Annotated in this window: 50 protein-coding genes, 3 tRNA genes and 1 pseudogene; 18 read left to right on the forward strand and 36 right to left on the reverse strand. The window is 68.1% G+C overall.

The window, feature by feature from the left end; translation table 11 throughout:
• Together ACX9NE_RS09110 and ACX9NE_RS09115 are read right to left on the reverse strand one after the other, a co-directional pair.
• Positions 1-3,256: arabinosyltransferase domain-containing protein (locus ACX9NE_RS09110; RefSeq protein ID WP_459361369.1), on the reverse strand; the 3,256-nt coding region annotated here is incomplete at its 3' end.
• The gene (locus ACX9NE_RS09115; RefSeq protein ID WP_459361370.1) at positions 3,253-6,531 is read right to left on the reverse strand and encodes an arabinosyltransferase domain-containing protein; all 3,279 of its coding nucleotides are present in this window, start codon (positions 6,529-6,531) and stop codon (positions 3,253-3,255) included. The genes ACX9NE_RS09110 and ACX9NE_RS09115, both read right to left, overlap by 4 nt.
• Positions 6,532-6,766: 235 nt before the next feature.
• Between ACX9NE_RS09115 and ACX9NE_RS09120 the strand changes: the two are divergent.
• Positions 6,767-7,899, forward strand: a pseudogene (locus ACX9NE_RS09120) (BTAD domain-containing putative transcriptional regulator).
• Between the two features lie 190 nt (positions 7,900-8,089).
• Here ACX9NE_RS09120 and ACX9NE_RS09125 read toward each other — a convergent pair.
• From ACX9NE_RS09125 to ACX9NE_RS09210, 18 genes are all read right to left on the reverse strand, one after another.
• Positions 8,090-9,991 carry a hypothetical protein gene (locus ACX9NE_RS09125; RefSeq protein ID WP_459361371.1) on the reverse strand — a complete coding sequence of 634 codons (1,902 nt, stop codon included), beginning with the start codon at positions 9,989-9,991 and terminating at the stop codon, positions 8,090-8,092.
• The gene (locus ACX9NE_RS09130; RefSeq protein ID WP_459361372.1) at positions 9,988-11,697 is read right to left on the reverse strand and encodes a DEAD/DEAH box helicase; all 1,710 of its coding nucleotides are present in this window, start codon (positions 11,695-11,697) and stop codon (positions 9,988-9,990) included. The genes ACX9NE_RS09125 and ACX9NE_RS09130 overlap by 4 nt, the downstream gene beginning before the upstream one ends.
• A 135-nt stretch (positions 11,698-11,832) precedes the next feature.
• Positions 11,833-11,955 carry a hypothetical protein gene (locus ACX9NE_RS09135; protein ID WP_459361373.1) on the reverse strand — a complete coding sequence of 41 codons (123 nt, stop codon included), beginning with the start codon at positions 11,953-11,955 and terminating at the stop codon, positions 11,833-11,835.
• On the reverse strand, positions 11,952-12,263 hold the full coding sequence (locus tag ACX9NE_RS09140; RefSeq protein ID WP_459361374.1) for a PIN domain-containing protein: 312 nt from the start codon (positions 12,261-12,263) through the stop codon (positions 11,952-11,954). Before ACX9NE_RS09140 ends, ACX9NE_RS09135 begins: the two co-directional genes overlap by 4 nt.
• Positions 12,260-12,502: a CopG family transcriptional regulator gene (locus ACX9NE_RS09145; protein ID WP_459361375.1), complete on the reverse strand. Its 243-nt coding sequence runs from the start codon at positions 12,500-12,502 to the stop codon at positions 12,260-12,262. Before ACX9NE_RS09145 ends, ACX9NE_RS09140 begins: the two co-directional genes overlap by 4 nt.
• A gap of 81 nt (positions 12,503-12,583) precedes the next feature.
• Entirely contained in the window at positions 12,584-15,859 is a 3,276-nt protein-coding gene (locus tag ACX9NE_RS09150; RefSeq protein WP_459361376.1) for an arabinosyltransferase domain-containing protein, read from the reverse strand.
• Positions 15,856-17,811, reverse strand: a complete 1,956-nt coding sequence (locus tag ACX9NE_RS09155) for a galactan 5-O-arabinofuranosyltransferase (protein ID WP_459361602.1) — start codon at positions 17,809-17,811, stop codon at positions 15,856-15,858. Before ACX9NE_RS09155 ends, ACX9NE_RS09150 begins: the two co-directional genes overlap by 4 nt.
• Before the next feature lie 2 nt (positions 17,812-17,813).
• Positions 17,814-18,578, reverse strand: coding sequence for a decaprenylphospho-beta-D-erythro-pentofuranosid-2-ulose 2-reductase (locus ACX9NE_RS09160; RefSeq protein ID WP_459361377.1), 765 nt, complete (start codon positions 18,576-18,578; stop codon positions 17,814-17,816).
• Entirely contained in the window at positions 18,579-19,970 is a 1,392-nt protein-coding gene (locus tag ACX9NE_RS09165; RefSeq protein WP_459361378.1) for an FAD-binding oxidoreductase, read from the reverse strand. It abuts the gene before it with no gap.
• Positions 19,971-20,002: 32 nt separating this feature from the next.
• Positions 20,003-20,368 carry a GtrA family protein gene (locus ACX9NE_RS09170; RefSeq protein ID WP_459361603.1) on the reverse strand — a complete coding sequence of 122 codons (366 nt, stop codon included), beginning with the start codon at positions 20,366-20,368 and terminating at the stop codon, positions 20,003-20,005.
• A gap of 79 nt (positions 20,369-20,447) precedes the next feature.
• On the reverse strand, positions 20,448-20,933 hold the full coding sequence (locus tag ACX9NE_RS09175) for a GreA/GreB family elongation factor (RefSeq protein ID WP_459361379.1): 486 nt from the start codon (positions 20,931-20,933) through the stop codon (positions 20,448-20,450).
• Between the two features lie 98 nt (positions 20,934-21,031).
• Positions 21,032-22,135 (reverse strand): SPFH domain-containing protein, encoded by a 1,104-nt coding sequence (locus ACX9NE_RS09180; protein WP_459361380.1) that lies wholly within the window; start codon positions 22,133-22,135, stop codon positions 21,032-21,034.
• 24 nt (positions 22,136-22,159) lie between these two features.
• Positions 22,160-22,381 (reverse strand): NfeD family protein, encoded by a 222-nt coding sequence (locus ACX9NE_RS09185; protein ID WP_459361381.1) that lies wholly within the window; start codon positions 22,379-22,381, stop codon positions 22,160-22,162.
• Positions 22,382-22,412: 31 nt separating this feature from the next.
• Positions 22,413-22,913 (reverse strand): hypothetical protein, encoded by a 501-nt coding sequence (locus ACX9NE_RS09190; protein WP_459361382.1) that lies wholly within the window; start codon positions 22,911-22,913, stop codon positions 22,413-22,415.
• Positions 22,910-23,440 carry a 6-carboxytetrahydropterin synthase gene (locus tag ACX9NE_RS09195; protein ID WP_459361383.1) on the reverse strand — a complete coding sequence of 177 codons (531 nt, stop codon included), beginning with the start codon at positions 23,438-23,440 and terminating at the stop codon, positions 22,910-22,912. The genes ACX9NE_RS09190 and ACX9NE_RS09195 overlap by 4 nt, the downstream gene beginning before the upstream one ends.
• The gene (locus ACX9NE_RS09200; RefSeq protein ID WP_459361384.1) at positions 23,433-23,879 is read right to left on the reverse strand and encodes a GTP cyclohydrolase I; all 447 of its coding nucleotides are present in this window, start codon (positions 23,877-23,879) and stop codon (positions 23,433-23,435) included. The genes ACX9NE_RS09195 and ACX9NE_RS09200 overlap by 8 nt, the downstream gene beginning before the upstream one ends.
• Positions 23,880-23,966: 87 nt before the next feature.
• Positions 23,967-25,886 carry a PE family protein gene (locus tag ACX9NE_RS09205; RefSeq protein ID WP_459361385.1) on the reverse strand — a complete coding sequence of 640 codons (1,920 nt, stop codon included), beginning with the start codon at positions 25,884-25,886 and terminating at the stop codon, positions 23,967-23,969.
• 207 nt (positions 25,887-26,093) lie between these two features.
• On the reverse strand, positions 26,094-27,893 hold the full coding sequence (locus ACX9NE_RS09210) for a PE family protein (RefSeq protein WP_459361386.1): 1,800 nt from the start codon (positions 27,891-27,893) through the stop codon (positions 26,094-26,096).
• A 171-nt stretch (positions 27,894-28,064) separates the two neighbouring features.
• On the opposite strand from ACX9NE_RS09210, the gene ACX9NE_RS09215 reads away from it, so the two are divergent.
• Positions 28,065-28,775: a C39 family peptidase gene (locus ACX9NE_RS09215; RefSeq protein ID WP_459361387.1), complete on the forward strand. Its 711-nt coding sequence runs from the start codon at positions 28,065-28,067 to the stop codon at positions 28,773-28,775.
• 3 nt (positions 28,776-28,778) lie between these two features.
• Here the strand turns inward: ACX9NE_RS09215 and ACX9NE_RS09220 are convergent, their stop codons facing one another.
• The 7 genes from ACX9NE_RS09220 to ACX9NE_RS09250 form a co-directional block, all read right to left on the reverse strand.
• On the reverse strand, positions 28,779-29,615 hold the full coding sequence (locus ACX9NE_RS09220) for a class I SAM-dependent methyltransferase (protein ID WP_459361388.1): 837 nt from the start codon (positions 29,613-29,615) through the stop codon (positions 28,779-28,781).
• Between the two features lie 10 nt (positions 29,616-29,625).
• Positions 29,626-31,410: a PE family protein gene (locus tag ACX9NE_RS09225; RefSeq protein WP_459361389.1), complete on the reverse strand. Its 1,785-nt coding sequence runs from the start codon at positions 31,408-31,410 to the stop codon at positions 29,626-29,628.
• A 163-nt stretch (positions 31,411-31,573) separates the two neighbouring features.
• Positions 31,574-32,404, reverse strand: coding sequence for a galactan export ABC transporter permease subunit Wzm/RfbD (wzm, locus tag ACX9NE_RS09230; protein WP_459361390.1), 831 nt, complete (start codon positions 32,402-32,404; stop codon positions 31,574-31,576).
• A complete protein-coding gene (glfT1, locus tag ACX9NE_RS09235) occupies positions 32,401-33,315 on the reverse strand; it encodes a galactofuranosyltransferase GlfT1 (RefSeq protein ID WP_459361391.1) in 915 nt (304 codons plus the stop codon). The genes wzm and glfT1 overlap by 4 nt, the downstream gene beginning before the upstream one ends.
• 2 nt (positions 33,316-33,317) lie before the next feature.
• On the reverse strand, positions 33,318-34,115 hold the full coding sequence (gene wzt, locus ACX9NE_RS09240; protein ID WP_459361392.1) for a galactan export ABC transporter ATP-binding subunit Wzt/RfbE: 798 nt from the start codon (positions 34,113-34,115) through the stop codon (positions 33,318-33,320).
• A 3-nt stretch (positions 34,116-34,118) separates the two neighbouring features.
• Entirely contained in the window at positions 34,119-34,580 is a 462-nt protein-coding gene (locus ACX9NE_RS09245) for a bacterial proteasome activator family protein (protein WP_459361604.1), read from the reverse strand.
• 102 nt (positions 34,581-34,682) lie between these two features.
• A complete protein-coding gene (locus ACX9NE_RS09250) occupies positions 34,683-36,650 on the reverse strand; it encodes a DUF6541 family protein (RefSeq protein WP_459361393.1) in 1,968 nt (655 codons plus the stop codon).
• 140 nt (positions 36,651-36,790) lie between these two features.
• Here ACX9NE_RS09250 and ACX9NE_RS09255 point away from each other — a divergent pair, with 140 nt between their 5' ends.
• Together ACX9NE_RS09255 and ACX9NE_RS09260 are read left to right on the forward strand one after the other, a co-directional pair.
• Entirely contained in the window at positions 36,791-37,987 is a 1,197-nt protein-coding gene (locus ACX9NE_RS09255) for a cysteine desulfurase-like protein (RefSeq protein WP_459361394.1), read from the forward strand.
• 156 nt (positions 37,988-38,143) lie between these two features.
• A complete protein-coding gene (locus ACX9NE_RS09260; RefSeq protein ID WP_459361395.1) occupies positions 38,144-41,584 on the forward strand; it encodes a PE family protein in 3,441 nt (1,146 codons plus the stop codon).
• Here the strand turns inward: ACX9NE_RS09260 and ACX9NE_RS09265 are convergent.
• The gene (locus ACX9NE_RS09265; protein ID WP_459361396.1) at positions 41,490-42,467 is read right to left on the reverse strand and encodes an NAD(P)H-quinone oxidoreductase; all 978 of its coding nucleotides are present in this window, start codon (positions 42,465-42,467) and stop codon (positions 41,490-41,492) included. The genes ACX9NE_RS09260 and ACX9NE_RS09265 overlap by 95 nt on opposite strands.
• Positions 42,468-42,503: 36 nt before the next feature.
• On the opposite strand from ACX9NE_RS09265, the gene ACX9NE_RS09270 reads away from it, so the two are divergent.
• A tRNA-Ser gene (locus tag ACX9NE_RS09270) sits at positions 42,504-42,590 on the forward strand.
• 17 nt (positions 42,591-42,607) lie between these two features.
• On the opposite strand, the gene ACX9NE_RS09275 is transcribed toward ACX9NE_RS09270, so the two are convergent.
• The gene (locus ACX9NE_RS09275; protein ID WP_459361627.1) at positions 42,608-42,781 is read right to left on the reverse strand and encodes a hypothetical protein; all 174 of its coding nucleotides are present in this window, start codon (positions 42,779-42,781) and stop codon (positions 42,608-42,610) included.
• Positions 42,782-42,981: 200 nt separating this feature from the next.
• Positions 42,982-44,223, reverse strand: coding sequence for a lipase LipE (gene lipE / locus ACX9NE_RS09280; protein ID WP_459361397.1), 1,242 nt, complete (start codon positions 44,221-44,223; stop codon positions 42,982-42,984).
• Positions 44,224-44,247: 24 nt separating this feature from the next.
• On the opposite strand from lipE, the gene ACX9NE_RS09285 reads away from it, so the two are divergent.
• Positions 44,248-44,634: a hypothetical protein gene (locus ACX9NE_RS09285; RefSeq protein WP_459361398.1), complete on the forward strand. Its 387-nt coding sequence runs from the start codon at positions 44,248-44,250 to the stop codon at positions 44,632-44,634.
• Here the strand turns inward: ACX9NE_RS09285 and ACX9NE_RS09290 are convergent.
• Positions 44,621-45,445, reverse strand: coding sequence for a crotonase/enoyl-CoA hydratase family protein (locus ACX9NE_RS09290; RefSeq protein ID WP_459361399.1), 825 nt, complete (start codon positions 45,443-45,445; stop codon positions 44,621-44,623). The two genes, ACX9NE_RS09285 and ACX9NE_RS09290, sit on opposite strands and share 14 nt — an antisense overlap.
• Before the next feature lie 23 nt (positions 45,446-45,468).
• Between ACX9NE_RS09290 and ACX9NE_RS09295 the strand changes: the two genes are divergently transcribed.
• The gene (locus tag ACX9NE_RS09295; protein WP_459361400.1) at positions 45,469-46,050 is read left to right on the forward strand and encodes a TIGR03086 family metal-binding protein; all 582 of its coding nucleotides are present in this window, start codon (positions 45,469-45,471) and stop codon (positions 46,048-46,050) included.
• 96 nt (positions 46,051-46,146) lie between these two features.
• Here the strand turns inward: ACX9NE_RS09295 and ACX9NE_RS09300 are convergent, their stop codons facing one another.
• Complete coding sequence (locus ACX9NE_RS09300) at positions 46,147-47,199, reverse strand: histidinol-phosphate transaminase (RefSeq protein WP_459361401.1); 1,053 nt, start codon at positions 47,197-47,199, stop codon at positions 46,147-46,149.
• Positions 47,200-47,281: 82 nt separating this feature from the next.
• On the opposite strand from ACX9NE_RS09300, the gene ACX9NE_RS09305 reads away from it, so the two are divergent.
• The 3 genes from ACX9NE_RS09305 (at position 47,282) to ACX9NE_RS09315 (ending at position 48,078) form a co-directional block, all read left to right on the forward strand.
• Positions 47,282-47,373: transfer RNA gene (locus ACX9NE_RS09305), tRNA-Ser, on the forward strand.
• A 32-nt stretch (positions 47,374-47,405) separates the two neighbouring features.
• Positions 47,406-47,478, forward strand: a tRNA-Arg gene (locus ACX9NE_RS09310).
• Positions 47,479-47,745: 267 nt separating this feature from the next.
• A complete protein-coding gene (locus ACX9NE_RS09315) occupies positions 47,746-48,078 on the forward strand; it encodes a PE family protein (RefSeq protein WP_459361402.1) in 333 nt (110 codons plus the stop codon).
• A 46-nt stretch (positions 48,079-48,124) separates the two neighbouring features.
• Here ACX9NE_RS09315 and ACX9NE_RS09320 read toward each other — a convergent pair whose 3' ends face one another.
• Positions 48,125-49,114 (reverse strand): phosphotransferase family protein, encoded by a 990-nt coding sequence (locus tag ACX9NE_RS09320; protein ID WP_459361605.1) that lies wholly within the window; start codon positions 49,112-49,114, stop codon positions 48,125-48,127.
• 32 nt (positions 49,115-49,146) lie between these two features.
• A complete protein-coding gene (locus ACX9NE_RS09325) occupies positions 49,147-49,494 on the reverse strand; it encodes a nuclear transport factor 2 family protein (protein ID WP_459361403.1) in 348 nt (115 codons plus the stop codon).
• Between the two features lie 115 nt (positions 49,495-49,609).
• On the opposite strand from ACX9NE_RS09325, the gene ACX9NE_RS09330 reads away from it, so the two are divergent.
• The 3 genes from ACX9NE_RS09330 to ACX9NE_RS09340 all read left to right on the forward strand — a co-directional run bounded on the left by ACX9NE_RS09330 (position 49,610) and on the right by ACX9NE_RS09340 (position 52,958).
• Entirely contained in the window at positions 49,610-50,551 is a 942-nt protein-coding gene (locus ACX9NE_RS09330) for a class I SAM-dependent methyltransferase (RefSeq protein WP_459361404.1), read from the forward strand.
• Positions 50,552-50,613: 62 nt separating this feature from the next.
• Positions 50,614-50,931: a PE domain-containing protein gene (locus ACX9NE_RS09335; protein WP_459361405.1), complete on the forward strand. Its 318-nt coding sequence runs from the start codon at positions 50,614-50,616 to the stop codon at positions 50,929-50,931.
• An 80-nt stretch (positions 50,932-51,011) separates the two neighbouring features.
• Positions 51,012-52,958 (forward strand): PE family protein, encoded by a 1,947-nt coding sequence (locus ACX9NE_RS09340; RefSeq protein WP_459361406.1) that lies wholly within the window; start codon positions 51,012-51,014, stop codon positions 52,956-52,958.
• Here ACX9NE_RS09340 and ACX9NE_RS09345 read toward each other — a convergent pair.
• Positions 52,955-53,782 carry a hypothetical protein gene (locus tag ACX9NE_RS09345; RefSeq protein WP_459361407.1) on the reverse strand — a complete coding sequence of 276 codons (828 nt, stop codon included), beginning with the start codon at positions 53,780-53,782 and terminating at the stop codon, positions 52,955-52,957. The two genes, ACX9NE_RS09340 and ACX9NE_RS09345, sit on opposite strands and share 4 nt — an antisense overlap.
• A gap of 89 nt (positions 53,783-53,871) precedes the next feature.
• On the opposite strand from ACX9NE_RS09345, the gene ACX9NE_RS09350 reads away from it, so the two are divergent.
• From ACX9NE_RS09350 to ACX9NE_RS09370, 5 genes are all read left to right on the forward strand, one after another.
• Entirely contained in the window at positions 53,872-54,285 is a 414-nt protein-coding gene (locus ACX9NE_RS09350; RefSeq protein ID WP_459361408.1) for an MmcQ/YjbR family DNA-binding protein, read from the forward strand.
• A gap of 82 nt (positions 54,286-54,367) precedes the next feature.
• Positions 54,368-54,631 carry a hypothetical protein gene (locus ACX9NE_RS09355; protein ID WP_459361409.1) on the forward strand — a complete coding sequence of 88 codons (264 nt, stop codon included), beginning with the start codon at positions 54,368-54,370 and terminating at the stop codon, positions 54,629-54,631.
• 11 nt (positions 54,632-54,642) lie between these two features.
• Positions 54,643-54,798: a DUF6131 family protein gene (locus ACX9NE_RS09360; RefSeq protein ID WP_459361410.1), complete on the forward strand. Its 156-nt coding sequence runs from the start codon at positions 54,643-54,645 to the stop codon at positions 54,796-54,798.
• Between the two features lie 142 nt (positions 54,799-54,940).
• On the forward strand, positions 54,941-55,645 hold the full coding sequence (tcrX, locus tag ACX9NE_RS09365) for a two-component system response regulator TcrX (RefSeq protein ID WP_459361606.1): 705 nt from the start codon (positions 54,941-54,943) through the stop codon (positions 55,643-55,645).
• A complete protein-coding gene (locus ACX9NE_RS09370; protein WP_459361411.1) occupies positions 55,623-57,131 on the forward strand; it encodes a sensor histidine kinase in 1,509 nt (502 codons plus the stop codon). The genes tcrX and ACX9NE_RS09370 overlap by 23 nt, the downstream gene beginning before the upstream one ends.
• Here ACX9NE_RS09370 and ACX9NE_RS09375 read toward each other — a convergent pair.
• Entirely contained in the window at positions 57,128-57,598 is a 471-nt protein-coding gene (locus tag ACX9NE_RS09375; protein WP_459361412.1) for a lipoprotein LpqH, read from the reverse strand. The two genes, ACX9NE_RS09370 and ACX9NE_RS09375, sit on opposite strands and share 4 nt — an antisense overlap.
• Between the last annotated feature and the right edge of the window lie 73 nt (positions 57,599-57,671).

Genomic DNA, 57,671 nt, shown 5'->3' on the forward strand with positions numbered 1-57,671 from the left:
AGGGCTTGATCCGGATCTGACCCGGCGACCACAGCCCGCTGCGCGTCGCCTCGCCGAGGTCCAGCCGCGCCGGCGGAGCGTCGACCAACGTCTCGAACTTGCGCAGCGACCCCCAATCACGGGCCCAGTCGCGAGACAGGTAGGTCGCCATGACGTGGGCACGCAGCAGCAGGTCGGTGATGCCGAGCAGGCCACCGTTGACGCCGTCCTCCCAGGTGTCGGTGTCGAGCTTTTTCGCGTTGTAGTCCGGGGTGATGCGGAACCGGGGGATCTCGGTGACGCCATTGGTGTGCAGCATGGGCTGCTGGCAAGGGAAGGCCAGCCCCACCGCCCAGTCCAGCAGCACCGGCTGCGTCGAGCCGACGTACTCCTGCAGCGAGCGCAGCTCGGGCACCCGCGGCGGGGTCACCGCGATCCAGTCCTCCGGAGTCAGCGAAAGGTCCTCCGCGACCACCCGCACGGCGACCGCGTCGGCGGGCATCTTGTCGCGGGCAAAGCGCAGGTTGCGCCACGCTTTCGGCTGCTCGCCGTAGAGGTCGTCAGGCACCATCCGTCCGGCCGGGACCAGCGCGCCCGGCGCGGGCCGGGCGTATTCCAGCACCACGGTCTGGCCGCTGGTGTAGTGGTGCAGCACGCTGTTGCCGGCAATCTTGCCGGCGGCGGTGATGACGACCAGTGGATGACTCGCAATGGAAGCTTGGTCCGGTTTGGGCAGCTGGTACCAGGCCGAGGTCAGCCGGCTCTGCTGCTGAGCGCCGGTCGTATAGGTGCCGGCCAGCGGAACCCGCGCGGGGTCGAGCTGGTACGGCAACGGCACCGTCGAACCGTTGACGCCCGGGGTCTTGAGCTTGGCCGGCGCGTCCCAGTCGTAGTCGGTGCCGGGCTGGTTGGGCTTCATCACCACGGCCTCGGCCACGGTGTGCTCAGGCACTCCGTTCGGGGAGAAGCCGACGGGATCGGTACCGCCCAACGGCCCCAGCGGACCGTAGTTTCCGGGTAGTGGCGTCATGAAGCCGGCGTTGGTGTCCGGTTCGACGAGCACGTCGTCGGCCAGTCCGCAGCCGCCGGCGAACGCCCGCACATTCGACCAGCCGTTGGAGTAGGTGGGGTACTGACGCACGATCCCGATGCCCATCGACGCGACGAACACCATCGCCATAAAACCGGCTGCCAGTGACACCGGAGCGGTAGTCAGCAAGCGGGCCACCCGTCCCTCGCCACTGCCTCGAGGAGCGAAGTGCAACCAGGCCGCATAGATAGCGGTGATCACGAACAGCGCGAAAAACACGGTGCTGACCGTGATTCCCCCGAGCTTCGGCATGGTGCTGTTGAACGGCACACCGTAGCTGGACACGTACCACCAGCCGTTGGTGGTGGCGAAACACAGTGCGAGTAGGAAGAACACCGCGGCCAGGAACGCCATTCGGTTGCGCGACCATCGCAACACCGACGGCGACACCAACACCGTCGTCAACGCCGCCATCGCCGCACCCACCGCGGCGAACAGACCGAAGTGGTGCACCCACTTCGTGGGGGTGAACATCAGGAAGAACATGGTGCCGAAGATGACGCCCATCAGCCGCCACGCCGGACCGCGCGCCACCCCGGGCACCCGCTTGCGCCGCAGCATGATGAACACCGCGGAGAACAGGCACAGCGCGGTGATCAGGAAGCCGAACCGGCGCGACAGCGAGCCGTCGACGGTCGGCAGGATCAGGTAGTAGTAGCGCAGGTTCTCGGTGTACCAGGCCTGGCTGGGCCCGATCTTGCTGCGCACCCGGGTTGCTTCCAACACCGTCGACAGCGTCTGGTCGGCGAAGACCACCGTCAGGATGACGGTGCCGGCGGCCAGCATCGGCGACAGCAGCGGCAACGTGCCGACCATGCGCCGGCGTTTGACCAGGATCCGCAGGATCGGACGGCCACCGGCGACCAGCGCCGCCACCGCGATCAGCCCGGTGGGCTGCACGCCCAGGGTGAACGCCGCGGTGATGATCGCCAGGGCGGCCGGCGTCAGGCGGCTGTATCGCATCGACCGTTCGATCAGCACATAGGTGACCAGCGATCCGAGCGCGATGATGCCTTCGGGCCGCAGACCGTTGTTGAACGGCATCCATGCGGTCAGCAGCACCATGGCGGCGGCCCAGTTTGCCGGTTTGCTGGCCGCCACCGCCGGCCCCAGCCGGGGGAGCACCTCGCGGGAGAGCAGCAACCAGCAGATCAGCCCTGCGACCAGGTCCGGCAGCCGCATCCAGATGCTGGAGTCGCTGACGTGGGTCATCAGTGCCAGCAGGTTGTAGTACCAACCGAAGGGATCCTCCGGGCTGCCGAACCAGCGGAAGTAGTTGGACATGTAGCCCGCGTGGTCGGCGACGCGCGCCATGCCCAGGATGTAGCCGTCGTCAGACGAGTTGGCGCCCATCACGTGCCAGAGCAGGAACGCGAAGATCACCACGCCGTCGAGCAGCGTGAAGGTGCGCCAATTGGCCGGGATCCACCTGCGCATCCGGTGGCCGTCCAGCTGGTCGAGGCGCCACAGCGCGATCAACGCGACGATGGTGGACACGATCGCGCCGATGATGGCGAGTAGCTTCAGCGTGGTCGGGGTGGTGGAGAAACGGGTGTCGATCGTCGCCGACAAGCTCAGCTGGGGCGGCGCCGGCCCGGTGAGGTCGGTGAACACGCCAACGATCTGCGGACGCAGGTTCGGGTCGGGAAACCCGCTGCGCAGGGGTGCGCCAGCTGGGTCCTTGAGTCCGATGAACTGGGCGAACGTTCCGGCGTGCGTCGAGCTGATGTCGATACGTTCGCACTGCGGGGATCGCATCAGATCACGCGGCACGGACAGGATCACCACGTTGCGGTCGGTGACGTCCACCCGCTGCGTGCTGACGACGACGAACAGTGCGTTGAGGTTGGCGTCCTTACCCTGCCTGGGCGCGGTGCCGAGGATGACACCGCCATTGGGCGGCATGTCACGCTCGATGCTGCACGGCACCGACGCCCTGAAGTCGACCGGCGTCAGCGAGATGAGCGGCGACGTGACGCTGTTGAGCTGACCGTTCTGTGGCCAGTTCAGCATCGCGGTGGTCTGCACCACCGGTAGCAGCGGGGTGGCGATCGACAGCACGAACCCGATCAGCCCGGCGACAATCGCCACCCATCGGGCCACCTTCGTTGCGCGAGCAGACACAAACTCGTCCGAATCCGCCTGGTTTGGTGCGACTTTGCGACTGCTCGCGGTGGGGGTGCTCATGGGAGGGCCCTAATCGGTCCTTGCCGGCTCCAGCCGGGCACTGTCGTCACGCCTTGCTGGACGGCGGCCTCGGGCGCCTGATCGGCCGGGACGAGGCGGTGGTACTGCTCCACCGAACCCCAGTCGCGATACCAGTCGCCACTGAGATACGTCGAGATGGTCGACGTCCACAACAACCCCTGGGTGAACATGAAAGGCCCGCCAGTCGAAGCGGCCTGCCACAGGTTCGAGGAGACGGCGGTCTGCTTGTGGTCGGGCAGGATGCGGTATTCCGGCAGCTCCGCGATGCCGAGGTGCTCGGAGAACGGCCGCTGGCACGGGAAATTCGCCGCCGTCGCGATGTCCATCAGCACCGGCGTCTGCGACCCGATCAGCCGCTGCAGCGATTCCAGCTCCGGCACCCGCGGCGGCGTGAACGCAAACCATTGCTCGGAGCTCAAGTTCGGGTCGTAAGCCACGATGCGGGCCACGTTCGCCTCCGGCGGCGCCCAGGCGAACGGGAACCGCAGGTTGCGCCAGGCCGGCTGCGGGCCCAGGTCGATCGGGAAAACCTCACCGAGCGGTTGGGTGCGGCCGTCGGGTTGGGTGACGCCCCACTGCAGCTTCAGCGACTGGCCGTACATGAAGTCGCCGTCCTCTTTGTAGGACCAGATAGCGCCCGCGGCCGAAACGACGACCAGCGGCCGGTCCGGCCGGCGTGCGGGCAGCTGGTACCAGGCCGACGTGGCGCGCGCGGCGAGGTTGTTCTCGCCGTAGCTGCCCATGACCGGAGTGCGCGCGGGGTCGAGCCCGAACGGCAGGGCCGCGTGCGAACCGTTGATCCCGACCGGCCCCTTCCCGCCGGCGGTGCCCGCGGAGTCGGTGATGGCGGCGTTCGGCTTGTTGGGCGACGCATCGGAGTTGACGACGCCCGGCTTACTCACCACGGGGTCGGACTGAAGGTTGTCGCCGACACCCTCAGGCTTGAAGCCGACCGGGTTGATGCCGCCGAGCGGGCCGTCGGGCCCGAATTCCTGACCCGCAAGCGGCTGTAGCATCCCGGCGTTGGAGTCCGGTTCGGCCAGTACGTCGTCGGCCATTGCGCAGCTGTGCGGTGAGGTGATGGCGGCCAGGTTGGCTTTGGCGGTGGTGTACAGCGGGTAGCGGAACACCGCGCCCTTGGCCAGCGAACCGACTTCCCCCGCCACCATGATCACCGCAACGACCAGCAGCGGAGTCGACGCCAGCACGCGATTACGCCGGTTGTTCTTCACCTCGGTATGCCCGGCGTAATCCATCCGGAAGTGATACCAGGCGGCCAGTAGTCCGGTGAGGATCGACAACGTCAGGAACATCGACGTGACCGGGTGGCTGGCGATCACCGGCTGAATGTCGTACCACGGCACGCCGTAGTTGCCGACGTAGAACCAGCCGTTGATCCCCGATGTTGCCCACGCCAACACGAACAGCAGCGCGGTGACGTACAGGGCCAGGTTGCGCCGGCTGTGCAGGCCGATCCGCGCGACGGTGAAGGCGGTGAGTCCGCCCAGCGCACCGGCCAATCCGGCGAAGGCGCCGAACTGGATGGCCCACTTGGTGGGCGTGAACGTCAGCAACAGCAGGCCGATCGCCGTGGTGCCGATCAGTCGCCAGGCGGGTCCGGTGGCCACCCCGGCGACCCGGCCACGGCGCAGCAGTACGAACAGCATCCCGAACATGCACAGCAGCAGCACCAGCACGGCGAACCGGCGCGACATCGAGCCGTCCGCATTGCTCTCGACGGTGAGGAAGTAGTAGCGCAGGAAGTCCTGGTACCAGGCGATCGTCGGCCCGACCTTGTACTTGATCCGTGCCGACTCGGCCACGGTCGCCAGCGTCTGGCTCTGGAAAGCCACCAGAGTGACCGCGGACAACGAGGCGACCAGCACCGCCAGTGGCGCCAGGATGCCATCGGTGGCGCGTCGCCGCCGGATTGTGGTGGCGACTGCACGCGCACCGGTGAGCAGCGCCGCAACCGCGATCAATCCCTGCGGCGCCAAGGTGACGGTCAGCATCGCGACGAGGATCGCGACGGCGGCCGGGGCGAGCCTGCCCAGCGCGATGGAACGTTCGACCAGGATCCAGGTGACCATGACGCCCAGCGCGATCAGCGGCTCGGGCCGCAAGCCGTTGTTGAACGGTATCCAAGCGGCGACGAACACCGCCCCCGCGGTGAAAACCGCGACCCGGTTGGATGCCAGCGCGCCCTTGCCCGGTCCGAGCCTCCTGAGCACGCCATGGCTGATCACCAGCCAGCAAGCGATTCCGGACAGGGTGGCGAGTAGCCGCATCCACACCCCGGCCGTGCTGACCGAAGCAAGCTCCGACAACTCCGCGAGATACCAGTCGAACGGTGCGTCGGTGGTGCCGAAGTAGCGGTAGTAGTCGACGACATAGCCGGCTCGGGGAGCCACCCGCGCCAGGGTGAGGTTGTAGCCGTCATCCGAGGACGTGGCCCCGATGATGTGCCAGAGCAGCAGCGTCCCGATCACGACGACGTCGGCCAGCCAGGTGGCCAGACCGGCCCTCGGTTTCGGTACCCGGGGACGCCACATGCGCAGCGTGTTGCCCCGACTCAGACGATCCAGCGCTGACAGGGCCACGATGGAGCAAAGCACCGCGAGCGCGCCCAGCACCATAGCCAGGGTCTTCAGCGCGGTCGGCCGCAGGATGAAGCGGGTGTCGACGTCGACTCTGGCCGACAGCCCGGGCTGCGAGGGCACCTTCAGGTCGGTGAAAATCCCCCCGACCTGGGGCTTTTTCTCCGCAGCGAGCTTCCCGGCGGCACCAGGGATGCCGACGAAGTCCGCTCCCGCGCCTCCGCCGTCGGCCCAGACGTGCAGGACGTTGCATCCGCCCGCCGCGATCTGGGCGCGGGGAGCCACCGCGGCGACTGTGTCACGGAACGCCACCACGGCGGTGTCCTTGTTGGCGCGGACGAACAGACCGTGCTTGCCGGTCTCAAATCCATCGACGGGCAGCGTCGAGACCACCAACCCACCGCCGGCCGGCAGGGTGGCGATGGCTGAGCACGGAATGGAGATGTCGAGGGCGCGAGGCGCGCCGGACACCAACGGCGCGGTGATCTGGCTGATATTGCCGTCTGCGGTGCTGCCCTGAGGCCACAAGATCGTCGCGGTGGTCTGCCGCACCGGAAGCAGCGGAACCAGCAGGCACAACAGCAGACCGGCGATTCCGGCGGCGACGGCGACCAACCGGGCGATCCGGTGGGATCGCTCATTACCGTCGGGGGACACGAGGCTCGATCGTAGGCGACGCGATTAAGTGCGTTGAGGATGCGGGGCCGTGCGGGCCTGAGGACGAGACGCACGGTTGTATCGAGTGCGTTGAGGATGCGGGGCCGTGCGGGCCTGAGGACGAGACGCACAACCAAACACAGTGGCCTTTGGAGGCGGGCCGGGTGCAGAGGTCACAATATGTATCGATAGATGACAAGCCGAAGCCCTCGATGACCGGAAGGCTGGCAGCGCGATGACGAACTCGGCTCTCGGGTTTGGTGTGCTGGGGCCGCTGCAACTGTTGGCGAACGGCGTCCCGGTACCGGTCGGCGCCGCCAAACAACGGGCGGTGCTGGCGGTGCTGTTGATCAACCGCAACCGCCCGGTATCGGTGGACTCGTTGATCGACGCGGTGTGGGACGGCTCCCCGGTCCCAGCTGCCCGCACCAGCATCCAGTCCCACATCTCCAACCTCCGTCGTCTGCTGCGCGATGGTGGAGTGGACCCGGTCCGGGTGCTGGCGAGTGCGCCGCCCGGATACCAGCTCAATGTGGCCGACACGGACTACGACCTGGGTCGGTTTGCCGCCGCCAAGGCGGCGGGCGTGTCAGCCGCGGCCGCGGGACGGTTCGAGGAGGCCAGCAGTCACCTGTCGGCAGCCCTGGCCGAATGGCGCGGACCGGTTCTCGACGACCTGCGCGACTTCGAATTCGTCGCCGCCTTCGCCGCCAAAGCCGTCGAAGACAAGGTGGCCGCCCACAGCGCGCGCGCCGAGGCTGAAATCGCTTGCGGCCCGTGCCGATTCCGTGATCGGCGAGTTAGAGGCGCTGGCCGCGGAACATCCCTATCGCGAACCGCTGTGGGCACAGCTGATCACCGCCTATTACGTCACCGAGCGGCAGTCTGACGCGCTCGGCGCCTACCGGCAGTTGAAGACTGCGCTGGCCGAGGGGCTCGGCATCGACCCCGGTCCGACGGTCAGCGCCCTGCACCAGCGGATTTTGCGCCAAGAGTCGATCGTCATCAAGCAGGCGGCCAAGAGCACTCGCAAACGCAGCCGCATCGACAACCGGCGCGACCCTCCCGGCCTCCGTCGCTGCCGCATTGTGTGACCGATTCGGCCGCCGGTACCAGCTCGACGGCGCGACCACCCGCATCGGGCGGTTGAACGACAACGACATCGTGCTCGACGACAACGACGTCAGCCGCTACCACGCTGTCATCGCCGACACCGGAACAGGATTCGTGATCACCGATCTGCGTTCGACAAACGGTGTCGAGGTGCGTGGCGAGCTGATCCACGGCAGCGCCGCGTTGTCGCACGGCGATACCGTCAGCATCGGAGGGTGTGAGTTCACGTTCGAGATCGTTCCGTTGCCGGCGTGATCACCCGCCAACGGCGAGTCACGGGGACAGAGCCACGCCGTTGCTGCCGTCAGGGGCGCCCGCGCCTCCTTTTCCGTCGGTGCCATGCAGAGCCGCCGCCTCGCAACGCCGCCATTGCCACCATCGCCGGGCGCTCACGCGTTGTCGGTCAAAGAAGGTCGGCATGGCGGCGGGAAATTGTCGGCCCGGGCTACCACCACCTCTGCGGGCCGAGTCGCAGGCACCTTTGCAGGTCGGCGTCGGCGGCGCGCACGGTGGCTTCTGCGACACGGTAGGCGGCAGCGATGTCAGCGAACCGGCCGGTTGTGAGGTTCGCTCGTTGGCAGACCATTCGTTCGATTCCGGCCGCGGCCGCCGCGGGGCCGTGCGAATCGAGGAAGGCTTCCTCGTCGGGCAGCCGCCACAGCGCGGCAATGCAGCGCAGCACCCCAGGCAGGCCAAACGTAGGAATCACGCGCCGCCAGAGCAGTTCGCCGACAGGGCCGAGCGGGACATGCGGTTCCGGCGGCGCATACACACCCGTGCGGCCGGGTCCCGGAACCCATCGGCTCAGGCGCGCCGGGTCGAACGGCCGGTCGTAGGGCAAGATCTCGTCGATCCGCCCGGTACCCCCGGGCGCCTGCCACCGAAGCAGGAACGGAAAGCGATGTCCCGCCGCGGTATCGACGTAGCCGTTGGACGCATGACGTACGCCCGACGATGCCATCGTGGTGCTGGCCGCGACGGCGACCAGGAGCTCGGTCGGCGGGACTCCGACCGCCCAGGCCGCACCCGATGGCCCGTACAGGCGAATCGCCGCCGCCGCAGGCGAATCCGGCGCGCACATGCGCGCCAGCCGCCGGTCGTTGTGGGCCACCGCCTCCCACACCTTTGCGGCCAGCTTGTCGCCGAGTTTCGGCAATCTCGACGGCGCCGGGCGGGGATCGGGTAGCGCCGGCTTCGGGTGCTGCGGCGGTGTCCGCGGTTTGACAACCGCTTTCGGCTTCGTTTCCGGCCGGAGCTTCGGGTCAGCCGGCGGTCTCGTAGGCTCGGGCGCGAGCCGGACGGTCTGGCGGGGGACGCAGCTCGGGCACCGCAGCCCGGTTTTCGTGGCGACGAGTCGCTCATCGGAGCCGCAGTGTGGGCAGGCGATATCAGCGAAACGGCTCAGCGGGATGAGCCAATCAAGCATCAGTGGGTAACGGCGCTCGCCCCGGCGGACGTCGACCGGTAATCGCCATACCGGCACCTCGTAAATGTGCAGCCGATAGGGCCGGATCTCATGGCTCGCTTGGTACTTCTCCCGCGTCTCGCCGATCCGCCGTGCCCGCTCGCTCCGCACGCTGTCGGCACGTGCGTTAAGCAGCTCGCCGCGATCGGCAGGTGCCTGGGCGCGCCGGCGCTCGATCCGCGCGAGCGCGTCGCGGTAGTAGGCTTCGACGCGCTCCAGCTCCGCGTCGCGCGCCTTGTCGGTGTCATCACCGAGTTCGGATCGCCGCCGCAGGGCGTACCGCCCGATGACCCGGTCCGCGAATCCGATCGCCGCGGTCAGGCCGGTGAGCGACGGCGAACTGTCGTGCGGCATCGACGTCAAGGCGGCGAGCTTCTGACTCACGTGGGTTGGCAGCTGGTGTTGCGAGTGCACATCCACCCAACATTCGGCGCATTCCTGGTAGTGGTCGTCGCTGGATAGCGTGTAGTCGACCAGTGCCCCGACGCGGAGCATCGTGCGGACCGACCGGGTCGGCGCGCCCGTGGCGTCGATCCGTCCGTGATCGATGGTGAACTGGTCGCGTGCCATCGCCTGCAGGTGCTCTGCCGGGGGTGGCGGCGTGGCGACCACTGGCACGGCCATCGTGGCGACGTCACCCATCGCCAGGACCTCCTCGGCGGAGCGGCCCAGGGCGGGATGCCCGACCGAGAGCAAGGTCGCACCGTCCTCGCGCGCCACATCGGGATCGGCGGTGACCCGTAGCACCTCGGGCAGCTCCAGTATCGTCTGTAGGTCCTGTGGCAGCATCACCAGCGTGGTATCGCCGCCGGATTCGGTGAGCCCGCCGCTCACTTCGACATACCGCAGCCAGAAGCCGAGCCCCGCATCGGTTTTCGTCACGCCAACTCACCCACCAGGAGGTCAACGTCTTCGCGGCTCTTCACATAGCTGCGTCTCGCCTCGGCGAGCGCGTTGCCGAGCGATTCGAGCCGTCGCTCGAACTCGTCGTCGTCGATCGCATCGACAAAGGCGTCGAAAACCTCGGTCTCGAAATCGAAGTCGTCGTCGACCCGGCCCAGGATCATGTCCAGTTCACCGACGACGAGTTCGAACAGATTGATCTTCGCCTCGAGCACATGCATGATCCGTTGCTCGATGCTGCCTCGGCAGACCAGGTTGGTCAGCATCACGTCGTGTTCTTGCCCGACCCGGTGCAGCCGGCCGAGCCGCTGCTCGATCTGCATGGGGTTCCACGGCAGATCAAAGTTCACCATCACATGGCAGAACTGGAGGTTGCGGCCCTCGCCCGCCGACTCGGTCGACAGCAGGATCGGCGTGTCGGCTCGGAACTGCGCGATTGCCGACTCCTTCGCCGTCCGGGTGAGGCTGCCGTGATACGACGCCGATGACAGTCCGGCGCGCTCGACCGCGGTGACCAGAACATCCAGGGTCTGCCGAAACCCGGTGAACACCAACACCTTCTCGCCCCCGTCGACGTGTCGTCGAAGGATTTCGACGAGTTCACGCACCTTGTCCGGTTCCCGGATGGCCTGGGCGCGTTCCGCGAGGTCGTTCCAGCCGAGCTTGCCCAGCGTCGGCGCGGCGGCCGCGGGGCTGGAGCCGGCCAGCCGGGTCAGGCCGCGCAGGGCCAACCGGGTATGCCCCGGTCCCAGTGCTGCTGCCCTGACTCGCCGGACGATGTCGGCGTAGAGGCGTGCCTCGTCGAGGCCGGGCGTCACCAACGTCGTCTCGGCCAGGCGGGGCGGCAGCATCACGGCAACCTCGCTGCGGCGATGTCTGACCATGACCTGGCTAGTCCGGGCACGCAGCTCCTCAAGGTTGTGCGGTCTCATTTCGACCGACGCTGCACCATGTTTGGTGCGGAACTGGGCGGGGGTGCCGAGCAGCCCGGGCGCGACCAGGCTGACCAGGTGGTACAGGTCCGACAGCTTGTTCTCCACCGGCGTCGCGGTCAGCATCAGCAGATAACGGGCACGCAGGCTGCGCGCCAGCTTGCCCGATGCGCTTCGCGAATTGCGGAGCCGGTGCGCCTCGTCAAAAACCACCAGGTCCCAGTTGGTGTCGATGAGCCTGGCCAGCAGCGGATCACGGCGCGCGGTTGCGAGCGAGGCGATGGTGACCGGCCGGTCCATCGCTGCGTCGCGAGATGGTGTAGGCCCGGACTGGGCGATCACGGTCGGCAAACCAAATTTCCGCTCCAACTCGTCGCGCCATTGATCGACAAGTCCCGCCGGAACGATCACCAGCGCCTGGTCGGCGAGCCCGCGCATCCGCAGCTCAGACAGCACCAACCCGGCCTCGATCGTCTTGCCGAGCCCGACCTCGTCGGCCAGGATGCCCCGGCCGCGCATCCGCCGCAGCACGGTTCGCGCGGCCTGCAGCTGATAGTCGAACGGCTCGAACCGCAACGTCGGTATCGCAAGGAAGGTGTCGAACCCGGGCCGCGCCCAGACCTGTGCCGCTTCATCGACGATGGCGGACCAATCCGGCTGCGGCCGTGCGCCGTTGCGGAGCCGCGCCAGTAACGACAGATAGGCGGACAGGTTCGCCGTTGGGGTCCCCTCGGCGGCGATCGTGACAGACATGCGGCCCTCCCGGCGACCGGTGCGTGCAAGCTCTGCGCCGGACGGTACCGGCGGCTACCGACACCACCGCCTACCCACGCCGACCTGTGACGAATGAGGCGGATGCGATTCTGGCCGATGTCCGGTCTGGCGAAATCAGATCAGCGTCAGGTTGCTCGCGCCGGCGTTGCGGACGGCGTCAATGGGAATCGACTGAGCGAGCGTCGCGAACCGGCCACCATTGGCGGTTGCGAGCGCGAGCAGATATGCGTCGGTCACCTGGCGATGCCCGCGCAGCCGTGAGTAGTCGATGAGCTCGTCGTCGAGCAGGCTGACCGTGCATGGCCATACTCGTGATATCCAGTCGCCGCGGCGCGGGCCAACCTGCCGATCGCCTGGGCAGGTGGCACCGGGCTGGGGTATCGGGGCTGGATGATGATCCGAACGAAGCCGTTACGAGTTATTGCACACGATGCCCAGCCGTGCACGATCTCGGCGCCGACCCACCCGCGAACGCGCCGGTGGTCCGTGTGGTCGCTGTCGAGCAGGGCGATGAGGACATTGACGTCCAGCAGGGCACGCGTCACACAGCTTCCTCGTCACGCAGCCGGTCGATGAGTGTGTTGCACACGGCGGGCCCCCGATGTTCGAAGGGTTCGAAACCATAGAAGCTTTCCGGCCCGGTTTCCCGATCGGTGCGTTGCTGCTGCGTCAACGCCTGCCGGGCAAGATCGGACAGGACCTTGCCTGCGGTGCGGTTCTCGCGCCGTTCGCGTTCCTTTACAGCGAGCAGCACATCATCATCCAACGACAGCGTGGTGCGCATGCATCTGACGTTAGTGCGTCAACTCGGCGGACGACCCTCGTCCCGGGGTCCGAACCGGAAACCCTTAGCTGCCAGAAACCACTAGCTCTTGCGCAACGGCGCGGGATCCCAGAACCCGCTGCGCGTCACCGTGCCCAGTTCCAGCCGGGCGGGTGTGGCGTCGGGATAGTAGGGCGTGAGTCGTTGCAGCGCGCCCCAGTCCCGGAACCAGTCGTCCTTGAGGTAGCTGGCCACCGTGGTCGCGTGCACCAGCAACTCGGTAATCCCCAGCGGGCCGCCGCCGAGGTTGTCCATCACCGGTGAGTTGGCTTCGGCGCCGAACCGGTCGGGCAGAATGCGCCACTTCGGCGCCTCGTCGACGCCGTTCTGATGGCCGAACGGCCGCTGACACGGGAATGCCAGCCCCACCAGCCAGTCCAGGAACACCGGATCGCTGGAGCCCACCACGTCCTGCAGCGTGCGCAGTTGCGGCACCCGCGGCGGGGTGAGGCCGATCCAGTGTTGCGGGGCCAGATCGTCATCCTCGGCCACCAGCCGCACCTGGGTGGCGGAGTCGGGGATCGCGGACAGCGGCGCGCGCAGGTTGCGCCACGCCGGCGCCGCGCCGACGTCGGCGAAGCCCATTGAGCCGCTGTGCTTCCCGGCTGCTGCTTCGTCGTCGGTCGCCCATTGCACCTGAACCTCGCGGGAGTCGAACCGGCCCGCGGCCGTCACCACCAACAGCGGCGTCTTGTGGCGCTCGTCCTTGGGTGGCAGGCGGTACCAGCCTGACCGCAGCGTCGCCGGCACCTGGATGCCGGCCCGCCAGCTGCCCAGCACGGGTGTCCGGGCCGGATCCAGATTGAACGGCAAGCGCGCACGCGAGCCGTTGATGCCCGGCGCTGCGGTGGTGCCGCCTTCGGTGCCGGCTTCGGTGCCGGTGACCACGCCGTCGTCGTTGGCGAAGTTGCGGTCGCCCGGGCGTTCCATCACCGGGTCTGCGGATACGTCCGCGGGAATTCCGTTGGGAGTGAACGCTTCCGACAGCCCGGCACCCAGTGCCTCGCCCACCGGGGCGGAAACCGGCGCCAGCATGCCGGCGTCGGGATTCATCTCGACCAGGACGTCCTCGGCCAGTCCGCAGGTCTTCCCGGTCAGGGCCTGCAGATTGGACCGGCCCACCGACCACGCCGGGTATTGGAAGATCATCGCCTGGGTCAGCGACACAACTTCCATCAGCACCAGCAGCCACGTCGCAATCGCCAACGGTGACTGCAGGATTCGTGACAGACGGGTACCGAAACGGGTCCTGGGAGGTCCGTCGTCGTTGGTCGAGATGAAGTGGAACCACGCGGCGATCAACAACACCGCCACGGTGAGTTCGAGCAGCGCGGTGGTCAGCGACCAGCGCCACTTCGGAAACGAGTTCGACCATGGCACACCGAAGTTTGAGACGTACCACCAGCCGTTGACACTCGCGAACGACATGGCCATCACAAAGACAACGACGGCGGCGAACAGGGTGCGGTTGCGCCGGGAGCGCATCGCCGCCGCGGTGACCGCCACCGCTGCCAGTGCTCCCAGTGAACCGGCCAGCCCGGCGAACACCCCGAAGTGGTGGGTCCACTTGGTGGGAGTGAACATCATCGCCAGGAACGAGATGATGGTGATGCCGATGATGCGGCGGCTCGGCCCGGCGGCCGTGCCCGGGATTCTGCCCTTGCGCAGCGAAACCGCCACCGCGATCGCCAGTGCGACGATGAGCGCCAACACCGCGAAGCGCCGTGCCACCGACCCGTCCGGGCTGGGCATGAACAATCGCTCGTAGCGGATGTGTTCGTCGAACCACTTCAGGCTCGGGCCCACGGCCCGCTTGAGCGTGGTGGCCTGTGCTTCACCGGCGAAGGTCTGGTCCCGGAAGATCAGGATCGTGGTGACGGTGGCTGCGGCCAGGATCGGCGACACCAGCGGTAGCAGTCCGAAGCGTTTGGAGCGGCGATGCAGGATCGTCCGCAGCGGCCCGATCGCCACCAGCAGCGCACCGATGGAGGCGATACCGGTCGGTCCGGAGAAGAGCGTCAGCGCACCGATGATGCATGCCGCCGCCACCGGCAACAGCCTGCTGGTAGCCACCGCTCGCTCCACCGAGCACCAGGTCAGCAGGATGCCCAGGGCGATGATGGGCTCCGGGCGCAGGCCGTTGTCCAGGGGCAGCCAGACGGCCAAAAACATCCCGGCCGCCGTCCAGGCCGCTGCCCGGCTCTTCTTGACGGCATGGCCCAGCCGGGGGATGACCTCACGGCTGATCACCCACCAGCAGGTCAGCGCCATGGCCAGGGTCGGCAGCCGCATCCAGGTGCTGGCGGTGGTGACGTGTGCCCACATCGCCAGCAGGTCGTAGTACCAACCGAACGGCGCCTCGGGCGTGCCGAACCAGCGGTAGTAGTTCGCCATGTAGCCGGCGTGCTCGGATACCCGGGCCATGGTGAGGATGTAGCCGTCGTCGGAGGTGTTGGCGCCGACGAAGTGCCACCACACCAGCACGGCGATCACCAGGGCGTCCAGTCCGCCGATCGACCACCAGCGCGCCGGCAGGAACCGGCGGTGCCGGGTGCCGTCGGCGCTGTCGAGAATGTGCAGCGCGACGAGGGAGGCCGCGGTCAGCAGCAATCCTAGGACCATCGCGGCCATCTTCAGCGGCGTCGGGCTGCTGCTGTAGCGGGTGTCGACGGTCGCCGAGAAGCTCAGGCCCGGCGGGGCGGGTCCGGTCAGATCGGTGAAGACACCGACGATCTGCGGACGAAAGTCATAGCCGCTCTTCTCGCCGCGCAGCGCGGCGCCGGGATGTTCGGTGGTCGGCCCCTGCTTGAGGCCGACAAACTCGCCGATGACGCGGTCCGCGTGGGCGGTGAAGGTCAATCGCTGACAGTCTGGACCGAGGACTTCACTCAGTGGCGCGGTGACCACCGGAACGTTGCGCACGATGAGTACCAGGTCGCCGTTGACCCGCTGCAACAGCAGCCCGCGGTCGACGGCCTTGGGTGCCTGTTTGGGCACCGTCGACAGCAGCACCGTCTTGCCGGTGTTCTGCGGCCCGGCCAGTCCGGCCGCGGCCTGGCAGGGCACGCTGATGTTCAGATCGGTGGCTACGTAGCTGATCAGCGGGGCTTCGACGCTGCCGAAGGTGCCGTTCTGCGGCCAGTTCAGCTGCGCCGTGGTCTGGTTGACCGGCAGCAGTGGGGTTGCCAGCGCTAACGCGGCTCCCAGCAGACCGGCGATGACGGCAACAAGACGAGCGATTCGGTAGTTTGCTCCCGTATCGCCCACGGGAAGTGATGCTAGCTCTGCTGCGGTATCCGGCGAGGTCTTGGTGGTCATGCGGCGCTGGGCTTGCGGATCGCCAGCACGAATGGACCGATGGTCTCGACGCTGAAACGTGGGTCGTTGAACAGCGCGGCCTTGAGGTCGACGGTGTAGCGGCGGACGTTGGGCTGGTTGGGGTAGACGTCTTCGGCCAGCCGCAGTGTGTAGGTGTTGCCGGCGCCGCGCCGCATCAGGAAAACCGTCGGCGGCGGCCACGGCAGCTTGTCCAGAGCCTGCATGAACTCGTCGGCGGTTTTGAGCTTGGACCAGCTTTCGATCTGGGCGGCGCGTTTGTCGAACTGGGCCAGCGGATTGGCGTAGTGCGAGGTCAGGCCCTGGAAGCCCCAGTAGGGATAGAAGGACAGGAAGCTGTAGTCGGCCGTCATGACCACCGTCTGATCGCGTGGCCGGCCGGTGGCCTTCGCAATCGCGGCGTCGACGGCGGGGTAGTACTTCTCCGAGCCGGGCGGTCGCCGGTCGCCGCGTTGGCCGTTGCCGTCGGTGTCGGTGTAGGCGATGGTCAGGTCGGGTCGCAGCACGTCGGGAATGTCCTGGCTGAACGCGATCGCGCCGGCTAGTCCGAGTGCCGCGGCCACCGGCAGCACGGCGCGGCTGCGGACCGACAGTGCTTTAGAGAACTCGACGAAGCCGAATACACCGGCGGCCACCAGCAGCACCGACAGCGTCGGCTGCAGCCGGAACGACAGCAGCGTGGTGCGCGCCAGGGTGCTCAGCATCGACAGCAGCGACCAGAGGTAGACGGCCAGCACGCCGATCGCAAGTCCACCGGCTCGCACCGACGACCGCGCGCGGACGACCAGCCACAGCGTGCCGATCATGCAGATGGCGCCCAGCAACGAGAACTGCAGCATTGGGAAGGTCAATTCGGCGCCGTCGGCGGGCAGGTAGTGAAAGGCGCTGCCGCTGTTGCTGGTCGGCGAGCTCAGGGTTCGCAGCAGGTAGGGCAGCCAGGTGGTGGAGGCGATCGCCGCTGCTATCGCGCCGATCACGACCAGCCGGCGCAGCGGGTCCAGCGCTGCCCGGACGCCGCCGGAGCGCCACCGGGATACAACCAGACCGAGGGCCATCAGCGTCACCGTGAACGCGCTGTAGGCGACCAGCAACGTGTACCAGGTGGCGGCGAAGCCCAGGAAGATGCCGGTTCCGACGATCGCCGCCCAGCCCGCGCGCGCGTCCACCCCCTCGCCGAGCGTGAAGCTGGCTTCACGCTCGACGCCGACTGTGCGGCCAGCTTCACGCTCGGCACTCGACGACCGCCGAGCGGCGCGCAGGCCCGACCATGCCAGCACGAGCACCGGCGGCAGCAGCACGGCGATCATCGCGGCGTAGGGCTCGGGGGAACTGTAGGCCAGCGTCACGGCCGCGGTCGCGATCGTCACGAGCAGCGCGTACTCGAAGCGGACCATCCGCCACCAGAGCACCAGCGCGACCGCGACGGCGATGGTGATCGACGTGATCGCCCACGGCTTGAACATCTCCCACGCCGGCGTTCGGGTCAATGCGGCCGCGCGCCCGCCGATCCAGAACCAGCCGGGTGGATAGAGCGGCGGCAGCCCGATATAAGTCATGTCCTGTAGCTTCGGGCTGTCGGTGAGCCGGGTCAGGTATTCGGTGCGGAACTGCTGGTCCACGGAAATGCCGAACAAATAGAGCTTGGTGGCGCCCAGCGGCATGCCCAGCGTCACGACGCTGAAGGCGGAGACGAACACCACCCCACCGAACTGGGCCAGCCGCGGAAAGCGTCCCCGGCGGTACAACCAGCCGACCGCGAACAGCCCGGCCAGGCAGCCCACCTGACCGACGGTGGTCAGCGCATGCAACTGGTTGGACGACGGAAAGGCCGGCCACTGCACCTGCGAGATTGCCGCCAGAGATATCGAAGCCACGGCGACGGCGATTAGCGCCGCCAGCGCCATCTGGCCCAGGGTGGCCAGCGCGTTGCGCATGCTCAGATGGGCAGCCTGCGGAAAATGCTCCGCGGGATGTGACGCAACACCATCATCACGTAACGGAATGCTGTTGGCGCCCAAACCAATTCCTTACCTCTTGCTGATGCGGTCACCGCCAGGTTGGCTACGTACTCCTTGTCGACGGTCAGCGGTGCTTCCTTGACGTGGGCGCTCATCCTGGTACGCACCTGACCCGGCCGGATCACCAGTACCCGAACGCCGTACTCGCGCAATGCCTCTGACAGACCAAGATAGAAACCGTCCAAACCGGCCTTGGTGGAGCCGTAGACGAAGTTGGACCGGCGTACCCGCTCACCGGCGACCGTGCTCATCGCGATGATCTGACCGAAGCCCTGCGCGCGCATCTTCTCCGCGAGCAGCACTCCCACCGATACGGCTGCGGTGTAATTGATCTCGGCGATCTGTACCGCTTTACGCTGGTTCTGCCACAGTTCCTCGGCGTCCCCCAGCAGGCCGAACGCGACGATGGCCACATCGATATCGCCGTTGCTGAAACACTCGTCGATCACCTTGGGGTGGGTGTCGGTTTCCAGTGCGTCGAAGTCGACGAGTTCCACCGAGCGTGCGCCGGCAGCCCTCATCTGCGCCACCGCGTCGTCGCGGCCCGGGTCTTCGGGCATGGCTGCCAAGACGATTCGCGCCTTGGCGTTCTGCAGATAGCGTTCGCAAATTGCCAGCCCGATCTCGGAGGTTCCTCCGAGCAGCAGGATGGACTGGGGATTTCCTACGGCGTCCAGCACCATCTAGAGCAGCTCCAAGCGTCGGGCCATGTCGGAAACGAATACCCCGGACGGGTCGACCTTGCGGCGCAAGACGATCCACTCGTCGATCCGGGGATACATGGCGTGAAAGGTCTCCGCGTTGGTGCGGGAGTCTTTGGCGGTGTACAGCCGGCCGCCGAATTGCAGTACCCGACGGTCGAGTTCGCTGACGAACTCGTTGAGGCCGGCCTTGATCGGGAAGTCGACGCAGATGTTCCAGCCCGGGATGGGGAAGCTCAGCGGCGCCTGGTTGCCCGGGCCGAACAGCTTGAACACGTTGAGGAATGAGTAGTGACCGCTGGCCTGGATGTCGTAGATGATGCTCTTGAACTCATCGACGGCTTCGGTGGGCACCACGAATTGGTACTGCAGGAAGCCCGCCGGGCCGTAGCCGCGGTTCCATTCCCCGAACATGTCCAGCGGGTGGTAGAACTGCGTGAGATTCTGGATCTTGTTCCGGTAGGTGCCGGATTTGCGGTACCACAGTTCGCCGATCGGCCCGAAGGTGTATTTGGTGGCCAGGCCGTTCGGAAAGATGTCGGGAAGTGTCAACAATTGGGGCGCATCGAATTTCAGCGGATCGCGGCGCAGCTTCTCGGGTAGCTGGTCGAGGGTGGCCAGCGAGCCGCGGGACACCGCCGCGCGGCCCAGCTTCGGGGGCGCACTGATCGCGTCGAACCAGGCGCTGGAGTAGGTGTAGTTGGCCTCGCTGCCATCGCTGTGCAGCGCGATCGTTTCGTCGAGGGTGGCGGTGACGTCGCCGTCGGCGATGAAGTAGGCGGTCTCGGTGGGGGTCATCTCGATGGTGGCGCGCAGGATGATCCCGGTGAGCCCGTTGCCGCCGACGGTGGCCCAGAACAGGTCGGCCTCGTCACCGTCAGGGGTGATACGCCGGATCTCGCCGCTGGCCAGCAGCAGGTCCATGGACCGGACGTGGTTGCCGAAGCTGCCCGCGCTGTGGTGGTTCTTGCCGTGGATGTCGCACCCGATCGCACCGCCGATGGTGACCTGACGGGTTCCCGGCAGCACCGGCACCCACAGGCCGAGCGGCAGCGCCGCCTTCATCAGCTGATCCAGGTTGACTCCGGCGTCGACGTCGGCGAGCCGGGTTTCGGCGTTCAGCGAGTAGATCCGGTTCAGGGCGGCCATGTCGACCACCAGACCGCCACCATTCTGCGCGTTGTCGCCGTAGGACCGGCCCAGCCCGCGGGCGATCACACCACGGCCGCCGCGTCCCTCGGTTTCCGCCGCCCTGATCACCGCCTTGGCGATCGTCTCGACGTCGGGGGTGCGAAGCACCTCCGCCACCGACGGCGCCGTACGTCCCCACCCGGTCAGCCGGGCCGGAGTCGTGGTCATATCGCTGCTCAACATCGTCAAAGAGGGTACCGCGCCCCAGCAGCGGGTCAGCGGATGCGGAAGATCACGGTTCGCTGCACGACGAAATTGATCACCGTGGCGGTACCCTGGGCGACCACGAAGGCGACGGGCACCGCCCAGCTGCGGTAGTGCAGCAGCTCCAGACACAAGTGATTGAGCCCGACCTGGACGGAGAAAGTGAGCGCATAAAGCGCCATGACGCCGATGAACCGCGCCGTGCTCGGCGACGCCTGGAACGTCCAGCGTCGGTTGATCAGGTAGGCCGTGATGGTCCCGATGATGAAACTGGTTGCCTTGGCCAGATCGACCTGTACACCCAGCACCTTGTACAGGATCAGATAGAGCCCGAAGTCGACGACCGCCGAAAAGGAACCGGTGATCAAAAAGCGCAAGGCCTGGGTCGTCAGATGCAGATGCTGGCTCTGTGCCGCAGGTTCAGCATCTGGATCTGGCGGGATCATCAAGGGGAGTCTAGGTCGGCAGCTTCACCGCGAGGAGCTCGACTTGGCTGGGACCCTGAGGTGTCGAGTACGTCACTGTGTCGCCCGCCTGGTGGCCGGCCAGCGCCTGTCCCAACGGGCTGCGAGCGGTCAACGTCTCGCCCTCGTGGCCTATCGGCGTTTCCTCGACGATCGAGATGACCTGCATCGTGACCACCTCGCCGTCGGCGAACCGCAACGTGACCTCGGTACCGCCCGGCAGCGCCTCCGACGGGTCCGGATTCGACGGCCCGGACTTCAAGCGCCGGTCCAGCTCGGCGATTCGATCGCCGAGCACCGCCAGCTCGTCTGCGCGCTGGATCGCCTCGGCCGCGTCGCCGTGATCACCGACCATGCCGCGGTCGTTCTTGACCTCGATCTCCAGGCGGTCGTACCGCTGCTTGAGCCTGTCCAGCTCGGCGGCGAGGTTGTCGCGCGCTGCCGCCGCCGGATCTGATGACTGGGCTTCCTCGCTCACGTCCGCCGACCTTTCGCCGAGCACCTATTCGATGGCGTTTCAGTGTTACACAAGACGCGTGCAGCCACTGATATCCCGCAGCCATTTACCGGCGCGTATCACGCCGGTGCACTCTCCTCGTCGTCGTACTGCGAGATGCCGTTGCGTACAGCATCGAAGATAGCCAGACCCTGCGACACCAAACCACTGGTGAGCTGACTGATCCCCTCCGCGCCGTTGAGCACGGTCAGATTCGACCCGGCCAACCCTCGCGCCGCCTTGTCCACGATGTCAGGGAGCTGGTCGATGATCATCCGGTCCAGCGTCACCCGGTTGTGCGACGCTGCCGCCTCGGCCTGGATCTTCATCTTCTCGGCGTCTGCCACCGCCAGGATTCTGACTCGCTCGGCTTCGGCCTCGGCGGGTTTGACCACCTCGGCCAGCAACTCCTGCTGGCGCAGTTCGGCGGCACGCTGGGCCAGCTCGGTGCGCATGGTCAGCACCTCACGCTGGGCCTGAGCTTCGGCCAGCGGACCGGCCTGAGCGGCTTGTGCCTGGGCCTTGTCGACCTCCGCCTTGTACTGGGCCTTGACGATGGCGGTCTCCCGAGCGAACTCGGCCTGCTTGCGTTGCGACTCCTGTTCCGCCTCGGCGGCGTTCCGGTTCGCCTGGGCCTGCGCGATTTGGGCCTGTTGCTGCACGGCCGCGTTGTGCGGAGCCGACATCGCCTTGATGTAGCCCAGCCCGTCATCATCGATGGACTGGATCTGCAATGCGTCGACGCTCAGACCGATCCGGGCCATCTCCTCCTTGGACCCGTCGAGCACTTCGGTCGCCAGCTTCTGCCGTTCCCGGATGATCTGCTCGACGGTCATCGAGCCGATGATCGAGCGGAGGTGTCCGGCGAAGATGCGTCCGGTGAGAACCGACATCTGATCCTGATCGGACAAGAAACGTTGCGCGGCGGCGATGACGCTCTCCGGGTCGTTGCCCACCTTGAAAGCGATGACCGCCCGCACGTTGAGGGTGATGCCCTGCTGGGTGACGCACTTCTCGGCAACCTCGGCCTCACACATCGCCAGCGTCAGGAATGCGGCCTTGCGGAAGAACGGGATGACGAAGGCGCCGTGGCCGGTCACCACCCGAAAGGGGGCATTGCTCTTCGCCTTACCGCCCGAGATCAGCATCGCCTCATCCGGCGCGGGCACCCTGTAGCCGAGCATCGTTGTACTCCTTGTGTTTCGTTGTTATGGGGTGAAAGTCGGGTCGTGCCACGGCTCGACGACGACGGTTCTGGGTCCGTGGGCCTGCACGACAAGGACCTGGGTGCCCTTGGGCAGCGGCTCGTCGGATCGGGCCAGGAAGGTCTCTTTGGTGCCTCGTACCGTCAGCAGCACCTCGCCGGTTCCGTGAATGCCGCGGGTGGGCACGATCAGGGTGCCGACGCAGCCGATGACAGAGGCGCTCACGGTCGCATTCTCCACCCTGGGCTACATGGCGTTACATTTCCAGGTCGATTCCCACGACCTGCGCCGGGTGGTCGGCGATGTCGTACGCCGGGGACGCGCCCGCCACCACGTTGGGCAGGTCTCCGCCGGGCCGTCCCGCCAGGAGCGGCCGGACGGTCCAGATGCCGAAGGTGATGGGCGCCACCGCGATACGGTTGCCGTTGGCGTCGGCCACATTGTGCCGAAACCGCATCAACTGCCAGCTTTCCTGGTGCGGGTCGGTGGCGACGGCGTACACGCCGTCGAGATGCCACGCGTTCATCAGCCACCGAGCATCTCGGCCGGGGAAGTGAAGCGTGTCGCCCGGTCCCTGCGACACTTCGGCCGGGGCGTCGCTGAGCGCGGCATGCAGCTCATCCGGTGACCGTGCCGTCGTAAGCGCTGACGGCAGGGCGGCCAGAAACGGGTCGAGTCCAGGTGATGCGGAGGCTGTTGCACAACTGGGGCCGACCAGACCGGCGGCGACGACGAGCAATGCGGCGACAGCCCTCACGCCCAGTCCTGCATCGGCAGCGCGGTGAGTGTGATGACCCTGCTGCCACTTTCCTGGGCGTCGATCCGCGACAACCAGACCCGGCCGCCCGTTGCCCGCACGACGATCCCTTCGACGGTCTCGAACACCCAGGCTGCGGAGGCTTCCACGGCGGTGTTGTCGACGATCCGCAAGTCAACCAGATCCCGCTCGGCCAGCAGTTCGAACAGGTCGCGTTGCGGGTCATTCGCGGCGATCAGCGTGGTCTGGCCGTATTGCCGTTGCAGTGCGTCGTGAATCTCCTGTAGGCAACCTGCGCTGAGCACGGTGCCGGATTCCGTTTCGTCGCAGGCGAATTCGATCTCAAAGGTGAGCCGGTAGCCCTGCAGGAACAGCCGATTGCCGTTGTCGGACCAGGAACGGCGGCAGCAGCGCAGTCCGACGAAACGCTTGCGCAGGTGGGAGCGGGCCGTGCGGCCGACGGGTGCGTCGTCGCGGTGCATGGTCGCCGTGCTGTGGGCGGTGTCGGTCAGGGCGATATCAAGCATGATTGCTGGTCTTCTTTCTGCTGGCGAGGGTGAGGAATTCGCGTTGCTCTTGGGTGTTGTCGCGCATCGAGCCGTAGAACGCCATCGTGGTAGTGGGCCCGGCGAGGGCGGCGCCTTCGCGCACCGGCGTGCAGGCGTATCCGCCTTCCACCAGCACACCCAGCCCGTCCGCGCCGAGCTGATGGTCCAGCCACAGACCTATCCGGGTCGTCATCTTGTCCTGGACCTGGATGCCGACCGAGCACGCATCGAGAATCCTGGTGAGTTCGGGTTGTGTCAGCCGGTTTGCGCTGCGCCGGTAGCCGACGTGCACGACACCGTAGAACGGCAGCAGGTGCTCTTCGCAGATCGCTTGAAACGCAACCGCGTGCAGCGAGACGGCCCGGTCGAAGGGGAACTGCAGTGTCGCGTTGTCTGCACGGACCAGTGTGTGAGGCACCGCGACAGCTTCCGGGTGCGTCCTTGGAGGATTCTCAAAGGATTCTTGGAACGTCCTTGGCGGGTGGCATCCCGCTGGGATCACGCTCTAGCCGTGAACGCCCGGGGTGCCGTTTCCGCCGCGGGATCCGGTGCTGCCGACGGCGCCGCCCGATCCGGTAACGCTCAGGAGCGCCCCGCCGGTGCCGCCGCTGCCGCCGCTGCCGGCGGCGCCTCCGGCCCCGCCGGTGCCCGCGGCGCCACCGTCACCCCGAGACCCCGCGAGCCCGCCGGTACCGCCGGAGGCACCGGCGTGCCCGCCAGTGCCGCCCGTGCCGCCGGAACCACCGGTCCCGCCCGCGCCGGCGGCGCCGCCGGCGCCGCCGTTGCCTGCCAGTAGACCACCTGCGGCCCCTTGGCCGCCCGCGCCGCCGATTCCGCCTGTTCCCCCGGTCCCGCCGGCACCGCCGTCGCCCCCGTCGCCGCCGTCGCCCGCGTTCTGCGTGTTGCTGGGGCCGCCGACGCCGCCGTTGCCGCCGTTGCCGCCGGTGGCGCCGGTGCCCCCCATCCCGCCCGCACCGCCGTTGCCGCCGTCGCCAATGAGCAGGCCGCCTCGACCGCCGTTGCCCCCGGCGCCACCACCCCCGCCTGTCGCGCCGCTGGCCCCGGCGGCTCCTGCGCCGCCGTCGCCGCCGTCGCCGCCGTTGGCTTGGTTCAAGCCGAAGGTTCGGGTGTTGGTCACTGCATAGCCGCCGTCTCCTCCGGCGCCGCCCGACCCACCGGGGGCCCCACCCGTGGCTCCGTTGCCACCGTCGCCGCCGCGCGCGGTGATGCTGCTGGTCGCGGAGTTCGTGCTGGTGCTTGTGGCGGACGCGTTGCCCCCGGCGCCGCCGGCCCCGCCGGTGCCGCCGGCTCCGGCTGCTCCGCCCGCCCCGCCATCGCCGCCGGTCGCAGTGACGTTGCGTAGACCGATGGGGTCGGTGGTGACGGCTGTTGCGTCGCCGCCCCGACCGCCGGTGCCGCCGGCCCATCCCGCGCCGCCGGTGCCGCCGGTCTTGCCCGCGGTGCCGGTGGCGATCGCATCGCCGGCCGTAGTCACGCTGCTGGACGAGCCGGGCGTTCCGGTCGGCGCGGTGGCTCCGTTGGTCGGGGGATTGGCCCCGTTCTCGCCGGTTGTGCCGGCGCCGCCGTGACCGCCGTCGCCGCCGTTGCCCCACAGCCCGGCGTAGCCGCCGTCGCCGCCTCGCCCGGCGTGACCGCCGTTGACGCCGGCCGCCGCGGCGCCGCCCGCCCCGCCGTCGCCGCCGCTCCCGAACAGCAGTGCACTTCCGCCGGTCCCCCCGGACGCGCCGAGCCCGCCCCCTCCGCCGGCGCCGCCGTTGCCGATCAGGGGCGCATTGCCGCCGAGTCCTCCGGCAGCACCTGATCCACCGACGCCGCCGGCGCCACCACCGCCGTAGAGCAGACCACCGTTTCCGCCGTTTCCACCAACCGCGCCTGCACCGCCTGCGCCGCCGGCCCCACCTTGGCCCCACAGGCCGGCCGAACCGCCCGACCCCCCGGCCTGACCCGCGGCGCCCGCGGCGCCCGCACCACCGTTGCCGTACAACAGCCCGCCTGCGCCGCCGGCTTGGCCCGGCGCGGTCCCGTCGGTGCCGTTACCGATCAGCGGCCGTCCCAGCAGAGTCTGGGTCGGAGCATTGATAACGCTCGACGCCGCCCGCTCGAAGGACTGTAAGGGGGAGGCATTCGTCGCCTCGGCACTGGCGTAGGACAGGCCGCTCCCAGTCAGCGCCGTGACGAATCGGTGGTGGAACTCCGAGGCCTGCTCGCTGAGCAGCTGATATTCTTGAGCGTGAGCGCCGAAGATCGCGGCAATCTGCTGGGAGACCTCGTCGGCGGCCGCCGCCAGCACCGCCGTCGTCGGGGCTGCTGCCGCCGCGTTGGCCGAACCCACCGACGCACCGACGTCTGCCAGCTCCGCTGCTGCGGCCGCGAGCGCTTCCGGGCTGGCCAACATGAACGACATGGCATGGTCCCCTCGACGCGAGTGTGGTTGCCGAGCCGATTGCTCCGGTTCCCAACATCGCCCACGTGGGGCCGCACGTGCCTCGGCCAGAAGGCCGAATCCAGGGATGAAATTTGCTCCCCCTACGGGGGGAGCTCGCACGCGCACACTGATCAAAGGGCTGAGAGCCCGAAAACGTAGCTGTCATCCCATGCGCAGCGGCCCGGATCATCCGGGAGGGCCACCGATCCCGTCCGCGCCCGCTGTCCCCAATCCGCCGACGGCTCCGCTGGCACCCGCGCCGCCGCTGAGGACGCCGCCGGCCCCGCCGCCTCCTCCGCTGCCGCCGGCTCCCGCGGCGCCACCGGTGCCGCCCTCGCCCGGGGCACCGCCTGGCGCGACCGGGCCGCTGTTGCCGGCTTGACCGCCGTGGCCCCCGCCGCCGCCGTGGCCACCACCGCCGCCCATGCCCCCTGGGCCGCCGGTGCCGCCCGCGCCACCCGAGCCCCACAGCAGGCCGCCGGCGCCGCCGCTACCACCGGATCCGCCGGCCCCGCCATCGCCGCCGCCGCCGCCGTCACCGCCGTCACCCCCTTCACCCCCGACACCCGGTTGCCCGTCCGCAACGAAATTGATCCGGCTGCCTCCACCGGAGCCGCCGGTCCCGCCTAGCCCACCGGTATCGCCGCTGCCGCCGCCGCCGCCGATCCCGCCGGCCCCGCCGGCGCCGCCGTTTCCGATCAGCAGGCCGCCATGACCGCCGTTTCCGCCGGCACCGCCGTGGCCGCCGGCAGTGCCGACGGCACCCACTGCGCCGGCCCCGCCGGCCCCGCCGTGGCCGCCGGTGGCGCTGACGTTGGCGTGTTGTGCGAGCACCGACGCGGATCCACCGTTGCCGCCGTCGCCGCCGGCGCCGCCCGGCGACCCACCCGGAGCTCCCAGACCGCCGTTTCCGCCGAACGCAGCGGCCACAACGCCTACGGTGTTGCCATCCACGACTGAGCCTGCGCCCCCTTGTCCGCCGGTACCGCCGGCGCCGCCGGCCCCGGCGGTGCCCCCGATCCCGCCGGCGCCCCCTACGGCTGTGAGGTTGTTCCCGCCGGCATTGGCTCCGGCGAATACCGCAGCGTCACCACCCGGACCGCCGGTGCCGCCGGACTCTCCGGTGCCTCCGGTGCCTCCGGTGCCTCCGGTGCCGCCGCCCAGTCGTATGGCGTCGACGCCGCGTATGCCATTACTCGCCCCTTGAGTTCCGTCGGGGGCAGTGGTGCCCGTCGGCGTCGGGTTGACGCCGTTCGTGCCCGCCAGCCCCGTGCCGCCGTGCCCGCCGTTGCCGCCGTTGCCGAACCAGATGGCGTTGCCGCCCTCCCCGCCGTGTCCGGGGTTGCCGCCGTTGACCCCGGCCAGCGCCGCACCGCCGGCGCCGCCGCAACCCCCGTTGCCGTAAAGCAGTCCACCGACGCCGCCGACTCCGCCGTTGGCGCCGGCGCCGCCCTGACCACCGGCACCGCCGTTGCCGAGCAGTCCCGCGCTGCCGCCCGCGCCTCCCGCTATTCCGGCGGCGGTGCTGGTGCCGCCGGTTCCGCCGTTGCCGAACAGCAGTCCGCCGGCGCCGCCGGGCTGGCCGACGCCGTTGATCGTCGCGCCTGCGGCCCCATCGCCGACCAGCGGGCGGCCCAACAGAGTCTGGGTGGGAGCGTTGATGGCCGACAGCGCGGCGTCCTGCACCAGCTGCAACGGTGAAGCATTCGCGGCCTCGGCCAACGAGTAGGCATTGCCCGCTCCGCTCAGCGCCTGCACGAACTGTTGGTGTAGCGCCTCTGCTTGCATGCTGACCGCTTGATATGCCTGAGCGTGAGACCTGAAGAGCCCAGCGATCTGGGTCGACACCTCGTCGGCGGCCGCAGCAAGCAGGTCCGCGGTGGGGGCGGTCGCGGTAGCGGTCGCCGAGCGCATGGCCGATCCGATGTCGGACACTTCCCGCGCTGCCAACGACAGCGACTCCGGAACTACAACGAGCCGCGACATCCAAGGACCTCCCGCTAAATCGACAGACGTCCCCACGCGCATCTGTTCATGTACCGATCGTGGTCGGATGCTAACGGCCAGGGCCCCAGCGCGAAGGGCAATTCGCCAGCTTCATGTGCTCCCCAAGAATCTCCAAAGCTTTTAAGTAGAACCACATTCCAGCCTTGTCTCATGCGCACCATCGAGAACGTCCGCGGCGCCGTCGCCAAGCTGACCCTGTCCTTCGCCGGCGTGGCTGCAACGCTGGGCCTGGCGTCCGGCCTTGCTCATGCCGCCGTGTCCGCGTCGGTGCCAAACAGCGCGGCGCCCCGCATGTACGGCGACCCGGCCGCCGCTGCCCAGTACTGGCGCAAGCAATCCTCTGACGACTGCGCCCTGATGGCCGTCGCTGACGTCATCGGCGAACTCACCGGCCGCCAGCCGTCCGAGGACGAGATCATCGCGGTGGCGGTGCGGCTGGGCAGCCGGGTGCACGCGGGGCCGGTGTACCGTTCGGGCTACGGCACTGACCCGGCCGACATTCCGGTGCTGCTGGCGCAGTACGGCATTTATGGGGTGGCCACCAGCCTCGATGACGCCGCCACCGGGCTGGACTCCGGCATGGAGGCGCTCGAACGCTACCTGGACGGCGGCCACAAGGTGATCGCCGGGGTGAACGCCGAAATGATCTGGGGCCTGCCGGTGCAAACCAAGGACAACCGCGGTAATCCGGCGAGCGACCACGCCGTCGTCGTGACCGGCGTCGACCTGGTCAACGGCACGGTGCATCTCAACGACAGCGCCAGCCCGAGCGGACCGGACGAGATCGTATCGCTGGAGGTCTTTGGGCGGTCCTGGGCCACCGGCAACGACGAGATGGTGGTGACACGGGAAAAGCGTTGAGGGTCAGCCGAATTCAAGCAAAGTGTAGGCGCCGCGGAACGGCTTGAGGGGCGGGAGCTGCCACAGGGCCGGATAGAGGTGCCCGAAGAACCAGCCCCGCCCCGCGGGCATCGGCACATCGTGCACCGCCCGGATGCCGGGAACGGTGTGCGCCAGATTCGCCAGTTGGCGTGGTGAGAGGCTGAACGGCATCGGCGGCACCCGATAGTGCTTGGACGACCGCATTCCTTTGCGCGCCACCTTTTTGACGATGGTCGGTGGCACGTCGAAGAACATCTGACCGCCGGCGAACCGGTTGGCGCACTCGGTGATGAGTCCCAGCGCCTGCTCCGGTTGCAGGTACATCAGCAGACCCTCGGCGGTGACGAACACGCCGTCGCTGCTGTCGATCTTGTCCATCCAGGTGTAGTCCAGCGCAGACTGCGCGATCTCGGTGATCCGTGGCGAGTGCGGCAGCAGCCGTCGCCGCAACTCGATCACCGGCGGCAGATCGATTGACACCCAACGAAATTGAGCATCGGGAAGCGCAGCGTCGAGTCGCCAGAAGCTGGTCTGGAAGCCCTCGGCCAGCGCGACGACGGTCGCCTTGGGATGCTGCGCCAGGTACGCGAGAGCGCATTTGTCGACGGCCAGCGAGCGCAACGCCATCTCCTGGCCCTTGCGGCCGAACTTCTCGAAGTCGAAGTCGATGGACTCGACGAGCTTGATGGCCATCGGGTCGTCGATGATCGCCTGCGGATGGGCGGCTTGGAAAGCCCTGCCGTTGAGGGTGAGTAGCGCGGTCTCGGAAACTCCGGTGAGCATGCTGGCGTCAACACGCTCGGACGACGGGCGACTCATGCGAGCCAATCTAGCCGGGTGTGCCGCCGAGACCGTCGCTGCCCAGCGAGCCGCCGGCACCGATGGCGCCAACCGCTCCCGCCGCCCCGATCAGTGCGCTGCCCGTCCCGCCATGACCGCCGGCGCCACCGGCACCTGCGGCGCCGCCGCTGCCTCCGTCGCCGGCACCGCCTCCCTTTCCGATTGCGGCGCCGGTGCCACCATGACCGCCATTACCGCCGGTGCCGCCGTCGCCGCCCGTGCCGCCGCCACCGCCGGAGCCCCCCGCGCCGCCGCTGCCGAATAGCAGGCCACCAGCCCCGCCGTTGCCTCCGGTTCCGCCAGACCCGCCGGCGCCTCCGACCCCGCCCGCGCCACCGTCCCCGCCGGCGCCGCCGTTTCCTGTTGTACCGGTTGCGCTGTTGATAAGGGCGGTACCGCCGTTTCCGCCCCTTCCGCCCGCACCGCCGAAGTCGCCAGTGCCGCCGGCGCCACCCGTGCCCCCCGGGCCGCCGTGCCCGCCATTGCCGATCAGAAGTCCGCCATGACCTCCATTGCCGCCGGCCCCGCCCGTATGACCACTGGCTCCGGCCGCACCGGTGGAACCGTCGCCCCCGGCGCCGCCCCCGCCGCCTATTGCCGAGAGGTTCGGAGCTATGCCCCTGGCTGTGGCGGTGCCGCCGTTGCCGCCGTTTCCACCGGCGCCACCCTCAGCCCCTCCGTGTCCGCCGGCGCCACCGACGCCACCTCGAGCACTTATCGACCCGCTCGTCACGCCGGCGCTGTCGGTAGAGCTGGCTGGGCCGCCGTTGCCCCCTGCGCCGCCGGTGCCCCCGTCGCCGCCCGTGCCTCCCACGCCCCCGGTGCCGCCGACGGAATTGAGGCTGAGCCCGCTGGCCGTCGTGAGGTTGTTGGCTCCCGCCAGGCCGCCCGTTCCGCCGGCGCCACCGTTCATCCCCGGATCACCGGTAGGGCCGGTGGCACCCATGTCGCCGCCGACGAAGATGCTGTAGCCCGCGACTACGTTGGCATTCGCGTTAGTTCCCGTAGCCGGGTTCGGGGCGTTGGCAGGATTGACGCCGTTGGCGCCGGCCAGACCAGCTCCTCCCACGCCGCCGCTGCCACCGTTGCCGAACAGGACTGCAACACCGCCGTCGCCGCCGCGTCCGGGGTTGCCGCCGTTGATGCCGGCCAGAGCCGCACCACCGGCGCCGCCGGCGCCGCCGTTGCCGTACAGCAGCCCTCCCGTTCCGCCGCCGCCGCCAATCGCCCCGGCCCCGGCGCGACCGCCCGCTCCGCCGTTACCGATCAGCCCGGCGCTGCCGCCCGCGCCACCGGCAGCCCCGGGTGCCGTGCTCGCACCGCCCGCGCCCCCATCACCGACCAACAGGCCGCCTGCTCCGCCCAGCTGACCCACTCCGTCGACGGTGCCGCCGTCGGCGCCGTTACCGATCAGCGGCCGTCCCAGCAGAGTCTGGGTCGGAGCGTTGATCACGCTCAACGCCGCCCGCTCGAAGGACTGCAAGGGGGAAGCATTCGTCGCCTCGGCACTGGCGTAGGACAGGCCGCTCCCAGTCAGCGCCGTGACGAATCGGTGGTGGAACTCCGAGGCCTGCTCGCTGAGCAGCTGATATTCTTGAGCGTGAGCGCCGAAGATCGCGGCAATCTGCTGGGAGACCTCGTCGGCGGCCGCCGCCAGCACCGCCGTCGTCGGGGCTGCTGCCGCCGCGTTGGCCGAACCCACCGACGCACCGACGTCTGCCAGCTCCGCTGCTGCGGCCGCGAGCGCTTCCGGGCTGGCCAACATGAACGACATGGCATGGTCCCCTCGACGCGAGTGTGGTTGCCGAGCCGATTGCTCCGGTTCCCAACATCGCCCACGTGGGGCCGCACGTGCCTCGGCCAGAAGGCCGATTCCAGGGATGAAATTTGCTCCCCCTACGGGGGGAGACGCAGGCCTTCGCGGCCAGCGCGCGACCTCAAACCCAGTACGCCACCCGCGCGCGGTACTGCCGCATCGCCAACGCCGCCATCACCCACCCCACGATCGTCAGCACCACCACCACCGCCCAGTGCCGCAGCTCCTGGGGGGCGCCCAGCAGCGGCGCACGCACGATGTCCAGGTAGTGCAGCAGTGGGTTGAGTTCGACGATCTTCGACCAACGGCCGGCACCCTGTTGCTGAAGGGTGCTGTCGTTCCAAATGATCGGCGTCATGAAGAACAGCAGCTGCACCACCGAGTTCAGCAGCGGCCCGATGTCGCGGTAACGGGTCGCCAGAATGCCGAAGCACAGCGACACCCAGATGCAGTTGAGCATGATCAGTGCCAGTGCGGGCAGCACGGACAGGTCCGCCCACGACCACGGCTTGGGATAGATGATCGCGATGACGAGGTAGATCACGATGTTGTGCGCGAACAAGATCATCTGCCGCCACACCAGCCGATAGACGTGCACGCTCAGCGGGGTGGGCAGTTGCTTGATCAATCCCTCGTTGTGCACGAAGACGTCGGCGCCCTCAAGAATGGCGGCATTGATCAGGTTCCACACGATAAGCCCGAGCGTGACGTAGGGCAGGTGCTCGGACAGGTCGAGATGGAACAGCTTGGAGTACAGCCCGCCCATCGCCACGGCCGTCGTGCCCGTCGCGATCGTGATCCAGAACGGCCCCAGCACCGAGCGGCGATAGCGCTGTTTGATGTCCTGCCAACCCAGGTGCAACCACAATTCGTGGCGCCGGAACCCGGCGACCAGATCACCTCGGGCGCGGGCGAAGGTCTTTGACTGCGCTGCCGCGTCGATGAACGTCATGCCGAACCTCCTGGCCGCCCGAATTGTTCCCGCCGTCCCAGCCGTCGCAGCCGGACCCACTCGATCAATCCCTTGGGGTCGCGGCGGGTCACCAGGAAGAACCAGCCGAAACGAATCCACTCCTGCGGCAGCAACTTGCGCAGGCCCGGCTGGGATAACACGTAGCCGCGATTGCGGTAGGTGAAGAAGCGCTTGCTGGAATCATCGGGGTACTGCGTGTGCATGCGGCCGCCGAGGATCGGCTTGAATTCGTCCGAGCCACATGGATGCAGATAGACCGCGTTCAGGCAGGTGCCGAACGGCAGCCCGGAGCGCACCAGTCTGCGGTGCATCTCGACTTCGTCGCCGCGGATGAACAATCGCAGATCCGGCACGCCGATCGCCTCCAGCGCCGACGCGCGAAAAAGCGCGCCGTTGAACAGCGAGGCGATGCCGGGCAGCAGGTCCTGGCCGGTCTCGGTGCGCAATTCGCTGACCCGTCGGCGCCAAACCAGTCCACGGCGCAATGGAAAGGCCAGCGATTCAGGGTCTTTGATGTTGCAGACCATCGGAGACACCTCGGCCAGCCCGTGTTTGTCCGCGCAGGCCAACAACGTCGCCAGCACCTCGGCGTCCGCGGCGCGCCCGTCGTCATCGGCCAGCCATATCCAGTCCGCCCCATGGGCCAGGGCCAGCAACATGCCCAGCGCGAAACCTCCTGCGCCGCCGAGGTTTCGGCGGGAATTGAGGTATATCGATGGAATGTCTTGGGCCGCAACGAGATAGTGCACACGGCTGTCACCGGAGTCGTCGTTGTCGATGACGATGAGCCGATCCGGGGCCCGGGTCTGGGTGGCCAGGGACTCCAGGGAGCGGGCGAGTTCCTCGGGTCGCCGGTGGGTGACCACGACGGCGAAGACATAGTCACTCACGGTCACTCACGCGCGGTCTCGGCGAGCACTTCGCGTACGTGCCGGGCCGCGTCTTCGCCCTCGTAGGCCCGGACCACGTCTTCGATACCCCCGGTCTGCCGGATCACGCCGTGGTCGATCCACATCGCCGTCTTGCACAACCGGGCCAGGAATTCATTGGAATGGCTCGCGAAGACCAGGATCCCGGAGCGTTCCACCAAGCCCTGCAACCGGGACTGCGCCTTCTTCAGGAACTCGGCGTCGACCGCACCGATACCTTCGTCGAGCAGCAGGATTTCCGGGTCGATGCTGGTGACCACCCCCATCGCCAGTCGCACCCGCATGCCGGTGGAGTAGGTGCGCAGCGGCATCGACAGGTAGTCGCCCAATTCAGTGAATTCGGCGATCTCGTCCACTTTGGCCAGCATCTGCTTACGGGTCTGCCCGAGGAACAGGCCACGGATGATGATGTTCTCGTAGCCGGAGATCTCGGGGTCCATGCCGATCCCGAGATCGAACACCGGCGCCACCCTGCCGGTGACTTTGGCCCACCCGCGCGTCGGCTCATAGATCCCCGAAAGCAGGCGCAGCAGAGTCGATTTGCCGGCGCCGTTGTGTCCGACCAGCCCGACGCGGTCGCCGAGCTCCAGCGACATGGTGATATCTCGCAGCGCTTCGACGACCACCACGTTGGAGCTGTTGCGACCGATCGCACCACCGGCCTTGCCCAGGAAAGCCTTCTTCAGCGAACGCGACTTGGCGTCGAAGATCGGGAATTCGACCCACGCGTCGCGGGTCTCGATGTGTGGACCGCTCGACACGGCTTACAGGTACTGTCCGGTGCCGTGCCCGTGCGGGCCCGGCTTTCCCATCCCGGGTGGCAGCGCACCCTGGCGCATCTGCTCCAGTTGCGCCCGGGCGGCCATCTGCTGCGCGAACAGCGCGGTCTGGATGCCGTGAAAGAGTCCCTCCAACCAGCCGACCAGCTGCGCCTGGGCGATACGCAACTCGGCCTCCGACGGCGCGGTGTCCTCGTTGAACGGCAAGGTGAGTCGTTCCAGCTCTTCGCGCAGCTCCGGTGCCAGGCCTTCCTCGAGTTCGCGGATGCTGGTGGCGTGGATGTCGCGCAGCCGGGTGCGGCTGGCTTCGTCCAGCGGCGCGGCGCGCACCTCTTCGAGCAACTGCTTGATCATGGTGCCGATTCGCATCACCTTGGCGGGTTGCTCCACGAGATCGGTCAACGAGCGTTCGTCCGAATCGTCCGCGTCGTCCTGACGCAGTGCCATCAAACGCGGATCGACGCCGCCGATAACCTCGATACCGTCGCTATCTTCGGCGTGCTCGTCATTGCCGTTAGCCAACCCAATCACCGTCCTGGTACGTCTCTGCTAGGGATGCACGGGCGTGTCGCCGTGCCACTCGTAGATCTGGGCGCCGCCGTTGTCGTAGATCAATGTCCAGTAGGGCGACCTGTCGAGAAAATATAGTCCGTCGGGAACTTTGAACCCTCGGATCGTCGGCCCGCTCGCCAGGACATAGCGGATGTTGAGGGCTTTGATCGCCTCTACCACGCGCGGATCGGAGTCTCCCTTCTTGGCGTAGGCCCAGAAGATGTAGCGGTGATAACCCGGACCCATCTGCACCGGGTAGTCGTAGTGGGTCCACAGCGGGTGCAGACCTGCCACCGCGTACATCCAGGAGGTGCCGTCGACGTTGGAGTCGCCGATGATGGTGGTGCGCGCGCCGGGCAGCTTCGACAGGTACGCCATGGCGTCGAGGTCGCGTTGATCGACGATGATCGAGTCGTACTTGTCGCCGAACAGGAACCGGTGGCGGGGAAAGTAATGCCAGGCGCTGAGCAGGCTGATGCCCACGAGCAGCACCGCGGTGGCGGCCGCCCAGAAGCGCGACGGCATCGGCTTGCGCGGCTGGACGAACCGCTTGGCCAGGGCCACTGCCGCCGCGACGATGGTGACCAGCGCGAGGGCCGCCATCAGGTTCAGCAGCGGCGTGGTCGCGGCGGCGATCCGTCGCGGATCTTTGTAGAAGAACTCGCCGAAACCGCCGGCAATCGCTCCGATCGGTCCGCCGAGTGGGGTGCCGGCGTCGACGTTGATCAGGATGTAGAGCAGCCACACCGCCAGGGGCCACCAGATCTTCTTCACCAGCATGATGAACCCGCCCACCGCCGCCAGCAGGATCAGCGCGTACTGGACCGGGAAGTCGTTGAGGTGCCGGGAGTGCTGGAACACCGCGTCGAACAGGCCGCGCTTCTTGCTGAGGTAGGTCAGGAAGGAATGCCCGGCGATGATGTCTTCCTGCTGGGTGACGCTCAGGAACTGCGGTAACAGGATCAGGCCGGAGGTGACGGCGACACCGGCCAGCACCGCCAGGTCGCGGAGGCGGCCCCGCACCGGATGCCACAGCGCCTCGAAGAGCCACCAGGCGCCCACCAGAACGACCGTGATGATGCCGCCGGTGATGTGCACCGAGAAGACACCGACCAGTGCGAGTACCGCTACCGGGATTCGGTCGCGGTGTCCGAGGGTCGACGTGATCAGGGCCATGGCCGGAATGGCGACGCCGTAGGCGGCCAGATTGGGCATCGCGGCGGTGTCGAACTCGACGTAGGGCACGGCGGTGAACGACGCCGACAGCGCGGCGGCGGTGGCAGCGGTCACGGCGGTGCGCCATTCGGTGGTATGGGTACGCAAGGCGCGCCAGGTGAGGACGGCCGCGCTGACCGGGAACAGCCAGATGGCCACCGCCATCGAGTTGAGCGTGTAGCCGGTGGCGGCTGCGGCGCCGGTCAGCTGGCAGTAGACCGCGGTCAGCGCGTGAAACACCGAGGGGTAGTAGAGCAGGGCATGGGTCTCGACATTGCGCAGCTCGCCCATGTGGGTCGGCGACGCCTGACCGACGTCGAGGATCCAGCGCACGGTGTTCGCGTGCCACACCGCGTCCCAGGTGCTGGGAATCGACTGCCAGTGCGGGATGCCGGCGAACGCCGCCCAGCCGATCAGTACGGCGCCCAGCAGCACTCCTGCCGCCACCAGCAGCCCCGGCCCGGGATTCACCGCGCGCGCCTCGGCCTCCCTGTCGCGAAAGCGGGCAAGCAGCAGCTGCAAAACCGTCGCCAGTATGCAGACGACGGCCAGCGCCGCCAGCGCGGTCCACCCGTTCCACGGGATGCCGAGGGCACCGTAAGGGACGATCGCCAGCGCCACGACGCCGTACGTCAGCGCTGGGCCGGCCGCGATTGCGATCGGCCAATTCAACTGCGCGATACGTGCGACGATGGCACCCGGTGCGATCAGCAAAACCAATGCGATCAGCGTTCCGAACCACAAGCTCACTCGACTAGTATGGCTGCCCGGGTGAGTTGACTCGGGAGGCCGGTAACGGCCGGAACGTCTATAGCGCACCCGCTACCGACCACACCTACACGAAAATGGCTGTAGCTTTCCAGGCTTTCGATAGCTCTAAGGTGACTGGCATGGCCTATGACGTCGCCCGGGTGCGCGGACTGCATCCCTCGCTCGGTGACGGATGGGTGCACTTCGATGCGCCGACCGGCATGCTGATCCCCGATTCCGTGGCGACCACGGTGTCCACCGCGTTCCGCAGATCCGGCGCCACCACGGCGGGGGCGCACCCGTCGGCACGACGCAGCGCCGCGGTCCTGGACGCGGCGCGCGAAGCGGTGGCCGATCTGGTCAACGCCGATCCGAGTGGCGTCGTGCTCGGCGCCGACCGGGCGGTGCTGCTGGCGTCACTGGCCGAGGCGTCGTCCGCGCGGGCCGGCCTCGGTTACGAGGTGGTGGTCAGCCGCCTGGACGACGAGGCCAACATCGCGCCCTGGCTGCGCGCTTCTCACCGCTACGGCGCCAAGGTCAAATGGGCCGAAGTCGACATCGAGACCGGAGAGCTGCCGACCTGGCAGTGGGAAAGCCTGATCAACAAGTCCACCCGGCTGGTTGCCGTCACCTCGGCCTCGGGGACGCTGGGCGCCGTCACCGATCTGCGGGCGATGACGAAACTGGCGCATGACGTGGGCGCACTGGTGGTGGTCGACCATTCCGCTGCCGCGCCGTATCGGCTGATCGACCTCAAGGAAACCGAGGCCGACGTGGTGGCGGTGAACGCCGTGGGTTGGGGCGGACCGCCGATCGGGGCAATGGTGTTTCGCGAGCCGGCGCTGATCAACACGTTCAACTCCGTCTCCACCAACCCTTACGCCACCGGACCGGAGCGGCTGGAGGTGGGGGCACACCAATTCGGGTTGCTGGCCGGGGTCGTCGCCAGCATCGAGTACCTCGCATCCCTGGACGAGACGGCCCGTGGCAGCCGGCGGGAACGACTTTCGGTGTCGATGCAGTCTGCCGCGTCGTACCTGAACCGGATCTACGACTACCTGATGGTGTCGCTGCGGTCGTTGCCGCTGGTGATCCTGCTGGGCCGTCCGGAGGCGCGGATACCGGTGATCAGCTTCGCCGTCAACGAGGTGCCGGCCGACCGGGTGGTGCAGCGTTTGGCCGACAACGGCATCCTGGCGATCGCCAACGCCAGTTCCCGCGCGCTTGACGTGTTGGGAGTCAACGACATCGGCGGCGCGGTCACCGTCGGCTTGGCGCACTACTCGACGATGGCCGAAGTCGACCAGTTGGTAAGGGCGCTGGCGTCACTGGGCTGAGCCCGCGCCAACCCGACGGGTGTCCTGCCCGCCGACCAGCCTTTTCCACAATCTGTCAACCTTCGCGCATCTTCTTTCCGTCAGCGTTTGGTCAGGCGCAGCCGCCCACCGCACCCACCATCGTGTGGCGGTCGCTGAGCGGAGGAGGAAACCCGCATGTCATTCGTGTTGATTTGGCCGGGGGCGGCGTCCGCAGCAGCGACGGATCTGACAGCTCTAGGGTTCGCGGTGGATGCGGCCACCCACAACGTGCTGGCGCCGACCACCCAGTTGTTGGCGGCCGCAGGCGACGAGGTGTCGGCGGACATCGCTGCGTTGTTCAGTGCGCACGGTCAGCAATTTCAGCTGGCCAGCGCGCAGGTGCAGGCCTTTCACGATCAGTTCGTCCGCACGCTGGCGGCCGCCGCGGATTCTTACGCCTCGGCCGAGGCGGCCGGCGTCGACCAGTTGGTCCTCAACGCTCTCAACGCGCCGACTCAGGCACTGATCGGTAGGCCGCTGATCGGCGACGGGGTCAACGGTGCGCCTGGTCAGAATGGCGGCGCCGGCGGTCTTCTCATCGGCAACGGCGGTGCTGGTGGGGCAGGGTTGGCCGGGCAGCACGGTGGTGCGGGTGGCGCCGCCGGGCTGTTCGGTAACGGCGGTAACGGTGGTGCCGGCGGAGTGGGAGTAACCGGCGTCAACGGTGGTGCCGGTGGGGCGGGCGGTGCCGGCGGTGCCGGCGGGCTCCTCTACGGCAATGGAGGTGCGGGCGCGCAGGGGGGTGCAGGTACTGCCGGTGGGCCGGGCTTGGCCGGCGGCGCCGGAGGCGACGGCGGTGCCGGCGGCCGCGGCGGCCTGTGGATGGGCCAGGGCGGGGCGGGTGGGCAAGGCGGTGACGGCGCTGACGGCGGGCGGGGTGCGTCCGCTGTAGCCGGCAGTGGGGTGGCGGGAGTCTCCGGCGGGGCGGGCGGTGCGGGGGGCAACGGCGGTGCGGGTGGCGCAAACGGGCTGCTGTTTGGCCATGGCGGCGATGGTGGATTGGGTGGTGACGGCGGCCATGGCGCCGACGGCGGCAACGGCGCCATGGCCACACAGCAGCCCGGTGCGGCCGGAGGCGACGGCGGTGCCGGCGGCGCTGGCGGAGCCGCGGGGGCAGGCGGCGTCGCGGGAGGTGCGGGTGGCGTCGCGGGATCAGCCGGCAACGGCGGCGATGGTGGCAGCGGCGGCGACGGCGCTGCCAGCGGAAACTCCACGACGGTGCTGGCTGACGGCACCGGGGCCGCCGGCTTTGCCGGTGGGGCCGGTGGCTCCGGCGGTGCGGGTGGCAACAGCGGTGCGGGCGGTGTCAACGGAAGCGGGGGCCACGGCGGTAACGGCGCCGGGGGCGGCAACGGTGCCACCGGGGGGACGGGCGCCAGTGCCGGCGCGACCGGCGGCAAAGGCGGCGCCGGCGGTCACGGCGGCGAAGCCGGCATGGGTGGTCAGGCCGGCACCGGTGGCACCGGCGGCACGAGCGGAGCTGCGGGCAATGGCGGCGCCGGGGGCGATGGCGGGGCCGGCGGTATGGGCGGTACCGGTACGACGGGCACCTCGGCAGGCGGCACCGGTGGCACTGGCGGCACCGGCGGGACGGGCGGCGCCGGTGGCGCGGGCGGTGACAGCGGCGCCGGTGGCACCAACGGCAGCGGTGGACGCGGCGGCGACGGCGGTATCGGCGGCATCGGAGGTACCGGCGCGACGGGTACCTCAACGGTGGCCGGTGGCACCGGCGGAACCGGCGGTACTGGCGGTAGCCCGGGTGAGGGCGGCGCCACCGGCAACGGTGGGACCGTCGGCGCAGCCCGCAGCGGCCTCGTCGGCAACGGCGGACAAGGAGGCACCGGCGGCACGGGCGGCGCGGGCGGCACCGGCGCAACCGGTACGGCGACCACCGCCGCCGGCAACGGCACCGCGGGCGGCGCCGGCGGTAGCGGCGGCACCGGTGGAAACAGCACCGCCGGCGGTATCAACGGCGCTGGCGGTGACGGCGGCCACGGCGGTGCCGGCGGAGCGGGTGGTACCGGGGCGTCCGGCGTCGGACTGGGCAAGGATGGCGGCACCGGCGGTAACGGCGGCTACGGGGGTGCCGGAGGCCAATTCGGTCAGCCCGGGAAGGGCATCGGTGCGGGCAACGCAGGTACTGCCCCCGTCAGCGGCACCGGCGGCAACGGTGGCACTGGCGGCACGGGCGGTGCGGGGGACACGGCAGGTACCGCTGCCGGTAACGGGTTCAACGGGGGGCAAGGAGGTCGCGGCGGCCTCAGCGGCATCGCGATCGACTTGACCGCACATGCCGGCGACGGCGGCGACGGCGGCACCGGCGGAGCCGGGGGTAACGGCGACACCGGTGGTCGCGGCGGTGATGGTGGTGGTGGCGGTGCAGTGGTAGGGAGCATCCACACCCAAGAACACGCCGGCAAAGGCGGCACCGGTGGTGTCGGGGGCAGCGGCGTGACCGGTGGCGCCGGTGGCACGGGCGGCATGGGCGCGTCGGGAACCCTTGGACTCGGCGGCTTTTACTCCGGTGACGGCGGCGCCGGCGGCAACGGTGGCACCGGCACCAGCACCGGCGGAAACGGAGGCGATGGCGGTCTCGCTGGCTCCGGCAGCCTCGGGAACAACCGCGGCGGCAACGGCGGCAACGGAGGCGATGGCGCAAACCACGGCGGCAACGGCGGAAACGGTGGCGGCATCGGGTTTCTGTCCGGCGGCAACCAGGGCGGCGACGGCGGAAACGGCGGGAACGGAACCGGCCCCGTCGGCGCGGGCGGCAACGGCGGCAACGGCGGTGATGGCAGCACCGGAATTTCATTTCAGGGTGCGGGCGGTGCCGGTGGGGCGGGCGGGAACGGCGGTAATGGCGGCTCGGGCGTCAGCGCAGGAGGGCATGGCGGCGCAGGTGGCACCGGTGGCGCTGGCGGGAACGGTTTGCAGGCGAACGTATTTGACCCGACCACTGCCGGCGGCACCGGAGGTGCGGGCGCCGCGGGCGGACACGGGGGTCTGGGCGGCAGCAGCTTGAACGAGGGAGGAGCCGGCGGAGCGGGGGGCAACGCAGGTTCCGGCGGTTCCGGATACGGGAAGGGCGGCGTCGGCGGCGGGGGAGGGTTAGGCGGTATCGGCGGCGGGGGAGGTTTCGGCAATTCGGTCGGCGGCGCCGGTATGGCACCGGCGGGGCGGGCGGCGGTGGCGGCGCGGGCGGTGGCAGCGCCCAAGGCTTCAACCCCGATACCCCCATCCCTGGTAACGGCGGAACGGGTGGCCATGGCGGTGACGGCGGCGACGGCGGCCCGGGCGGTGACAGCTTTACCAGTGGCGGCGGCGGCGGGCCAGGAGGTAAGGGCGGCGCGGGTGGTCCCGGCTCCGGTGGCAATGGCAGCGGCGGTGATCCGGGCAAACTCGGCGCGGCCAACGCGGGGGTGTCAGGCGGCGTCGGCGGGTCCGGCGGCGGCGGCGGGACAGGCGGACCCGGATAGGGCAGTTAGACCGTCAGCAGGATTTTCCCGAACGTCTCACCGGACTGCAGCAGGCGGTGCGCTTCGGCCGCTTCCTGGATCGGTAGCCGCTTGCCGATGATCGGCTTGACGCGTCCGCTGGCGAACATCGGCCACACCGATGTCGTCACCGCGTCGACGATGGCGCTCTTGGAGTTCGGCCCGCTCAAAGGGCGGGCGCGCAAGGTGGTGCCGATGACGCGGGCCCGCTTGGCCATGAGTTTGCCGATGTTGAGTTCGGCCTTCACCCCGCCCTGCATACCGATGATCACCAGCTGCCCGTCGGTGGCCAGGGCATCGATGTTGCGGTCCAGATAGGCCGCGCCCATGATGTCGAGGATCACGTCGGCGCCCTTGCCGTCGGTCTCCTCCAGCAACCGCGCGACGAAGTCCTCGTCCCTATAGGAGATGGCGATCTGGGCGCCGAGTTCCCGGCACATCGCGAGCTTCTCCGCCGAACCGGCGGTGACCGCCACCCGCGCGCCCAGCGCGCGTGCCACCTGGATCGCATGGCTGCCAATTCCGCTGGCACCGCCGTGCAGGAGCACCAGCTGGCCAGGGCCCAGGTGTGCCGTCATCACCAGATTCGACCAGACCGTGCAGGCCACTTCGGGGACGCCCGCGGCGTCGATGATGTCGAGGGGAGCCGGAATCGGCATCACCTGTCCGGTCGGGACAGCGACATACTCCGCATATCCGCCGCCGGCCAACAGCGCGCAAACCTGTTGCCCAACAGTCCATTTCGTCACGTCAGCGCCCAGGTCGGCGACGGTCCCGCTGACTTCCATGCCGATGATCTCGCTGGCGCCCGGGGGCGGCGGATACTTGCCGGCGGCCTGCAGCACGTCGGCGCGGTTGACGCCCGCGGCGGCGACTTTGATGAGGACTTCGCCGGGGCCGGCGGCGACGTCGGGGACGTCCTGCCAGAGCAGTTGCTCGGCGGTTTCAGCGACGATGGCGCGCATGCTGGCCACGCTACAAGCACCGCTACCCTTATCTGCGGTGGCGTGGCAGAGCGGCCTAATGCACTCGCCTTGAAAGCGAGAGACGGCTAAAACCGTCCGGGGGTTCAAATCCCTCCGCCACCGCTCGTGTGATGTCTCGCTCAGCGCAGCGTCGGCGCGTATCGCAGCACCGCGGCGACCCCGTCGGCCGGAATGATCCGCTCGTAGGTCCGCACCAACGACGCCCCGACCGCTACCGCGAACATCGGCAGCGGCTCGTCGGTGCGCAGCGTCTTGGCGGGCGCGGCACCTTGTTCGGAGATGTCGCTCGTCACCGGGTCGGTGACGCCCTGTTTTTCCCGCTGCGCACGCAGTGCGCGCCATTTAAGCTCGAGCTGTTCGTCGGCGTCGGCAGTGTTGTGCGTGTCCTCGAACTACACCGACGCGAATGGGCCGGGCGTGTCCAGGAGCTGACGAAAACGTTCCGATTCCATCTCTTAGGTGTTGCCCGCCGAATCACCCGGGCAGAACGCCTTCATCGCGACGGGATCGCCGCCGTGATGGTGTCCATCAACACCTTGTAGCGCTTGAGTTCGGGATCCTTACCGGGCTTGCCGCTGCTGATCAACCCGGCGGCCAGGCCGCGCGCCGGGTCGGCCCAGATCGCGATGTTGGCCAGGCCGAGGTTGCCGAACGCCTGCGGCGCGTGGCGACCGAATGGTCCGAACCGTTCGGTGCCCAGCATGTACCCGGTGCCCCAGCGGGCCGGCATCAGTCCGACCGCGACGTCGGGGCGTAGTCGGCGGCATTCCTGCACCGCTCCGTACATCCGTTCCGCGCTCATGATGCGCACCCCGTCGAGTTCGCCGCCGCGGCGCCAGATTTCGGCGAACCGGGACAGTTCGTCGGCGGTGGAGATGGTGTTGGACGAGGGCACCACGGTGGAGAGGAAGGCCGGGGTATTGGTGTACGGGATGATTTCGTGCACGGTGCCGCCGATCGCCTTTCGGAAGATCGCCGCGATGGCCGGAGGTAGCGGCTTGCCGGTCGGATGGCTGGGCGCAACCAGCGGGATGTCCTGCGGCGCGACGCCGAAGTTGGTCCAGCGGAAGTTCAACGGCTCGAGGATCTCGGCTGCCAGGACGTCCCGGATGTCTTTTCCGGCGGCCGCGTAGACGATTTCGCGCATCAGCGGACCCCACGTCAGCGCGTGGTACATGTGCATGCGCCCGGGCGGGTACAGCGGCCGTAGCTTGCTGAGCTGTTCCTGCGCGTATTGGTGATCGTCGGCGCGGCGCAGGTCCGGCTTGGGTCCGGTCGGGAACGGGACACCCGCGCTGTGGGTGAGCACGTGCCGGATCGTCGTGCGGTCCTTGCCGTGGCTGGTGTAGCTGGGGATGTACTCGCAGACGCGGTCGTCGAGTGCGAAGACGCCTTGCTCGACCAGCATGTGCACCACGGTCGCGGTGATGCCCTTGGCCGCCGAGTACACGCAGAACGGTGTGCCGGTGGTGACGGGGATCTTCTCGGCGTCGGGTTCGTCGGTGGGCGCGTTGCCCCAGCCGTGGCCGATCGCGCGGTTGAGCACGACCCGCCCGTTGCGGCGGATGCAGAGCTGGATCGCAGGGTGCATGCCGGCCTGATACCAGTGGCGGGCGGCCTGCCAGATCCGTTCGACGGCGGCGCTGTCGATCTCGGAGTGGTCTTCTTCGCCGATCGCCGTCACTTCGTCCAGGTCGGCCGGCACACGAATCCGGCCATCGGGTGTTGCGGTCACCCGCGCCAGCCTAGCTTTGGACACATGCCCGTTCGCGCACGCTACGTCGAGGTGATCCTGCTCGTCTTCGGTGTCTACTCGGTGAGTCTGGGGCTGTTCATGCTGGTGGCGCCGCGCGTCTTCTTCGATTCCCTCGGCGCTTTCGGAACTCGTAACGATCACTACATTTTCGACAACGCGTCGTTCGAGCTCCCCCTGGGCCTGCTGTTACTGGCGGCGCTGCGCTGGACGTCGTGGCGGCTCCCGGCGCTGGCGTTCGCCACCGCGCACTGGGCGTTGCACGCGCTGAGCCACCTCGTTGATACCGGTCACCGCGCCGGCGCGACGGTGGGGTGGCTGGAGTTCGCCGGACTGGTGATCTCCACGGGATGGCTGGCCGCCGCGCTCTGGTTGACCGCTACTCGCCGGTGAACTGCGGCGGGCGCTTGGCGAACGTCGCCGAAATGCCCTCGGTCAGGTCCTTCGACGGCAGGAACGCCGCGTTCCACGCGGCCACATAGCGCAAACTTTCCGACACCGCGGAGATGCGCTGCTGGTCCAGCACGTCCTTGATGCCGTGCACGGTCAGCGGCGGGTTGGCGGCGATCTCGGCGGCGGTGGCGTGCGCCGCCGCCAGCGTGGCCTCGGCGTCGTCGTAGACGTCGTTGACCAGGCCGATTTTCTCGGCGCGGGTCGCGTCGATGTCCTTGCCGGTCAGGGCGAGCTCACGCAGGTGTCCGTCGTTGAGGATCAGCGGCAGCCGGGCCAGGCTGCCGACGTCGGCGACGATGGCCAGCTTGACCTCACGCACCGAGAATTTGGCGTCGGCGCTGGCGTAGCGGATGTCGACCGCCGAAATCAGGTCGACGCCCCCGCCGATGCACCAGCCGTGCACCGAGGCGATCGTCGGGGTGCGGCAGTCGGCGATGGCGGTGATGGCACCCTGCATGCGCTTGACTTCGCGATGGAAGACAGCACGCGGTCCGGCCAGCGCGTCACCGGACAGCAGCGGCGTGAAGGACCCGCCCATGGCGGGCACATCCAGGCCGTAGCTGAAGTTTCGACCCGACCCGGTGATGACGATGGCGCGCACGTCGGGATCGGCGTCCAGCGCGGCGAACACGTCGGGCATCTCCGACCAGAAGGCGGGCCCCATCGCGTTGCCCTTGCCCGGACCGATCAGCGTCACCTGCGCGACCTGGTCCTTGGTCTCGACAGTGACGGATTCGTAGGTTGCGCCCATACCGAGAACGTAGCGTGGCGGGTATGCCCGACGACTTGGTACCCGGCCCCGAATCTCCCCCCACCGACGAGCTGCGCTGCGCGGAAAGGGCGCTCGGGGTGCTGCAACAGGTGCTGCACACGGTAGCCGGTTCCGACCGGTCGAAGCAGACCCCGTGCGCGGAGTACAACGTCAAGGACCTCACCGGGCATCTGGTCAACTCGATCACCAGCCTGGGGGGCATGGTCGGTGCGGAATTCAACGTGCCGCAGGACACCGACTCGGTGGAACAATTGGTGGTCAGCGTCGCCCGGCCAGCGTTGGACGCCTGGCACAAGCACGGCCTGGAGGGTGAGGTAGCGTTCGGCGGCGGGTCGATGCCCGCGCGGGTCGCCGTCGCCGTCTTCTCCCTCGAATTCCTGGTGCACGCATGGGATTACGCTCGCGCCGTCGGCCGCGACGTCGAGGTCCCGGACTCGCTGGCCGAATACGTGCTCGGGCTGGCGCACGACGTGATCAAGCCGGAGCAACGCGGCGCGGCCGGATTCGACGATCCCGTCGATGTCCCCGACGACGCGGACCCGCTCACGCGGCTTATCGCTTTCACCGGGCGCAACCCCGCCTAGCTCGCCTCCCTGAGGCGCCGAGCGTGAAGCTAGCATCACGCTCGCCGCCGAACGTGCAGCCAGCTTCACGTTCGGCGCAGCGGCGAAGGCGAGGCCTCAGATCCAGTCGCGGGCGAACCGCAGCATTGCGTCGTTCTCCTCCGGCGCGCCGATGGTCACACGCACTCCGTCGCCGCCGTAGGGCCGGACGACGATCAGCGCGTCGGCTGCCCGCTGAACGAAATCGTGTGTGCGGGGACCTAGGGGCAGCCACACGAAGTTGGCCTGCGCCGGCGGCAGCGTGAAGCCGGCCTCGCGCAGCGCCGCGCTGACCCGCTCGCGTTCGGCGACCACCGCGTCGGTGCGTTCGAGCAGCTCGTCGGCGGCCTGCAGCGACGCAACAGCGGCAGCCTGCGAAACGCTGGTCGCGGTGAACGGGACGTAGACCTGGTCGAGTGCGGTGATCACGTCGGGGTGACCGACGGCGTAGCCGATCCGCAGGCCCGCCAGACCGTAAGCCTTCGAGAAGGTCCGCAGCACCACAACGTTGTCGTGGGCGCGGACCAGGCCAAGGCTGTCGGGTCGCATACCGTCGCGGACGTACTCGACGTAGGCCTCGTCGATGACGACCAGGATGTCAGGTGGGACTGCATCGACGAAGCGGGTCAGCGCTTCGGGATCGACCACCGTGGAAGTCGGGTTGTTGGGGTTGCAGACGAAGACCAGCCGGGTGTTGTCGGTGACTGCCACCAGCATCGCGTCGAGGTCGAAGGTGTGGTCGCGCAGCGGTATCTGAACCGGGATGGCGCCGGCGACCTGCACCTGCGGTGGGTAGAGCTCGAAGCTGCGCCAGCCGAATACCACCTCCTCGCCCGCCGACGCAGTGATCTGCACGAGTTGCTGGCACAGGCTGACGGAGCCGCAGCCGACGGCGACGTGCGCGGGCGTGAAGTCGCGCCCCAGATGTTCGGCCAGCGCCTCCTTGAGTTGGACGCAGCCGTTGTCGGGGTAGCGGTTGATCAGGTCGGTGGCGTTCTCGATGGCCACGCGGACGCTGGGCAGCGGGCCGAACACCGTCTCGTTGCTGGCCAGTTTGATGGCGCCGGGCATGGTTTTGCCGGGAACGTAAACGGGCAACCCCGCCAGTGCGGGCCGCAGGCGGGCGGTCACTTCGACAGCATATGTCGCGGCTGTGTACGCTATGCCTCCGGCGGCTTAGGTATCCGCTGTCGGGTACCCTTTGGAAGGCCATGGAGGCGTGCCAGAGCGGCCGAATGGGGCTCACTGCTAATGAGTTGTCCCCCTCAAAGGGGACCGGAGGTTCAAATCCTCTCGCCTCCGCCACGCGACATCCGCTCGACCACAACTGAACACCGGCGCCCGTAGCTCAACGGATAGAGCATCTGACTACGGATCAGAAGGTTAGGGGTTCGAATCCCTTCGGGCGCGCTCTGTGCAGCCAACCCTGCGCCCCCTCTCACGTCACCAAGGTGGCTCTAACGACGGCTGCGAACTGGCACCTTCGCCTGGCGGTGAACCGCGGCCCCGACTGCTGACTTTCCGTCAAACGCATCGACAATTTGGGGCGCATTCTGTCGACAAATTTTACAAACGCAGAAATCTCTATAACGCTTTTATAACAGTACAAGCGTGAACTGCGTCGATGGACTATGGTCCGGGCATCGAATTCACCTAAATGGCCCGAGGAACACGCTCATGTCGTTTTTATTTACACAGCCCGAATTTCTGCGGTCGGCAGCTACGGATCTGGCCGGTGTCGGCTCGACGATCAACGCAGCGACTTCCGCGGCGGCCGGGCCCACTACTGAGGTCCTAGCGGCGGGAGCCGATGAAGTGTCCATGGCCATGGCCACGATCTTCGGAGCACATGCTCAGTCGTATCAGGTGTTGAGCACCCAGGCGGCAAGGTTTCACAACCGATTCGTGAGCCTGCTGAATTCGGCGGGCGGCGCTTACTCGAGCGCCGAATTCGCGAATGTGCGAGTACAGGCGCTGAATGTAATTGGTGCCCCAACCCTGCTCCGGTAGCTCGCAGACCGGGAAGCGCCGGCCACGGTCAAACGAGCGGTGCTTGTTACACGATCAGTGTGAGCGCCCGCTCGAACAAATGCACCGTGGCCGCGTGCAGCTGATCGCCCACCGCCTTTTCGGCCTGGCCCGCACAGGCCCGCGCCAGCGTGCCCTCGATCACGATGCCGAGCTTGAAGCAGGCCAGCACGGTGTACCAGGCGATGTGCGACAGGTCGCGCGAGGTGTTGGCGGCGTAGCGCTGCAGCAGATCGTCGGTGCTGGCCAGGCCTTCGGTGCCGCCGAGGGCATGGCTGAACACGCTCGACCCATCCGGTTGCCGCCAGGTGGCCAGCAGCCAGCCGAGGTCCAACAGCGGGTCGCCGATCGTGGACATCTCCCAGTCGACGATCGCCACCACCTCGGGTCCAGTCCGGGAGAACATCACGTTGGCGGCGTGGTAGTCGCCGTGCATGATGCCGGGCGTCCAGCGCGTCGGCCGGTGGTTCTCCAGCCAACCTGATACCTCGTCAAGACCGGGTATGTCGGGACCGGGGTAGCCGTCGTACTGCTGATAGGACTGCAGCTCCGACAGCCAGCGCGGTACTTGGCGTTCCAGGAAGCCTTCCGGTTTGCCGAAGTCCGCCAGTCCCACCGCGACGTGGTCCACGGCCCCGAGTCTGGCCAGCGCGTCGGCCATCGACAACCCCATCCCGAACCGCACCTCGGAATTGCCGGCGTGCAGCGACGGCAGGCCTTCGCCGGCGTTGAACCCGTCGATCGGCTCCATCAGGTAGAACACCGCGTCCCCGAGCACCCCCACGTCCGCACACGTCGCGATCAACCGCGGATGCGGCACGTCGGAGCCGGCCAACGCCGACAGCACCTTCGTCTCGCGCAGGATGACGCTGTTGCTGCGGGGTCGCAGGTGACGGGGGCCGCGACGCAGCACGTAGGGACGTCCCGATCGGGTGAAGCGCAGCATGACGTTCTGCGTCCCGCCCGTCACCGTGCTCACGTCCTCCAGCGGGCCCTCGCCCAGCCCCTGCTCGGACATCCAGCGTGCGACAGCGTCCAGATTCACGCCATTCACTCTTTGGCGCGCGGCGTGTATCGCAAGGTCTGTGCCCAGATCATGCCGTCGCGGAACACGAAAGTGTCGACGCCGTCGTCGACCCGGGTGACCGCGGAGTCGGCCGCCCACTCGAGGAACAGCACGTCGCCGGCAAAGATCTTGGCCTTCAAATCCCATTCCGCATTGGGCAGGTCGTCGAGCAGCCTGGCGAACGCCCCGCGGATCTCGTCGCGGCCGCGGGCAACGCCGGCCGTGGTGATCACCACCGAGTCGTCGGCGAAATTGGCGGCGATCGCGTCGAGGTCGCCGGTGGCGAGTGCCTTTCCGTGGTCGGCGAAGACTTCCTGCGGCGTGCGTGTCATGGGGCTCCTTTTCAACCTGTAGACCCTCTGGGAAAAAGGGTAAGGGAGCGGCGCGCGCCCCCCGCGGCCGGAAGAATAGTTTGTAGAATTCATTTTCTCTCGCGAGGGGGCCGCCGTGCCGCGCACTGACAACGATTCGTGGGAAATCACCCAGAGTGTGGGATCGACCGCCCTCGGCGTGGCCGCCGCCCGAGCAGCGGAAACCGAGAGTGAAAATCCGCTGATCCGCGACCCCTTCGCGCGGGTATTCCTCGATGCGGCGGGCGAAGGAATGTGGACCCTGTTCGCGAATCCGGCGCTGCTGTCTCAGGCGAGCGAGATCGATCCCGAGATCGCCGCCCGGGCGAAGTTGATGGTCGATTTCTTGGCGACGCGGACGGCGTTCTTCGACGAATTCTTCCTCGCGGCAGCCGATGCCGGCGTCCGGCAGGTGGTGATACTCGCCTCCGGACTGGATGCGCGCGCCTGGCGGTTGCCGTGGCCCGACGGAACCGTGGTGTATGAACTGGACCAGCCCAAGGTACTGGAGTTCAAGATCGCCACCCTGCAGCGGCACGGCGCGACCCCGGCGTCGCGGTTGGTCAACGTCCCGATCGACCTTCGGCAGGACTGGCCGAAAGCGTTGCGCGAAGCGGGGTTCGACCCCGCCCGGCCATCAGTCTGGTCCGCCGAGGGCCTGGTGCGCTACCTGCCCGCCGACGCTCAAGACCTCCTTTTTCAACGAATCGACGAGCTGAGCGCTCCGGGCAGCCGGCTGGCGTCGAACGTGCCGGACGAAGGGTTCATCGATCCCGAGTTGGTGCAGCGCCAACGCGAGGAGATGCAGCGGATGCGGGCCGTGGCGTCGCAATTCGTGGCCGCCGATATCCCGGCCGTGGAGGATCTCTGGTACGCCGAGGCACGCACCCCGCTACCGCAGTGGCTGCGCGAACGTGGCTGGGAAACTTCGGTGGTGACTTTTCCGGAATTGATGACGCGTTATGACCGCGCCGTGCCGAGTGGAGCCGAACTTTCGATGCCGCCCACGCTTTTTGTGTCCGCGCAGCGGTCGAGATAGGGATCTCGCCTGTATTTTCGATAAACCACCGATGAGCGCGGCGCACGGCGTTAAGGTTCGGCGTGGCTTATCTCGCGGTGCTGCCGGACTGTGTGACTGCAGCGCCAACGGACCTGCGAAGCATCGGCTCGGCGCTTACGGTGGCACGTGCCTCGGCGGCCGGGCCGAAAACCGCCGTGCTGGCCGCCGGCGGTGCCGGTGGATTCGTCGGGGCGCTCAATCTCTCGACTGTCCCCGGTGGGTCCTCGATCGTGCTCTCCGGCGGTGGCACCGTTTCCTCTTCGTTGAATTCGCCGGGCGGCGCCGGTGGACCGGGTGGCCGCGGCGGGGTAGTCTACGGCGCCTATGGTCCCGACGGAAAATCCGGTGCCACAGGGTAATTCACAAGCAGGCCGGTAACGGTCGAGGTTCGTTTCCGATCATCCGCAAGGGCGGACTCGGCAGAGAATTGGAGTGCCTCTTGTCTTATCTGGTGACTGCTCCGGAAATGCTGGCGGCAGTGGCGAAAGACGTTGCGAATCTGGGTTCGGATCTGCACTCAGCCAATCTGCTGGCCGCGGTGCCCACCATTAACGTTGCGGCGGCCGGAGCTGACCAGGTGTCAGCTGCCGTCGCGTCGCTGTTCACCGGTCACGCGCGGCAGTATCAAGTACTGAGTAATCAGATGGCCGCGTTTCACCAGCAATTCGTGCAGACAATGACCAGCGCGGCCGGAAGTTATGCTTCAGCCGAAGCGGGAAATGTCGCGCTGCAAACAGCCGAGCAGACGATTCTCGGTGCCGTCAACGCGCCCGCTCAGGCTCTCTTCGGCCGGCCGTTGATCGGTAATGGCGCCGACGGCACGGCCGCGAATCCCAACGGCGGCGCCGGCGGCTTGCTGTACGGCAATGGCGGCAAAGGCTTTTCGCAATCCGCCGCCAACGCTGTCGGGGGAGCCGGCGGAGTTGCGGGGTTGATCGGAAGCGGTGGCCGCGGCGGGGCGGGTGGCGCGAATGCAGCCGGTGGTGCGGGCGGCCACGGAGGCTGGCTGTACGGCAACGGCGGCGCCGGAGGAGACGGCGGTGCTGGTTTGGCGGGCGCCCCGGGTGCTACCGGATTCAACGGTGGTATGGGCGGTGCCGGTGGCGCCGCCGGGCTGTGGGGTGCGGGCGGCGCGGGCGGTGCGGGCGGCGCCGGCGGTGCGTCGGGGGGTGCCAGACCCTTTCCCGACTTCGCCCTCGGCCTGAATGCCGGGAGCGGCGGTGCCGGTGGCAACGGCGGCGCCGGCGGTTTGTTGTACGGCGAGGGCGGCTCCGGCGGTTATGGAGGAGCCGGCGGCGACGGGAATCTGATCGGAAACGGTTACCGCGGTGGTGCCGGTGGTGCCGGCGGCGCCGGCGGTGCAGCGGGATTGTTTGGTAGCGGCGGCACCGGCGGGGTTGGGGGCGCCGGAGGTTTCGCCGGCATACTTTCCGCGGGCGATGGTGGAACGGGCGGCACCGGCGGTCGCGGCGGTTGGGTGCTGGGCGACGGTGGCTCGGGCGGGCTCGGCGGTGACGGCACCGCGGGCGGTTCCATCGACCCCACCGGCGCTGAGCGCGGCGTCTACGGTGGCGCCGGCGGTGCCGGTGGTTCCGGAGGTGCCGCCGGTCTGATCGGCAAGGGCGGGGCCGGCGCGGCCGGCGGCGCGGGCGGGTTGACCGGGTTCACAAAAGGTCAACCGGATCTTTTCGTCGGTAGTGGCGGCGAGGGCGGCATCGGCGGCCGCGGCGGTCAAGGCGGACTGCTGTACGGCCTCGGCGGCTCCGGCGGAAACGGTGGCGTAGGCGGCGCAGGCCGCCTCGTGGACAGTAGTGGGAAGGTCTACCTGGGCCTCAGTGCCGGAGCGGGTGGAGCCGGTGGTGCGGGCGGCGATGCTGGATTATTCGGGAACGGGGGGGTAGGTGGCTTTGGCGCTGCCGGCGGCATCAGCGGTGATTTCCTCGGTGGAAACGGCGGAGCGGGTGGTGGGGGCGGCGACGGCGGATTGCTGATCGGGAACGGCGGGGCCGGCGGACACGGTGGAGTCGGAGGCCGCGCCATCGCCGATTTCGGCAAGATGTTCGGTACGGGTGCTAACGGCGGAGCCGGCGGCAACGGCGGTGGCAGCGGATTCCTTCTCGGCAACGGCGGCGCCGGCGGCGCTGGTGGGGCCGGCGGATCCAGCTTCACCGAGGGCGGGGGCGGGGGAGCGAACGTGGCAGGTGGCGCGGGCGGCAACGGCGGTTCGGGCGGCCCGTCCAGGTTGCTCGGCAGTGGCGGCACCGGAGGTGCCGGAGCGCCCGGCGGAGCCCCGGGGCCCGGTGGAGCGAAGGGACCTGACGGGCAAGACGGCCCGAACGGCCCGGACGGAGCTCTTGGCAGCGGTCTCGGGCTCACTGAGTTCTAGCTGCCCGAACTCGTCTTCTCCACGTCCTTCTTGATCGCCGCGATCGCATCCACCGGAGTCAGATTCCGGCCCTGGCTGTTCTGCCCGAGCTGGGGCCAGCCCGCGCCGTCAGGTCCGCGCAACTGATCCCAGATGTCGCGCACCTTGCTCAACAGTTCGGCCTGCTCGTCATCGGTGAGAGCCATCAACCCTCCTTCGCTCGTCGAAATGCCGCACGCGGCGGCGAATTGCTGGGGTGTCAGTCCGTCGGCGGAGTTCATGTCACAGCGGCCGAACGGCGGAGCGCCCTGCGGCAGATTCGGACTGTAGCCGTTGCCGTCGGTGTACTGGTGCGCGACCTGACCGGGAAGCTTCGGGTTGGAGCCGTAGCCTGCGGCGACAATCCGAAGCCCGGGCGGACGTACCCGCCACATGTTGAAGAAGTCATATGCGTTGGCATAACCGATGATTCGTGCCGCTGAGCCTGCGTAGTCAGCCAAATTCCAGTACAGCGCATTGATCCAACTCGACCCGTCGCCCGGCGGGTTGCCCCCGGATTCGACATCGAGCATCAACGCCACCCGCGGATGCAAGCCGCCTTCGGCGTCGATCATCGAACGCACCGTGTCCGCATTGGCCCGCCAATTGGGGCGGACATAGGTGTAGACGATGCCGAACGTCAACCGGCCACTGTTCAGTGCGCGGCGCATCCACGCATAATTGCGCGCGAAATTATGATCCCGGTAGGTGCCGTCGCTGACGCGAATCGATAACACTTGGTATGGATATGAGTCGTTAACCGGCACTTGGTATTCCGAGACGTCGGCGAACAGGGTATCAGTCACCGCGCCGCTATCCCCCTCTCCTGCAACCCATTTACCGGTTGCCCATGCTACAGACGTAGACGGTCGGGCCGTGCCGGTATCGTCGTCCCATGGCTGATCGACCCGCCACGGTCGGCGACGTGCACCGCATCGCCGCGTCCATGCCACACGTCAAGCGTCTGCTGGGCCCGAAGGGCAACCCGATCTATCAGGTGGGTGGGAAGTCGTTCGTGTTCTTCCGCACCCCCCAGCCCGATTGCACCGACCCCGACACCGGTGAACGCTGGACAGACGTCATCATGCTGTGGGTCGATTCCGAGAGCGACAAGCTGGCGCTGGTTCAGGACCCCGCATCGCCGTTTTTCAGCACTCCGCATTTCGACGGGCACCCCTCGGTGCTTTTGCGTGGCAGTCGACTTCCCGAACTCGGCCTGATCGAGTTGACCGAGCTGGTTCAGGATGCATGGTTGTCCCGTGCCTCGAAACGGCGCGCTGCACTCTGGCTCGCCGATCACGAAAGCTGATTCCGCCGCACGCCCCCCTTTTCATGTTTAGGCATGAGTACAACGGGATACGCTCCTGGCACGGGAATTGTTTCGGGCAACAATGGAGGTCTCTATGTATCGCAGTCGCGGAATTCTCGGGACGATCGTTCTGGTGTGGCTGCTCATCGGAGTCCTCGCAGCCTGGCAGCGCGACTACTTCAAGGGCGAAGAAACCAGTTGTGCCTCAATGGGAACCGTGGCCGTAACGGTGATCGCCGGGCCGTTGAATTACATGGGCGTCAATCCGAAAGTCAAGGATTGCCACGCGCCCAAGTTGCCGCAGCCCAGTTCCATGCAGCCAATTGAGCACATCCCTGCTAGGTAAAGGAAACCGCCATGATTGTCGTTGGAGCTCTGCTGCTCATCCTCGGCTTTGTCTTCGGAGTGCATTTGCTGTCGGTGCTAGGAGTAATCCTGCTGGTGGTCGGCGCGGTGATGTGGGCCATGGGCTCCGTCGGCCGCCCGGTTGCCGGCAGGCGCTACTGGTACTAAACGCGGGGAAGGGGAATGGCCGCGTGATCGCATCAGCGGTCACGCGGTCTTTCACAGCCTGCCCATAGCGATGCCATAGCTTCGGCCTAGTCGGGTGCGGATACTGGACCTCGTGGCGGCTCCCCGAACTGAGCGCGTGGTCATGTGCCGCGCCGACGGCCAACCGGTCACCGTGCTGGTGGTCGACGACGAACCTGTCCTCGCAGAGATGGTGTCGATGGCCCTGCGCTATGAGGGCTGGAACATCTCTACCGCCGGTGACGGCTCATCGGCGATCGCCGCCGCCCGGGCCGAGCGTCCCGACGTGGTCGTTCTGGACGTGATGCTGCCCGACATGAGCGGGCTGGAGGTGTTGCATCGGTTACGTCAGGAGAATCCGGGGTTGCCGGTCCTGCTGCTGACGGCCAAGGACGCCGTGGAGGATCGCATCGCCGGCCTGACCGCCGGCGGCGACGATTACGTCACCAAACCCTTCAGCATCGAAGAAGTGGTGCTGAGGTTGCGCGCGCTGTTGCGGCGCACCGGCGTCACGACCGTCGACAGCGGAGCCCAGCTCGTCGTCGGCGACCTGGTCCTCGATGAAGACAGCCACGAGGTCACCAGAGCCGGGGAGCCGATCTCGTTGACTTCCACCGAGTTTGAACTGCTGCGGTTCATGATGCGTAACGCCAAGCGGGTGCTGAGCAAGGCGCAGATCCTGGACCGGGTGTGGAGCTACGATTTCGGCGGCCGGTCGAACATCGTCGAGCTGTACATCTCATACCTGCGCAAGAAGATCGACAGCGGTCGCGAACCCATGATCCACACGCTGCGCGGCGCGGGTTATGTCCTCAAGCCGGCACGTTAGGAGCCCCCGGCTCTGGTCGCTGCGGCTGCGCCTGCTTGTCGGGCAGGTCGCCGTTCTGGCGGTCGTGTGCATCGGTATCACCGCCGCGACCGAACTCGCGCTGCGCCACCATCTGCTGGCCCAGCTGGACAGCCAGCTGAGCGGCGCCTCCTACCGCTCGTCGCTGTTGTATCCCGAACCACCCCGTCGGCACGAACCGCGATGGGTGAAGACCGGCCCCGGCCCCAGATTTCTCGACGCGCCGGGCCAGCCGGCCGGCATGGTCGCGGCAGTGGTCAGCGACGGCAAGACAGTCGACGCGGGGTACTTGACCAGTAGCGGCACGCGCGCCGCTCTGACGCCGGCCGCCCAGCATCAACTGGAGCAGATCGCCGGCAGCCGCTCGCCGGTGACGCTGAACCTCGACGGCCTGGGCCGGTACCGGGTCGTCGCGGCCCCGAGCCGCAACCGGGCCGACGTCATCGTGACCGGCCTGTCGATGTCCAACATCGATGCCACCGAATTCCGGATGCTGATCATTTTCGGCATCGTCACCCTGGTCGCGATCGTCGCTGCGACGACCGCCGGCGTGGTGATCATCCGCCGCGCGCTGGCGCCATTGCGGCGGGTCGCGCAGACCGCGACCGAGGTGGTTGATCTGCCGCTGGACCGAGGTGAGGTGGAGTTACCGGTCCGGGTACCCGAGGCCGACGCCAACCCCGCCACCGAGGTTGGCCAACTGGGTTCAGCACTCAACCGGATGCTCGACCACATCTCCGCGGCGCTGTCGACCCGGCAGGCCAGCGAGACCCGGGTCCGCCAGTTCGTCGCGGACGCCAGCCACGAACTCCGCACACCACTGGCCGCGATCCGCGGCTATACCGAACTAGCCCAACGCATGGGTGACGACCACGAGGCGGTGGCACACGCGATGAGCCGGGTCTCTTCGGAAACCGCGCGGATCACCCGTCTCGTCGAGGACTTGCTGCTGCTGGCGCGGTTGGACTCCGGGCGGCCGCTCGAGCGTGAGCCGGTGGACCTGTCCCGCCTGGCAGTGGACGCGGTCAGCGACGCGCACATCGCCGGTCCGGACCATCAGTGGGAACTCGACCTGCCCCCGGAACCGGTGATGGTCACCGGCGACGAGGCACGACTCCAGCAGGTGGTGACCAACCTGCTTGCCAACGCCCGCATTCACACCGGGCCGGGCACGGTGGTCACCACCAGGTTGAGCAGCGGGCCGGCGCACACCCTGCTGCAGGTGATCGACAACGGGCCCGGTATACCCGCTGCGCAGCAGTCGGAGGTGTTCGAGCGGTTCGCTCGCGGTGACAGCTCCCGCTCCCGCAAGGGTGGCAGTACCGGGCTGGGCCTGGCGATCGTCTCCGCCGTGGTCAAGGCGCACAACGGAACCATCACGGTCAACAGCCAACCCGGTCGCACCGAGTTTGCGGTGCGGTTGCCGGTCAACGGCTGGCAACCGCCCGCATCGTCACATCAGAACTAGGAGCAGGTGACGTCGATCTCGAACGGCTTGTTCACCGGGGACGTCGGGTTGGCCATGTCGACGCCGGTGGCCGTGCCGGTGATCTTGTAGGTGTTGCCGTTCTTGGTGGCCTCGGCCTTGCCCTGTCCGGTTCCGGAGGTGTAGGCGAGCGTCACGCCGTTGACGTTGCCGAGGCCCACCGACTTCACCTCGGGTGGGTTGGCGTCGGTGAGCACCGCGGCGATGCCGCTGGCCTGCCCGCCGATCGCGATGTTGACGTTGCCGGCCGCCGTCGTGCACACGGTCGTGCCGGTCACGTGCTGGTCCTGCCCGTCGATGATGACCTTGGTGCCGGAAGCGCCGCCGCCTCCACTCGACGTTGCGCTCGAGGACCCGCCGCTTGTGTTGGACTTATTGCTCGAACATCCAGAAAGACCCGCGACCAGAATGGCCGCTCCGGCGACGGCGACCGTCAGTCCACGCTTCACCTGTGCTCCTTTGCCCTTGGTAGCGGTCCATCGTCGTTGCGGACCGCCCCGGCAGTATGCGACGTGACTCCAC

Source organism: Mycobacterium sp. ML4, from assembly GCF_054515735.1.

Bases quoted from the DNA above. Each gene is read 5' to 3' on its own strand.
- ACX9NE_RS09130 (WP_459361372.1), bottom strand. From the start codon at position 11,697: ATGTCTGTCACGATCGCCGCCGAGGGGACCCCAACGGCGAACCTGTCC.
- ACX9NE_RS09145 (WP_459361375.1), bottom strand. From the start codon at position 12,502: ATGCGCACCACGCTGTCGTTGGATGATGATGTGCTGCTCGCTGTAAAG.
- ACX9NE_RS09150 (WP_459361376.1), bottom strand. From the start codon at position 15,859: ATGACCACCAAGACCTCGCCGGATACCGCAGCAGAGCTAGCATCACTT.
- ACX9NE_RS09155 (WP_459361602.1), bottom strand. From the start codon at position 17,811: ATGCGCAACGCGCTGGCCACCCTGGGCCAGATGGCGCTGGCGGCGCTA.
- ACX9NE_RS09160 (WP_459361377.1), bottom strand. From the start codon at position 18,578: ATGGTGCTGGACGCCGTAGGAAATCCCCAGTCCATCCTGCTGCTCGGA.
- ACX9NE_RS09165 (WP_459361378.1), bottom strand. From the start codon at position 19,970: ATGTTGAGCAGCGATATGACCACGACTCCGGCCCGGCTGACCGGGTGG.
- ACX9NE_RS09180 (WP_459361380.1), bottom strand. From the start codon at position 22,135: ATGCTCGGCTACAGGGTGCCCGCGCCGGATGAGGCGATGCTGATCTCG.
- ACX9NE_RS09195 (WP_459361383.1), bottom strand. From the start codon at position 23,440: ATGCTTGATATCGCCCTGACCGACACCGCCCACAGCACGGCGACCATG.
- ACX9NE_RS09205 (WP_459361385.1), bottom strand. From the start codon at position 25,886: ATGTCGTTCATGTTGGCCAGCCCGGAAGCGCTCGCGGCCGCAGCAGCG.
- ACX9NE_RS09210 (WP_459361386.1), bottom strand. From the start codon at position 27,893: ATGTCGCGGCTCGTTGTAGTTCCGGAGTCGCTGTCGTTGGCAGCGCGG.
- ACX9NE_RS09215 (WP_459361387.1), top strand. From the start codon at position 28,065: ATGCGCACCATCGAGAACGTCCGCGGCGCCGTCGCCAAGCTGACCCTG.
- ACX9NE_RS09220 (WP_459361388.1), bottom strand. From the start codon at position 29,615: ATGAGTCGCCCGTCGTCCGAGCGTGTTGACGCCAGCATGCTCACCGGA.
- ACX9NE_RS09225 (WP_459361389.1), bottom strand. From the start codon at position 31,410: ATGTCGTTCATGTTGGCCAGCCCGGAAGCGCTCGCGGCCGCAGCAGCG.
- wzm (WP_459361390.1), bottom strand. From the start codon at position 32,404: ATGACGTTCATCGACGCGGCAGCGCAGTCAAAGACCTTCGCCCGCGCC.
- ACX9NE_RS09245 (WP_459361604.1), bottom strand. From the start codon at position 34,580: ATGGCACTGCGTCAGGACGACGCGGACGATTCGGACGAACGCTCGTTG.
- ACX9NE_RS09255 (WP_459361394.1), top strand. From the start codon at position 36,791: ATGGCCTATGACGTCGCCCGGGTGCGCGGACTGCATCCCTCGCTCGGT.
- ACX9NE_RS09260 (WP_459361395.1), top strand. From the start codon at position 38,144: ATGTCATTCGTGTTGATTTGGCCGGGGGCGGCGTCCGCAGCAGCGACG.
- ACX9NE_RS09265 (WP_459361396.1), bottom strand. From the start codon at position 42,467: ATGCGCGCCATCGTCGCTGAAACCGCCGAGCAACTGCTCTGGCAGGAC.
- ACX9NE_RS09285 (WP_459361398.1), top strand. From the start codon at position 44,248: ATGCCCGTTCGCGCACGCTACGTCGAGGTGATCCTGCTCGTCTTCGGT.
- ACX9NE_RS09290 (WP_459361399.1), bottom strand. From the start codon at position 45,445: ATGGGCGCAACCTACGAATCCGTCACTGTCGAGACCAAGGACCAGGTC.
- ACX9NE_RS09295 (WP_459361400.1), top strand. From the start codon at position 45,469: ATGCCCGACGACTTGGTACCCGGCCCCGAATCTCCCCCCACCGACGAG.
- ACX9NE_RS09315 (WP_459361402.1), top strand. From the start codon at position 47,746: ATGTCGTTTTTATTTACACAGCCCGAATTTCTGCGGTCGGCAGCTACG.
- ACX9NE_RS09320 (WP_459361605.1), bottom strand. From the start codon at position 49,114: ATGTCCGAGCAGGGGCTGGGCGAGGGCCCGCTGGAGGACGTGAGCACG.
- ACX9NE_RS09325 (WP_459361403.1), bottom strand. From the start codon at position 49,494: ATGACACGCACGCCGCAGGAAGTCTTCGCCGACCACGGAAAGGCACTC.
- ACX9NE_RS09350 (WP_459361408.1), top strand. From the start codon at position 53,872: ATGGCTGATCGACCCGCCACGGTCGGCGACGTGCACCGCATCGCCGCG.
- ACX9NE_RS09355 (WP_459361409.1), top strand. From the start codon at position 54,368: ATGGAGGTCTCTATGTATCGCAGTCGCGGAATTCTCGGGACGATCGTT.
- ACX9NE_RS09360 (WP_459361410.1), top strand. From the start codon at position 54,643: ATGATTGTCGTTGGAGCTCTGCTGCTCATCCTCGGCTTTGTCTTCGGA.
- tcrX (WP_459361606.1), top strand. From the start codon at position 54,941: ATGTGCCGCGCCGACGGCCAACCGGTCACCGTGCTGGTGGTCGACGAC.
- ACX9NE_RS09370 (WP_459361411.1), top strand. From the start codon at position 55,623: ATGTCCTCAAGCCGGCACGTTAGGAGCCCCCGGCTCTGGTCGCTGCGG.